At 72.1% G+C, this 56,074-nt stretch carries 51 protein-coding genes (1 of these 51 cut by a window edge); 25 read left to right on the top strand and 26 right to left on the bottom strand.

Annotated features, from left to right (window positions below; translation table 11 throughout):
* Positions 1-1,034, bottom strand: partial view of an L-threonine 3-dehydrogenase gene (tdh, locus tag AB4Y83_RS17200; protein ID WP_256795024.1) — the 5' portion only. 4 nt of this gene lie to the left of the window's left edge; 1,034 of the gene's 1,038 nt are visible here — the first part of the coding sequence; it begins with the start codon at positions 1,032-1,034; its stop codon lies off the left edge, out of view.
* Positions 1,035-1,066: 32 nt separating this feature from the next.
* Here tdh and AB4Y83_RS17195 point away from each other — a divergent pair, with 32 nt between their 5' ends.
* Positions 1,067-1,567 carry a Fur family transcriptional regulator gene (locus AB4Y83_RS17195; RefSeq protein WP_442297605.1) on the top strand — a complete coding sequence of 167 codons (501 nt, stop codon included), beginning with the start codon at positions 1,067-1,069 and terminating at the stop codon, positions 1,565-1,567.
* 7 nt (positions 1,568-1,574) lie between these two features.
* On the opposite strand, the gene AB4Y83_RS17190 is transcribed toward AB4Y83_RS17195, so the two are convergent.
* The 4 genes from AB4Y83_RS17190 to AB4Y83_RS17175 are packed head-to-tail and all read right to left on the bottom strand — an operon-like array spanning position 1,575 to position 6,959.
* Positions 1,575-3,776 carry an alpha-galactosidase gene (locus tag AB4Y83_RS17190; RefSeq protein WP_442297604.1) on the bottom strand — a complete coding sequence of 734 codons (2,202 nt, stop codon included), beginning with the start codon at positions 3,774-3,776 and terminating at the stop codon, positions 1,575-1,577.
* A 1-nt stretch (position 3,777) separates the two neighbouring features.
* On the bottom strand, positions 3,778-4,695 hold the full coding sequence (locus tag AB4Y83_RS17185; RefSeq protein WP_442276507.1) for a carbohydrate ABC transporter permease: 918 nt from the start codon (positions 4,693-4,695) through the stop codon (positions 3,778-3,780).
* Between the two features lies 1 nt (position 4,696).
* Positions 4,697-5,590 (bottom strand): carbohydrate ABC transporter permease, encoded by an 894-nt coding sequence (locus AB4Y83_RS17180; protein ID WP_056775419.1) that lies wholly within the window; start codon positions 5,588-5,590, stop codon positions 4,697-4,699.
* Between the two features lie 16 nt (positions 5,591-5,606).
* Positions 5,607-6,959: an ABC transporter substrate-binding protein gene (locus AB4Y83_RS17175; RefSeq protein WP_442297603.1), complete on the bottom strand. Its 1,353-nt coding sequence runs from the start codon at positions 6,957-6,959 to the stop codon at positions 5,607-5,609.
* Between the two features lie 361 nt (positions 6,960-7,320).
* On the opposite strand from AB4Y83_RS17175, the gene AB4Y83_RS17170 reads away from it, so the two are divergent.
* From AB4Y83_RS17170 to AB4Y83_RS17145, 6 genes are read left to right on the top strand one after another with little or no spacing between them, the layout of a single operon-like run.
* On the top strand, positions 7,321-9,321 hold the full coding sequence (locus AB4Y83_RS17170; protein ID WP_442297602.1) for a beta-galactosidase: 2,001 nt from the start codon (positions 7,321-7,323) through the stop codon (positions 9,319-9,321).
* A 2-nt stretch (positions 9,322-9,323) separates the two neighbouring features.
* The gene (locus AB4Y83_RS17165) at positions 9,324-10,100 is read left to right on the top strand and encodes a DeoR/GlpR family DNA-binding transcription regulator (protein WP_256795031.1); all 777 of its coding nucleotides are present in this window, start codon (positions 9,324-9,326) and stop codon (positions 10,098-10,100) included.
* A complete protein-coding gene (galT, locus tag AB4Y83_RS17160) occupies positions 10,100-11,227 on the top strand; it encodes a galactose-1-phosphate uridylyltransferase (protein WP_442297601.1) in 1,128 nt (375 codons plus the stop codon). The genes AB4Y83_RS17165 and galT overlap by 1 nt, the downstream gene beginning before the upstream one ends.
* Entirely contained in the window at positions 11,224-12,408 is a 1,185-nt protein-coding gene (galK, locus tag AB4Y83_RS17155) for a galactokinase (protein WP_442297600.1), read from the top strand. The genes galT and galK overlap by 4 nt, the downstream gene beginning before the upstream one ends.
* A 26-nt stretch (positions 12,409-12,434) precedes the next feature.
* Positions 12,435-13,763, top strand: a complete 1,329-nt coding sequence (locus AB4Y83_RS17150) for an MFS transporter (RefSeq protein WP_442297599.1) — start codon at positions 12,435-12,437, stop codon at positions 13,761-13,763.
* Positions 13,760-15,199, top strand: a complete 1,440-nt coding sequence (locus AB4Y83_RS17145) for a pyridoxal phosphate-dependent decarboxylase family protein (RefSeq protein WP_442297598.1) — start codon at positions 13,760-13,762, stop codon at positions 15,197-15,199. Before AB4Y83_RS17150 ends, AB4Y83_RS17145 begins: the two co-directional genes overlap by 4 nt.
* A 71-nt stretch (positions 15,200-15,270) precedes the next feature.
* Here the strand turns inward: AB4Y83_RS17145 and AB4Y83_RS17140 are convergent, their stop codons facing one another.
* The 4 genes from AB4Y83_RS17140 to AB4Y83_RS17125 all read right to left on the bottom strand — a co-directional run bounded on the left by AB4Y83_RS17140 (position 15,271) and on the right by AB4Y83_RS17125 (position 20,490).
* On the bottom strand, positions 15,271-15,915 hold the full coding sequence (locus AB4Y83_RS17140; protein WP_056775440.1) for a superoxide dismutase: 645 nt from the start codon (positions 15,913-15,915) through the stop codon (positions 15,271-15,273).
* A gap of 128 nt (positions 15,916-16,043) precedes the next feature.
* A complete protein-coding gene (locus tag AB4Y83_RS17135) occupies positions 16,044-16,514 on the bottom strand; it encodes a heme-degrading domain-containing protein (protein ID WP_442276500.1) in 471 nt (156 codons plus the stop codon).
* Entirely contained in the window at positions 16,511-16,957 is a 447-nt protein-coding gene (locus AB4Y83_RS17130; RefSeq protein WP_442276499.1) for an aromatic ring-opening dioxygenase LigA, read from the bottom strand. The genes AB4Y83_RS17135 and AB4Y83_RS17130 overlap by 4 nt, the downstream gene beginning before the upstream one ends.
* Before the next feature lie 119 nt (positions 16,958-17,076).
* Positions 17,077-20,490: a DEAD/DEAH box helicase gene (locus AB4Y83_RS17125; RefSeq protein WP_442297597.1), complete on the bottom strand. Its 3,414-nt coding sequence runs from the start codon at positions 20,488-20,490 to the stop codon at positions 17,077-17,079.
* Positions 20,491-20,557: 67 nt separating this feature from the next.
* On the opposite strand from AB4Y83_RS17125, the gene AB4Y83_RS17120 reads away from it, so the two are divergent.
* The 4 genes from AB4Y83_RS17120 (at position 20,558) to AB4Y83_RS17105 (ending at position 22,128) form a co-directional block, all read left to right on the top strand.
* A complete protein-coding gene (locus AB4Y83_RS17120; protein WP_442297596.1) occupies positions 20,558-20,737 on the top strand; it encodes an acyl-CoA thioesterase in 180 nt (59 codons plus the stop codon).
* Positions 20,734-21,039, top strand: a complete 306-nt coding sequence (locus AB4Y83_RS17115; protein WP_442297595.1) for a hotdog domain-containing protein — start codon at positions 20,734-20,736, stop codon at positions 21,037-21,039. Before AB4Y83_RS17120 ends, AB4Y83_RS17115 begins: the two co-directional genes overlap by 4 nt.
* On the top strand, positions 21,036-21,506 hold the full coding sequence (locus AB4Y83_RS17110) for a TY-Chap domain-containing protein (RefSeq protein WP_442297594.1): 471 nt from the start codon (positions 21,036-21,038) through the stop codon (positions 21,504-21,506). Before AB4Y83_RS17115 ends, AB4Y83_RS17110 begins: the two co-directional genes overlap by 4 nt.
* A gap of 94 nt (positions 21,507-21,600) precedes the next feature.
* The gene (locus AB4Y83_RS17105) at positions 21,601-22,128 is read left to right on the top strand and encodes a hypothetical protein (protein ID WP_442297593.1); all 528 of its coding nucleotides are present in this window, start codon (positions 21,601-21,603) and stop codon (positions 22,126-22,128) included.
* A gap of 68 nt (positions 22,129-22,196) precedes the next feature.
* Here the strand turns inward: AB4Y83_RS17105 and AB4Y83_RS17100 are convergent, their stop codons facing one another.
* Positions 22,197-23,015 (bottom strand): SDR family NAD(P)-dependent oxidoreductase, encoded by an 819-nt coding sequence (locus tag AB4Y83_RS17100; protein ID WP_442297592.1) that lies wholly within the window; start codon positions 23,013-23,015, stop codon positions 22,197-22,199.
* Between the two features lie 10 nt (positions 23,016-23,025).
* The gene (locus AB4Y83_RS17095) at positions 23,026-23,997 is read right to left on the bottom strand and encodes an NADPH:quinone oxidoreductase family protein (protein WP_442297591.1); all 972 of its coding nucleotides are present in this window, start codon (positions 23,995-23,997) and stop codon (positions 23,026-23,028) included.
* A gap of 96 nt (positions 23,998-24,093) precedes the next feature.
* Here AB4Y83_RS17095 and AB4Y83_RS17090 point away from each other — a divergent pair, with 96 nt between their 5' ends.
* Entirely contained in the window at positions 24,094-24,543 is a 450-nt protein-coding gene (locus AB4Y83_RS17090; RefSeq protein WP_442297590.1) for a nitroreductase/quinone reductase family protein, read from the top strand.
* Here the strand turns inward: AB4Y83_RS17090 and AB4Y83_RS17085 are convergent.
* Positions 24,491-26,818: a glycoside hydrolase family 3 N-terminal domain-containing protein gene (locus tag AB4Y83_RS17085; protein WP_442297589.1), complete on the bottom strand. Its 2,328-nt coding sequence runs from the start codon at positions 26,816-26,818 to the stop codon at positions 24,491-24,493. The two genes, AB4Y83_RS17090 and AB4Y83_RS17085, sit on opposite strands and share 53 nt — an antisense overlap.
* Before the next feature lie 39 nt (positions 26,819-26,857).
* On the opposite strand from AB4Y83_RS17085, the gene AB4Y83_RS17080 reads away from it, so the two are divergent.
* A complete protein-coding gene (locus AB4Y83_RS17080) occupies positions 26,858-28,123 on the top strand; it encodes a DUF4921 family protein (protein WP_442297588.1) in 1,266 nt (421 codons plus the stop codon).
* Between the two features lie 15 nt (positions 28,124-28,138).
* Here the strand turns inward: AB4Y83_RS17080 and AB4Y83_RS17075 are convergent, their stop codons facing one another.
* Complete coding sequence (locus AB4Y83_RS17075; protein ID WP_442276489.1) at positions 28,139-28,432, bottom strand: DUF3072 domain-containing protein; 294 nt, start codon at positions 28,430-28,432, stop codon at positions 28,139-28,141.
* Between the two features lie 51 nt (positions 28,433-28,483).
* Positions 28,484-29,932: a flavin-containing monooxygenase gene (locus tag AB4Y83_RS17070; RefSeq protein WP_442297587.1), complete on the bottom strand. Its 1,449-nt coding sequence runs from the start codon at positions 29,930-29,932 to the stop codon at positions 28,484-28,486.
* Between the two features lie 76 nt (positions 29,933-30,008).
* Here AB4Y83_RS17070 and AB4Y83_RS17065 point away from each other — a divergent pair, with 76 nt between their 5' ends.
* Together AB4Y83_RS17065 and AB4Y83_RS17060 are read left to right on the top strand one after the other, a co-directional pair.
* The gene (locus tag AB4Y83_RS17065; protein ID WP_442297586.1) at positions 30,009-32,030 is read left to right on the top strand and encodes an FAD-dependent oxidoreductase; all 2,022 of its coding nucleotides are present in this window, start codon (positions 30,009-30,011) and stop codon (positions 32,028-32,030) included.
* A 37-nt stretch (positions 32,031-32,067) separates the two neighbouring features.
* A complete protein-coding gene (locus AB4Y83_RS17060; RefSeq protein WP_442276485.1) occupies positions 32,068-33,357 on the top strand; it encodes an adenylate/guanylate cyclase domain-containing protein in 1,290 nt (429 codons plus the stop codon).
* Between the two features lie 47 nt (positions 33,358-33,404).
* Here AB4Y83_RS17060 and AB4Y83_RS17055 read toward each other — a convergent pair whose 3' ends face one another.
* The 5 genes from AB4Y83_RS17055 to AB4Y83_RS17035 form a co-directional block, all read right to left on the bottom strand.
* Positions 33,405-34,691 carry a glycosyltransferase gene (locus tag AB4Y83_RS17055; RefSeq protein ID WP_442297585.1) on the bottom strand — a complete coding sequence of 429 codons (1,287 nt, stop codon included), beginning with the start codon at positions 34,689-34,691 and terminating at the stop codon, positions 33,405-33,407.
* A gap of 26 nt (positions 34,692-34,717) precedes the next feature.
* Positions 34,718-35,752 (bottom strand): LLM class flavin-dependent oxidoreductase, encoded by a 1,035-nt coding sequence (locus AB4Y83_RS17050; RefSeq protein WP_442276483.1) that lies wholly within the window; start codon positions 35,750-35,752, stop codon positions 34,718-34,720.
* Positions 35,749-36,291, bottom strand: a complete 543-nt coding sequence (locus tag AB4Y83_RS17045; protein ID WP_442297584.1) for a 2'-5' RNA ligase family protein — start codon at positions 36,289-36,291, stop codon at positions 35,749-35,751. The genes AB4Y83_RS17050 and AB4Y83_RS17045 overlap by 4 nt, the downstream gene beginning before the upstream one ends.
* A 2-nt stretch (positions 36,292-36,293) precedes the next feature.
* Positions 36,294-37,004 (bottom strand): hypothetical protein, encoded by a 711-nt coding sequence (locus tag AB4Y83_RS17040; protein WP_442276481.1) that lies wholly within the window; start codon positions 37,002-37,004, stop codon positions 36,294-36,296.
* A gap of 85 nt (positions 37,005-37,089) precedes the next feature.
* The gene (locus tag AB4Y83_RS17035; RefSeq protein WP_235509594.1) at positions 37,090-37,512 is read right to left on the bottom strand and encodes a MarR family winged helix-turn-helix transcriptional regulator; all 423 of its coding nucleotides are present in this window, start codon (positions 37,510-37,512) and stop codon (positions 37,090-37,092) included.
* Positions 37,513-37,602: 90 nt separating this feature from the next.
* Between AB4Y83_RS17035 and AB4Y83_RS17030 the strand changes: the two genes are divergently transcribed.
* The 4 genes from AB4Y83_RS17030 to AB4Y83_RS17015 all read left to right on the top strand — a co-directional run bounded on the left by AB4Y83_RS17030 (position 37,603) and on the right by AB4Y83_RS17015 (position 42,622).
* Positions 37,603-39,471 (top strand): ABC transporter ATP-binding protein, encoded by a 1,869-nt coding sequence (locus tag AB4Y83_RS17030; RefSeq protein WP_442276480.1) that lies wholly within the window; start codon positions 37,603-37,605, stop codon positions 39,469-39,471.
* Positions 39,472-39,564: 93 nt separating this feature from the next.
* On the top strand, positions 39,565-40,083 hold the full coding sequence (locus tag AB4Y83_RS17025; protein ID WP_442276479.1) for a PH domain-containing protein: 519 nt from the start codon (positions 39,565-39,567) through the stop codon (positions 40,081-40,083).
* Entirely contained in the window at positions 40,080-41,570 is a 1,491-nt protein-coding gene (locus AB4Y83_RS17020) for a PH domain-containing protein (RefSeq protein ID WP_442276478.1), read from the top strand. The genes AB4Y83_RS17025 and AB4Y83_RS17020 overlap by 4 nt, the downstream gene beginning before the upstream one ends.
* Before the next feature lie 224 nt (positions 41,571-41,794).
* On the top strand, positions 41,795-42,622 hold the full coding sequence (locus tag AB4Y83_RS17015) for a hypothetical protein (RefSeq protein WP_442297583.1): 828 nt from the start codon (positions 41,795-41,797) through the stop codon (positions 42,620-42,622).
* Between the two features lie 46 nt (positions 42,623-42,668).
* Here AB4Y83_RS17015 and AB4Y83_RS17010 read toward each other — a convergent pair whose 3' ends face one another.
* Both AB4Y83_RS17010 and AB4Y83_RS17005 read right to left on the bottom strand, forming a co-directional pair.
* Complete coding sequence (locus AB4Y83_RS17010; RefSeq protein ID WP_442276476.1) at positions 42,669-43,079, bottom strand: VOC family protein; 411 nt, start codon at positions 43,077-43,079, stop codon at positions 42,669-42,671.
* A 50-nt stretch (positions 43,080-43,129) separates the two neighbouring features.
* Complete coding sequence (locus AB4Y83_RS17005; RefSeq protein WP_442276475.1) at positions 43,130-43,498, bottom strand: VOC family protein; 369 nt, start codon at positions 43,496-43,498, stop codon at positions 43,130-43,132.
* Positions 43,499-43,561: 63 nt separating this feature from the next.
* Here AB4Y83_RS17005 and AB4Y83_RS17000 point away from each other — a divergent pair, with 63 nt between their 5' ends.
* Entirely contained in the window at positions 43,562-44,029 is a 468-nt protein-coding gene (locus tag AB4Y83_RS17000) for a MarR family winged helix-turn-helix transcriptional regulator (protein WP_442276474.1), read from the top strand.
* Here AB4Y83_RS17000 and AB4Y83_RS16995 read toward each other — a convergent pair.
* Complete coding sequence (locus AB4Y83_RS16995; RefSeq protein ID WP_442276473.1) at positions 44,026-45,147, bottom strand: ankyrin repeat domain-containing protein; 1,122 nt, start codon at positions 45,145-45,147, stop codon at positions 44,026-44,028. The genes AB4Y83_RS17000 and AB4Y83_RS16995 overlap by 4 nt on opposite strands.
* Before the next feature lie 248 nt (positions 45,148-45,395).
* Positions 45,396-46,355, bottom strand: coding sequence for an SMP-30/gluconolactonase/LRE family protein (locus tag AB4Y83_RS16990; protein ID WP_442276472.1), 960 nt, complete (start codon positions 46,353-46,355; stop codon positions 45,396-45,398).
* 160 nt (positions 46,356-46,515) lie between these two features.
* Here AB4Y83_RS16990 and AB4Y83_RS16985 point away from each other — a divergent pair, with 160 nt between their 5' ends.
* Both AB4Y83_RS16985 and AB4Y83_RS16980 read left to right on the top strand, forming a co-directional pair.
* Positions 46,516-47,712, top strand: a complete 1,197-nt coding sequence (locus tag AB4Y83_RS16985; RefSeq protein WP_442276471.1) for a sensor histidine kinase — start codon at positions 46,516-46,518, stop codon at positions 47,710-47,712.
* The gene (locus AB4Y83_RS16980) at positions 47,705-48,352 is read left to right on the top strand and encodes a response regulator (RefSeq protein ID WP_056775538.1); all 648 of its coding nucleotides are present in this window, start codon (positions 47,705-47,707) and stop codon (positions 48,350-48,352) included. Before AB4Y83_RS16985 ends, AB4Y83_RS16980 begins: the two co-directional genes overlap by 8 nt.
* 118 nt (positions 48,353-48,470) lie before the next feature.
* Here the strand turns inward: AB4Y83_RS16980 and AB4Y83_RS16975 are convergent, their stop codons facing one another.
* Positions 48,471-50,291 (bottom strand): BCCT family transporter, encoded by a 1,821-nt coding sequence (locus tag AB4Y83_RS16975; RefSeq protein ID WP_442297582.1) that lies wholly within the window; start codon positions 50,289-50,291, stop codon positions 48,471-48,473.
* Positions 50,292-50,557: 266 nt separating this feature from the next.
* Positions 50,558-51,958, bottom strand: coding sequence for a cation:dicarboxylate symporter family transporter (locus AB4Y83_RS16970; protein WP_442276469.1), 1,401 nt, complete (start codon positions 51,956-51,958; stop codon positions 50,558-50,560).
* Positions 51,959-52,045: 87 nt separating this feature from the next.
* On the opposite strand from AB4Y83_RS16970, the gene AB4Y83_RS16965 reads away from it, so the two are divergent.
* Positions 52,046-53,707, top strand: a complete 1,662-nt coding sequence (locus AB4Y83_RS16965; RefSeq protein ID WP_442276468.1) for a sensor histidine kinase — start codon at positions 52,046-52,048, stop codon at positions 53,705-53,707.
* Entirely contained in the window at positions 53,700-54,383 is a 684-nt protein-coding gene (locus AB4Y83_RS16960; protein WP_442276467.1) for a response regulator, read from the top strand. The genes AB4Y83_RS16965 and AB4Y83_RS16960 overlap by 8 nt, the downstream gene beginning before the upstream one ends.
* A 4-nt stretch (positions 54,384-54,387) precedes the next feature.
* Here the strand turns inward: AB4Y83_RS16960 and AB4Y83_RS16955 are convergent, their stop codons facing one another.
* A complete protein-coding gene (locus AB4Y83_RS16955) occupies positions 54,388-54,957 on the bottom strand; it encodes a TIGR03086 family metal-binding protein (RefSeq protein WP_442297581.1) in 570 nt (189 codons plus the stop codon).
* Between the two features lie 51 nt (positions 54,958-55,008).
* Between AB4Y83_RS16955 and AB4Y83_RS16950 the strand changes: the two genes are divergently transcribed.
* The gene (locus AB4Y83_RS16950) at positions 55,009-55,851 is read left to right on the top strand and encodes a helix-turn-helix domain-containing protein (protein ID WP_442276465.1); all 843 of its coding nucleotides are present in this window, start codon (positions 55,009-55,011) and stop codon (positions 55,849-55,851) included.
* Positions 55,852-56,074 lie beyond the last annotated feature (223 nt).

Here is a 56,074-nt window from a genome sequence, read left to right as displayed (position 1 = left end):
CTCCAGTCGAGGACGACCTTGCCGCACTGGCCGGACCGGGCGGTCTCGAAGGCCTCCTCCCACTGCTCGGCAGGGAAGCGGTGGGTGATGACCTGGGCGACCGCGGACCGGAAGCGCTCGGACGTCGCGATCATCTGCGACATGGCGTACCACGTGTCGTACATCTCGCGGCCGTAGATGCCCTTGAGCGTGATCATGTGGGTGATGACCTTGCCCCAGTCGAGCTCGTAGGACTGGTGCGGCAGGCCGAGGAGCGCGATGCGCCCGCCGTGGTTCATGTTGGCGATCATGTCGGTGACGGCCGGCGCGGCACCGGACATCTCGAGCCCGATGTCGAAGCCCTCCTTCATGCCGAGGTGGGCCTGCGCGTCGGCGAGGCTCTCGCGCGTCACGTTGATCGTCAGGTCGGCACCGGCGTGCTCGGCGAGCGCGAGGCGGTAGTCGCTCGCGTCGGTGACGACGACGTAGCGGGCACCCGCGTGCCGCGCGATCGCGGCGGCCATGACGCCGATCGGGCCGGCGCCGGTGATGACGACGTCCTCGCCGACCATCGGCCACTGCAGGGCCGTGTGGGTCGCGTTGCCGAGCGGGTCGAAGACGGCGCCGAGGTCGGGGTCGAGGTCCGCCGGCTGGATCCACGCGTTGCTCGCCGGGATGACGACGTAGTCGGCGAAGGCGCCGTCGCGGTTGACGCCGATGCCCTCGGTGCGGATGCAGAGGTGGCGGCGGCCGGCGCGGCAGTTGCGGCAGCGGCCGCACACGATGTGGCCCTCGCCGGAGGCACGGTCACCGACGGAGATGCCCGTGACGTCCTCGCCGACCTCGACGACCTCGCCGTAGAACTCGTGGCCGATGACGAGCGGCGGCGTGACGGTCGACGCCGCCCAGTCGTCCCAGCCGGCGAGGTGCAGGTCGGTGCCGCAGAGGCCCGCCCGCAGGACGCGGATCTTGACGTCGGCGGGCCCGCACTCGGGCTCGGGACGGTCGACGAGCGAGAGGCCGGGGCCTGCGGTCAGCTTGGTGAGTGCGCGCACGGGGAGAGTCTGCCACTGCCGATAATGGGAGCGTGCCCCCCTCTGCCGAGAGCCCCGCGCCGAGCCCCCGGGTGGCCGCCGCCGTCGCGCGGCTACGGTCTGCCGGTGAGCGCGTCACCCCGGCGAGGTATGCCGTGCTGCACGTCGTCGACGCCGCCGACCTCGCCGACGAGCACCTCACCGCCGAGCAGATCGGCACCCGCGTGGCCGACGTCGAGCCGAGCGTGCACCGGGCCACCGTCTACCGCACACTGACCTCGCTCGTCGAGACCGGCGTCCTCTCGCACGTTCACCTCGGCGGGACGGCGACGGTCTACCACCTCACCGAGCCGTCGCCCACCGAGCAGCACGAGCACGCCGCCCACGACCACGGACACGCCCACGTCCAGTGCCACGTCTGCGGGCGTGTGCTCGACGTGGCACCGGACGTGTTCGACGAGGTGGCCGCGCGGCTGCGCGCCGACCTCGGCTTCACCCTCGACACCGGTCACGCGGCCCTGCTCGGCACCTGCGGCGACTGCGCGACGCCCTGACCGCGGGTCAGAGGGCGCGGAGGTCGAGGAGGTAGCCCTGGGCCGGGCCCATGATCGGGACCGGCAGGCCGACGCTCGTCAGGACCGACCCCGGGACGACGACGCCGTCCTCGCCGAGGGCCGGCTCCCACCAGCCCGGCGGGGTGTTCTGCACGACCGCGGGCAGGCCGGCCTCGGGACGCACCCGGACGGCATACGACCTGCTCGGGTCGAGGCCCGGCAGGGGCAGCGCGCCGGTCGCGGCGTCGCGGCCGGTCACGAGACGGGCCACGGTGTAGGCCGCCCGGCTGCGCTCGCCGTCGACGGTGCCCGTGACGATGACCGTGCCGTCCGGGCTCTCGGAGCGCACGAGGTCGCCGGTGTGGAGCAACGGCCGCAGCTCGCGCGCGAGCGCGGTCCACCCCGTCAGCGCCTCGAGCTCCTCGTCGGAGCACTCCGTGATGTCCCACTCGAGACCGGCGTGACCCTGGAGCGCCATGAGCGTGCGGAAGCCGAGGTCGACCGTGCGGTGCGTCGTGTGGGCCGTTGCCGGGCCGACGTGCGTGCCCATGAGCTCGGCCGGCACGAGCAGGCTCGTCCAGCGCTGGATGGTCGCCCGCTCGAGCGCGTCGTTGCAGTCGCTCGTCCAGATGCGGTCGGTGCGGTCGAGCACGGCCAGGTCGACACGCGCCCCACCGCTGCTGCACGACTCGATCTCGAGCTGCGGGTGCCGCGCCCGCAGGTCGTCGAGCAGGCGGTAGAAGGCGAGGGTGTGGGCGTGCACGGCCGGGGCGTCGACGAGGCGCCCGGTAGGGCCGTCGACGGTGTGGACGGCCTCGAGCAGGTCGCGGTTGTGGTCCCACTTGATGTAGTCGATGCCGATGTCGGTGACGAGCCCGCTGATCCGCGCGAACAGCTGCTCGCGCGCGGCGTCGTGCGTCAGGTCGAGCAGCTGCTGCCAGCGCCACTCGCGCGGCGACCCGGCGGCCGGGCGCAGCACCCACTCGGGGTGCGCGCGCACGAGGTCGCTGTCCTCGTTGACCATCTCGGGCTCGAACCACAGCCCGAACTCGAGGCCGAGGCCCTTGACGTGGTCGACGAGCGGACCCATCCCCTCGGGCCACACGTCCGTCGAGACGACCCAGTCACCGAGCCCCGCGCGGTCGTGACGGCGCCCGCCGAACCAGCCGTCGTCGAGGACGAAGCGCTCGACGCCGATCCGGGATGCCGTGTCCGCCAGGGCTTTGAGGTGCTCGAGGTCAGTCTCGAAGTAGACGGCCTCCCACGTGTTGAGCACGACGGGACGCGGACGCGACGGGTGGCCCGCGCGGGCACGGAGGCTGCGGTGGAGGCGGCGCGAGAGGCCGTCCAGCCCCTCGGTCGAGTGCACGAAGACGACCGTCGGGGCCGCATACGACTCCCCCGGTGCGAGGCGCACCTCGCCGGGGGCGAGCAGCTCGCCGCCGCCGATGACGGCGTGGTGGCGACCCGCACCCTCGGGCAGCGACTCGACGAGGTGCTCGTGGTTGCCGCTCCAGGCCGTGTGCACGGTCCAGACCTCGCCCGAGCGCCAGTCGAAGCCGGCCGTGCCGGCCATCATGAGCAGCGTCGCGTCGTGGCCGGTGCGACCGCGGCGGCTTGCCCGCAGGTGGGTGCCGTGGTCGAGGCGGCTGCGCTGCGGGGAACGCTCACGGCACCACCGACCGGTGAGGTCGAGCACCTCGTCCGCGCGCAGCGGCAGCGGCAGGATCGCGCGCAGCGCCGAGACGTCGAGCGGGGCGGTGTCCTCGCCCGTGTTGGTCACCGACGCGTCGACGCGGAGCACGCCGTGCTCGTCGAGCGCGTGCCGCAGCTCGAGGAGTATGCCGTCCGGCGAGCTCGCGCGGGTCACGAGAGTCGTGCCGTCGGGCTCGCAGGTCACGTCGTGCCAGCGCACGGCGCCCGCGGAGCCGGCGCGGTGGCCGGCCCAGCCGGGCGTGCCCGACCAGCCGTCGGCCTCTCCCGGCAGCACGGTGAGCGGCCAGGGCACGTCGAGCGCGCTGTGGCCGACGGGAGCGAGCGTCAGCGCGGGAAGGACGGCATACGTGCTCACCCCGCCCTCGAGCGCGGCACCCCAGTGGATGACCTCGGGCAAGCCCGAGCCGCCGGGGCGCGGCTCGAGCACGAGCGCGGTCCCGGCGGACTCCAGGTGGACGGTGGACGGGGTGGACTGGTCGGTCAGGTCGGTCACGTCATCCCTTGGTCGCGCCGAGCGTCAGGCCGGCCACGAAGTGTCGTTGGAGCACGAAGAAGATCACGAGGGTCGGGATCGCGACGATCATGGACCCGGCGGCCACGAGGTTGTTGTCCGTGAAGAACTGGCCCCGCAGGTTGTTGAGCGAGCTCGTCACCGGGAACTTGTCGCCCTGCTGGAGCAGCACGGTGGCCCAGAAGAACTCGTTGTAGATCCACGTCGTCTGGAGCACCGCGAGCGCGGCCAGGGCCGGCCGGCACAGCGGCAGCGTGATCTGGAAGAACTGCCGGGTCACGCTCGCACCGTCGATGACGGCGGACTCGTAGAGCTCCTTCGGCAGCGCCTTCATGTAGTTGCTGAGCACGAAGGCGCAGAAGCCGATCTGGAAGGCCATGTTGACGAGGATCAGGCCGACGAAGCTGTTGAGCAGGGTGCCCGAGTCGCTGATCCACAGGGGCACCTCGATGGCGCGGAACATCCGGTAGACCGGGATGAGCAGCGCCTGGGGCGGCAGCAGGTTGGCTGCGAGGAAGAAGCCGAGCAGCGCGAGGTTGAACTTGAACGAGAAGCGCGCGACGACGAAGGCCACGCAGCACGACAGGAACAGCGTGAGGATGACCGCAGGGATCGTGATGATCGCCGAGTTCATGAAGTGCAGGCCGAAGTCGGCCTGCTGCCACGCGTTCGTGTAGTTGTCGAGCGTGAACCCGCCCCACGAGACGTAGCCGTTCTTCGCCGTGAAGGCGTAGTCGCGAAAGGAGTTGACGAGCGCGAGGAGCAGCGGGAAGAGCCAGATGAGCGAGATCAGCGTGAGCATGACCGGCAGCAGCCAGCGACGGCCGGACTGCGGTCCCCCCTCGTGCGGCTTGAGCAGCGCCTCGCTGCGCTCCTTCACCGGGTCGGCGGCGAGGGACATGTCAGTCCTCCTTCATGGCGATGCGCAGGTAGATGAAGACGAGCACGCTCGAGATGAGCAGCATGATCGTCGCGAGCGCCGACCCGAAGCCGATGCGGCTCGCCTCGCCGACGACGTTCTGGGTCACGAGGGTCGAGATCAGCTCGAGGCCGTTGCGGCCCTTGTTGATGACCCACACGAGGTCGAAGGCACGCAGCGACTCGATGAAGGTGACGACGAGGACGATGATGTTGATCGGCCGCATCACCGGGAAGACGACCTTGAAGAACGTCTGCGACTCGCTCGCACCGTCGATCTTGGCCGCCTCGCGCAGCGACGGGTCGACGCCCTTGAGTCCGGCCAGGTAGAGCAGCATGATGTAGCCCGCGTGGCGCCAGCTCGCGGCCACGAGCGCGGCCCACAGGTTGACGTTCGGGTCGCCGTACCAGTCGGTCGTGCCACCCGTGATCGCGTTGATCAGTCCCTGGTCGCGCGAGTAGATGAGCTGCCAGATGAAGCCGATGAGGGCCAGCGACAGCACGACCGGCAGGTAGATGCTCGTCTGGTAGAACCGCGTGCCCGCCACGCCCCGGTCGACGAGCACGGCGAAGAGCATGCCGAGCGGCGTCGCGACGAGGAACATCACGGCGAGCCAGATCAGGTTGTGCTGGATGGCCGGCCAGAACGGCGGGTAGATCGTCGCGATGTCCCGGTAGTTCTGCAGCCCCACCGACTTGATGCCGGAGAGCGGCCCGATCCCGTCCCAGTTGGTGAAGGAGAGCAGGACCGAGCCGATCGCCGGCAGCCAGACGAGCCACAGGACGATGAGGGTCGGCACGATGACCATCAGCGACACGACGACCTTGTCGCGTGTCGACAGCTGGTCGATACCTCTGTACTTGCGCTTGCTCGCCATGGCGGCTCGCCTCCCGTCAGGAACCGAAGATGCTCTTCTTCTGGGCCTCGATGCTCGTGAGGAGACCGTCGATGTCCTTGGGGTTCTTGATGAAGCTCTGGATCGCCGGGATCATCACCGTCGAGGCGAAGTCGGGGCGCGTGTCGCGGTCCATGAACTGCGCGATCGACTTGGCCGACTTGACGTACTCCAGCGACTTCTTCTGCAGGGCCGTGTAGCCGCTCGTGTCAGCCGTCTGGTTGGTGGCGATGACGCTCGGGTCGGCCTTGAGCGCGAGCAGCTGCGCCTCGGGCTGGGAGATGTACTGGAGCAGCTTCTTGGCGCCGCCCTCGTTCTTCGGCTTGGCGCTCATCATGTAGCCGTCGATGGGTGCCTCGATGGCGTCGGTGCCGATCGTCGAGTCGATCTCCGGGAAGGTGAAGAAGTCGAGGTCGTCCTGCTCGGCACCCTTGGTGAACTGCTGGGCGAGGAACGAGCCGAGGACGTACATGCCGGACTTCTTCTGCTGGAGCGACTGTGCCGCCTCCTGCCACGTGCGACCGAGCGAGTCGGCCTGGTGGAGGGGGAGGATGCCGGCCCAGGTGTCGAAGACCTTCTTGACCTTGGGGTCGGTCCAGGCCTCCTTGCCGGCCATCAGGCTGACGTGGAAGTCGTAGCCGTTGACGCGCAGGTTGATCTGGTCGAACGTGCCCATCGCGGGCCAGCCGTCCTTGTCGCCGAAGGCGATCGGCGAAAGGCCGTCCTTCTTCATCTGGGCGCCGAGGGCGTTGAGGTCGTCGAGGGTCTTGGGGACCTCGTAGCCCTTCTCCTGGAAGACGCTCTTGCGGTAGAAGACCGCCCACGGGTAGTTCGTGATCGGCACGAAGTACTGCTTGCCGTCGGCGGCGGTCGAGGCCTTCTTGAGCGCGTCGGACATGCCGGTGATGTTCTTCCACACGTCGGAGATGTCGCCGACGAGGCCCTTCTCCGCGAAGAACTGCATGCGGTAGCCGGCGAACCACGTGAAGACGTCGTCGGGCGAGCCCTGCAGGTAGTTGTTGATGTTCTCCTGGAAGGAGTTGTGGTCGACGGTGTTGATCTTGACCGTCGTGCCGGGGTTGGCCTTGGCGAACGCGTCCATGTAGGACTGGACGGCGGCCTTCGGCACGGCGTCCGACTGGTTGGAGCCGACGGTGACGGTGCCGGTGACGGCCCCCGTCGGGACGCCGGTGCTGCCCGTGCTGCCGGAGCTGCACGCGGCGAGGCCGCCCGCTCCGAGCAGGGCGCCGACGCCGAGGGCGCTGCGCAGCAGGGTCCGACGGTCGACGCCGCGGACGGAGGGGGGAACCATGCGGGCCAGGTACTCGGCCTCGCTCGAGGGGCGGGTCATTGCGGTCTCCTTTGACGCTGTGCCGGGTTCGTTGTCGACAGGAGGCGACAGAGTCGAACATCTGCCACCAGAAACCTTCAACAACAAACAGAGGATGTCGGCGCCCGGTGGCGCTGTCAAGGGATTCGTCGAGACCCACAGCCGTCTGCGACCGAACCGAGACCTTCACAGGGCTCTGACCTCCGGCTTTACACCGTTGTAACGCGATTCGCGCCACCTGGTGAGCTGCTCCAGCGACCTGTCCCGACAGCGCCGGCGGCGTCCCACGGGCCGAGACCGTCGACGAACATCCGCACTTCGCCACGTCCGATGTGTTTGAAAATGTTGACATCGCGGCGAGCGAAGCGACACCCTGTGTCCCATGCGCTCATGGCCGACGAAGACCCTGGCACTCGGTGGCGACTACAACCCCGAGCAGTGGCCCCGCCTCGTCTGGGACGAGGACATCGAGCTGATGCGGCGCGCCAACGTGTCGTTCGTCAGCCTCGGCATCTTCTCGTGGAGCTGGCTCGAGCCGGCCAAGGGCGAGTACGAGTTCGAGTGGCTCGACACGATCCTCGACAAGCTCCACGCCGGCGGCATCGCCGTCGACCTCGCCACGGCCACCGCCACCCCGCCACCGTGGCTCTCGGCCGCCCACCCCGAGATCCTCCCCGTCGACGTCGACGGCCACACGCTCTGGCCGGGCAGCCGCCAGACGTGGTGCCCGACGTCGCCCGTCTTCCGCGAGTACGCCGTCGCGCTCACCCGGCAGCTCGCGACGCGCTACCACGAGCACCCGGCCGTCGCGATGTGGCACGTCTCCAACGAGTACGCGTGCCACAACCTGCCCTGCTACTGCGACGAGTGCGCGCGGCACTTCCGCACCTGGCTGCAGCGCCGCTACACCGCCCTCGAGACGCTCAACGACGCGTGGGGCACCGCCTTCTGGAGCCAGCGCTACACGGACTGGGACCAGATCCTGCCGCCGCGCCGGTCGACGACGTTCAACAACCCGACCCACGTGCTCGACTACAAGCGGTTCAGCTCCGATGCGCTCCTCGACCACATGCGCGCCGAGCGCGCCGTCCTCGACGAACTCTCCCCCGGCGTCCCCGTGACGACGAACTTCATGACCCTCGACCACTTCCGCCACCTCGACTACTCGCAGTGGACGCCCACCGTCGACGTCGTCAGCACCGACCACTACATCGTCGACACGCTCGCGCACCCACGCGCCGAGCTCGCCTACAGCGGCGACCTGACCCGCGGCCTCGCGGGCGGCGCGCCGTGGATGCTCATGGAGCACTCGACGAGCGCGGTCAACTGGCAGCCGACCAACCACGCCAAGGACTTCGGCCAGACGATCCGCGACGCCCTGGCCCACGTGGCCCGCGGCGCCGACACCATCGGGTGGTTCCAGTGGCGCCAGTCCCGCGCCGGCTCGGAGAAGTTCCACAGCGCCCTCGTGCCGCACGCCGGGGCGGACAGCGCGCGCTTCCGCGAGGTCGAGGAGCTCGGCCGGATCGCCGGACGCCTCGGCGAGCTCGTCGGCAGCCGCGTCGAGTCCCGGGTCGCGATCCTCCATGACTACCAGGCGATCTGGGCCGCCGAGGGTCCGTGCATGCCGAGCTCCGAGCTCGACGCCCTGACCGCCGCGCAGGCGATCCACCRTGCGCTCCACGACCGCGGGGTCACGGCGGACGTCGTGCACCCCTCGGCCGACCTCACGGCATACGCCCTCGTCGTCGTGCCGCAGCTCTACCTCGTCACCGACGCGCACGCGGCCGCTGTCGCGGCGGCCGCCGAGGCGGGCGCCGAGGTGCTCGTCACGTACTTCTCCGGCATCAGTGACGAGAACGACCACGTGCGCCTCGGCGGCTACCCGGGTGCGTTCCGCGACCTGCTCGGCGTCCGCGTCGAGGAGTTCTTCCCGCTCGGCCCCGACGACACGGTCGCGCTCGCCGACGGCACCGGGACGTGGTGGAGCGAGGACGTGACCGCCCTGCCCGGCACCGAGGTGCTGTCGACGTATGCCGCCGGGCCGCTCACCGGGCGCCCCGCGGTCACGCGTCGGGCGGGCACCGACAGCGCCGGATCCGCTTGGTACGTCAGCACGCTCCCCGACGACACCACCCTCGGCGCGCTCCTCGACGACGTCCTGTCCGCCGCCGGCGTCGAGCCGACCGTCGCGGGCCTGCCCCGCGGCGTGGAGACGACGCGTCGGCGCAGCGACGGCGACGGCTCGTGGCTCTTCCTGTTCAACCACACCGATGCCGAGCAGACCATCGCCGCAACTGGGTACGACCTCGTCGCGGACGCCCCTGTCGACGGCAGCGTCCGCCTCGCCCCCGGTGGCGTGGCCGTGCTCAGGGAGGACTGACGATGCTCGCCAGCCAGCGGCGCTCCGTCATCCTCGAGCTCGTCGAGGAGTCCGGGGCCGTCAAGGTCTCGGACCTCGTCGAGCGGCTCGGCGTCTCCGACATGACGATCCGCCGCGACATCGAGCGCCTCTCGACCGACGGGCTGCTCGAGCGCGTGCACGGCGGCGCCCTGGCCCTCGGCGGCACCCGGAGCAGCGAGGAGCCCGGCTTCTCCGCCAAGTCGCTGCTCCAGCTCGCCCAGAAGCAGGCCATCGCCCGGGCCGCCGCACAGCGGGTCGAGGCGGGCAGCGCCATCGGCATCTCCGCGGGGACGACGACCTATGAGCTGGCCCGTGCCGTCAAGGACATCCCGCAGCTGACCGTCGTCACCAACTCGGTCCCGGTGGCCCAGCTGCTCCACGAGTCCGGGGCGCCCGGCCAGACGGTCGTGCTGACCGGCGGCGTCCGCACCCCGTCCGACGCCCTCGTCGGCCCGGTCGCCGTGTCGGCCCTGCGCTCGCTGCACGTCGACCTGCTCTTCCTCGGCGCGCACGGCGTCGACGGTCGCACGGGCCTCACGACGCCCAACCTCGTCGAGTCCGAGACGAACCGCGCGCTCGTCGCGTCGGCGCGCCACGTCTGCCTCCTCGCCGACTCGTCCAAGTGGGGCACCGTGGGCCTCAGCACCTTCGCCGACCTCGCCGACGTCGACCTGTTCGTCACCGACGACGCCTTCCCCGAGCGGGCCCGCGAGGCCGCCCGCGAGAGCGTCGGCTCCCTCGAGATCGTGGAGGCCTGATGCCCACCGAGAGCCGGACGGCCGCCCGTTTCACGACGAGGCACCTCGCCGACGGGCGCGAGATCATCTACGTCGACGAGCCGGGCACGGCCGAGCGCACCGCCGAGGACCCGCGGCCCGTCGAGCCGCGCGTGCAGTCGGGCGAGCTGCGCCACGACGCGCTCGTCGACGACTGGGTCGCCGTCGCCGCGCACCGCCAGCACCGCACGTTCATGCCGCCCAAGGACGAGTGCCCGCTCTGCCCCGCCGGCCACGGGTCGGTGCCGTCGGAGATCCCCGAGCGCGACTACCAGGTCGTCGTCTTCGAGAACCGCTTCCCGTCGTATGCCGTCACCTCCGTCGGTGCCGACGTCCCCGACCCGAGGGGGATCTTCGGCACCCGCCCGGCCGTCGGGCGCTGCGAGGTCGTGTGCTTCACGAGCAACCACGAGTCGTCGTTCACGGACCTCCCCGTCGAGCGGGTCCGCACCGTCATCGACACGTGGGCCCAGCGCACCGAGGCCCTCGGCGCCCTGCCCGAGGTCGAGCACGTCTTCGCCTTCGAGAACCGCGGCCGCGAGATCGGCGTGACGCTCCCACACCCGCACGGCCAGATCTACGCCTACCCGTACCTGCCCGACCGCACCAAGGCCCTGCTCGAGGCCGCGCGCCGCCACCACGAGCGCACCGGTCGGCTCCTCGGCGCCGACATCCTCGCCGCCGAGCGGGCCGACGGCTCGCGGGTCGTCGTGTCGGGGACGCACTGGACGGCATACGTCCCCTTCGCGGCACGTTGGCCGGTCGAGGTGCACCTCGCCCCGCACCGCGACGTGCCCGACCTCGCCGCCCTCGACGACGACGAGCGGGACGAGCTGGCCGTCGTCTACCGCGACCTGCTCGGGCGCCTCGACCGCTACTACGTCGACGCGGACGGGGCACCCGTCAAGCTGCCCTACATCGCGGCGTGGCAGCAGGCCCCGGCGAAGACCGGGCGTGACGTCTCGCGGCTGCACCTGCAGGTCATGTCGGTCCTGCGCGGCCCGGGGCGCCTGAAGTACCTCGCCGGATCCGAGTCCGGGGTCGGCGGCTGGGTCAACGACGTCGCCCCGGAGAAGGCGGCCGCCCGTCTGCGCGAGGTCGCCCGGTGAGCGACCGCACCCCCGACGAGGTCGTCGAGTCGGTCTCGGACGCCTTCGCGCGCACGTTCGGCAGCGCCCCGGCGGGCGTGTGGTCGGCGCCGGGCCGGGTCAACCTCATCGGCGAGCACACCGACTACAACGGTGGCCTGTGCCTGCCGATCGCGCTGCCGCAGCGGACGTATGCCGCCGTGTCCCGTCGCGACGACGGTGTCCTCCGGATGGCGTCCGTCCAGCAGGACGGCGTCGTCGAGGTGGCCCTCGACGACATCTCGCCGGAGCGGCCGGGCGGCTGGGCCTCCTACGTCGCGGGAGTCCTCTGGGCCCTGCGCCGTGACGGCCTGGCCGTCGACGGCCTGGACGTGCTCGTCGACTCCACCGTGCCGCTCGGCGCCGGACTGTCGAGCTCGGCCGCCCTCGAGTGCGCCGTCGCCGCGGCCGCGAGCGACCTCTTAGACCTCGACCTGCTCGCCTCGCCCGAGGGGCGGACCCGACTGGCCGCGCGCTGCGTCGAGGCCGAGAACGTCATCGCCGGGGCCCCGACGGGCGGCATGGACCAGTCGGCCTCGCTGCTCTGCGACGACGCCGCGGCCCTGCTGCTCGACTGCCGGTCCGGCGAGACGCGGCAGGTGCCCTTCGACCTCGCCGCCGCCGGCTACGTCCTGCTCGTCACCGACACGAGAGCCGAGCACGCCCTCGTCGACGGCCAGTACGCCGCCCGACGGGACGCGTGCGAGGCGGCCGCCCGCGACCTCGGCGTCGAGACGCTCCGCGAGATCGAGCCCGCTGGGCTCGACGCCGCGCTCGGGCAGCTCGGCTCCGACGAGGTGCGGCGCCGGGTGCGCCACGTCGTCACCGAGATCAAGCGCGTGACGCTCGCGGTGACGGCGCTCGAGGCGGGTGACCTCGACGAGGTCGGCCGGCTCTTCGACGCCTCGCACGCCTCGCTGCGCGACGACTACGAGGTCTCCTGCGAGGAGCTCGACGTCGCGACCGCGACGGCTCGCTCGCACGGCGCCCTGGGCGCGCGGATGACCGGAGGCGGCTTCGGCGGCTCGTGCATCGCGATCGTCCGGGGGGCCGACGCGGAGGCGGTGGCCGACGCCATCGCGGCCGCCTTCGAGGCGGAGGGCTTCACGGCCCCGGTGTCGTTCACCGTGATCGCGTCCGGTCCGGCCGACCGCGACCGCTGACGCCCTGCGCTCACTAGGGTGCGTCCATGACCTCGGCGACGCCGCCCGCCCCCGGCACGACCCTTCCCGCTGCCGTGCGCCGGGGCTACGGCCTCGGGTCGGTCGCCACGGGGTCGTTCGGCACGGTGCCCGGCCTGCTCCTGCTGCCCTACCTCACCGACCGGCTCGGCGTGCCGGCCGCGGCCGCCGGCGTCATCGTCTTCGCGCCCAAGGCGTGGGACGTCGTGCTCAACCCGATCGCGGGCCGCATCAGCGACCGGTCGACGCACCCCGACGGCCGGCGGCGACCCTTCCTCATCCGAGCCGGACTGCTCCTCGCGGCAGCCTTCGCGCTCCTCTTCCTCGGCCCGACCGCGCCGCAGTGGCTCGCGGCGGGATGGGTCGCCGTGGCCTACCTCGCCTGCGCGACGGCCTACAGCTTCTTCCAGGTGCCCTACGTCGCGATGCCGGCCGAGATCACCGACGACTACGACGAGCGCACCCGGCTCATGACGTGGCGGGTGGCGATCCTCGCCCTTGCGATCCTCGTCAGCGGCGGCGCGTCCCCGGCCATCCGGGACGCGTTCGGGCCCGTCTGGGGCTACCGCGTCGTCGGGTTCTTCGTCGCCGCCCTCATCGCCCTCGGGGCCTACGGTGCGTGGCGGGGCACCCGGTCGGCGCCGGTCCGGACCGGCGTCGCGACGAGCGCCACCTTCAGTGACCAGCTGCGGATCATCCGCTCCGACCGGCCGTTCCGGCTGCTGCTGACCACCTTCGTGCTCCAGGCTCTCGCGACCGGCGCGATGCTCGCGGGGGTCGACTACGTGTCCCGCTGGGTCATCGGGACCCCGCTGTCGGCGACGTTGCTCTTCGTCTGCTTCGTCGCCCCGGCCCTCGTCGTCACGCCGCTGTGGCAGCGCTTCGGCACGGCCCGCGACAAGAAGGTCGGCTACCTCGTCGCGTCCCTCCTCCTCGGCGGTGGCGCGCTCGCCCTGGTGCTCGTGCGTTCACTGCCCGACGGTGTCGTCTACGCCTGCGTCGCCGTCGTCGGCGTCGGCTACGCGGGGGCACAGATGTTCCCGCTCGCGATGCTCGCCGACGTCGCGAGCCGCACGGACGAGGCGCGCACCCGCGTCGGGCTCTACACCGGCGTGTGGACCGCGGGAGAGACGCTGGGCCTCTCGCTCGGGCCGGCCACGTATGCCGCCGTGCTGGCTCTCGGCGGCTACGTGTCCTCGACGGGATCGACCGTGCCACAGTCGGACTCGGCCCTGACAGCGATCGCGCTCGGCTTCTCGCTCGTGCCCGCCGCCCTCGTCGCGCTCTCGTTCTTCTCTCTGCGCGCCTTCCCGTCGACCCGAAAGGACGCACCATGACGATGGACCACGACGAGATCCGTGAGGCGCTGACGGCGATGCGCGCCCGGGACCTGCCGACCCATGGCGGGCGCACCCTCGCCTACGTCTACGACTCCGGCCTGGCCTCGGCCGACGCCATCGGTCGGGAGGCCCTCGCGGCATTCGCGTCGACGAACGGGCTCGACCCCACGGCCTTCCCGTCCCTGCTCCAGATGGAGAACGACCTCGTCGGCATCGCGGGTCGGCTCGTCGACGCCCCAGCGGGATTCGCGGGTGCCGTCACGTCGGGTGGCACCGAGTCGATCCTGCTCGCCGTCCTGGCAGCCCGTGACGCGCGGCCCGAGATCGTGGCTCCCAGGATGATCCTCCCGACGACGGCGCACGCGGCCTTCCACAAGGCCGCGCACTGGCTGCGCGTCGAGCCGGTCCTCGTCGACGTCGATCCCGTGACGAAGCGGGCCGATCCCGAGGCCATGGCCGCCGCCATCGACGACCGGACCGTCCTCGTCGTCGCCTCTGCCCCGTCCTACGCGCACGGCGTCATCGACCCCGTCGCGCCGATCGCCGCAGCCGCCGCGGCCGCCGGGGTGCGCTGCCACGTCGACGCGTGCATCGGCGGCTGGGTGCTGCCCCACCTGCGCGACTCCGAGCCCGGGCAGCCTCCGTGGACGTTCGCCGCCCCGGGCGTGACGAGCCTGTCGCTCGACCTGCACAAGTACGCCTACACCCCCAAGGGCGTGTCGGTGCTGCTCCACGCCTCGGCCGACCTGCGCCGCACGCACCTCTTCGCGTCGGCCCGCTGGCCGGGCTACACGATACTCAACACGACGGCGCAGTCGACGAAGTCCGGCGGTCCGGTGGCCGCCGCCTGGGCCGTCGTGCACCACATCGGCGCCGAGCGCTACACGTCGCTCGCCCGGGACGCGCGCACGGCCACTCTCGACCTGGCGGCCGCGGTGGACGGCATACCCGGTCTGTCGGTGGCGGCTCCCCCGGACTCGACGCTGCTCTCCCTCGTCACCGACGACTCGTGCGACGTCTTCACGATCAGCGACGAGATGCTGGACCGCGGGTGGTTCGTCCAGCCGCAGATGCGCTTCCGCGACCTGCCGGCCACCCTGCACCTCACGTTCAGCGCAGCGACGGCTGCGTCGTCGGACCTCATCGCCACCGACCTCGCCGACGCGACGGCGGCGGCCCGCGTCTCCGGGCCGGCCACGGCCCCGGCCGAGCTCGTCGCGATGGCCTCGGCCCTCGACCCGGCCACCCTCGACGAGGCGACGTTCACCGGACTGCTCGCCGCGGCCGGGCTGGCCGGGGGCGACGGCGGGCTCGTGCTGCCCGAGCGGATGGCTCCGGTCAACGCCTTGCTCGACGAGCTGGCGCCGGCCCTGCGCGAGGTGCTGCTCCTCGGTGTCGTCGACCGCCTCGCCCGCCCGACCCCACCGGCCTGACCGACGGCGGCGACCGGGTACGCGAAAGGGCGGGCACCTTGCGGTGCCCGCCCTCGTCGTGTCGATGTCGCTCAGCCGGGGATGATGAGTCCCTTGGTGGCCTTGGCGCGCTCGAGGCGTGCGGCGACGTCCTCCCAGTTGACGAGGTTCCACCAGGCCTTGACGTAGTCGGCCTTGACGTTCTCGTACTGCAGGTAGAAGGCGTGCTCCCACATGTCGAGCTGGAGCAGCGGGATCTGGCCCACCGGGATGTTGCCCTGCTGGTCGAACAGCTGCATGATGTGCGGCCGCTCGGCGATGGTGTCCCACGCGAGGATCGACCAGCCGGAGCCCTGGATCGCGTTGGCGTTGGCGTTGAAGTGCGCCTGGAACTTCTCGAAGCCGCCGAAGTACTCGGTGATCGCGGCAGCGACCTCACCCTCGGGCTGGCCACCCCCGTCGGGGCTCATGTTCTTCCAGAACACGGAGTGGTTGGTGTGACCACCGAGGTGGAAGGCGAGGTTCTTCTCCACACCGTTGACCGAGGCGTAGTCACCCGACTCGCGCAGCTCCTCCAGCTTGGCGACGGCAGCGTTGGCGCCGTCGACGTAGGCCTTGTGGTGCTTGCTGTGGTGCAGCTCCATGATGCGAGCGCTGATGTGGGGCTCGAGGGCGGCGTAGTCGTAGTCGAGCTCGGGAAGCGTGTAAGCCACTTGTCGTTCCTTTCTGGAGACCATCCGGCTCCGACCACTCTATGCCGCACCGGATCGGCGTCGACAGGGTGTCCGTGAGCACGGGCTGTGGGTCACGTACCCACTTGACCACCCTCCGACGTCAACCTGACTTGAGGTCAAACCGTTGGGGCTCAGGGATGGTCGAGGAAGCCCTCGAGGGTCTCGACGACGAGCCGGTGGTCCTCCCGCTGAGGCAGGCCCGAGACGGCGATGGTGCCGACGCAGCCGACGCCACGGACGATGACGGGGAAGGCGCCGCCGTGGGCGGCATACGATCCCGGATCGAGGCGTGAGCTGTCCTCGAACGTCTTGCCGGCGGAACGGAACTCCTCGCCGACGTAGAGGGACGAGTGGCCGTAGCGGTCGACGACGGCGCTCTTGCGCTCGAGCCAGCCGTCGTTGTCGGCCGTCGCCCCGGGCAGCGCGGCGTGGAAGAGCCGCTGCCCGTTGCGACGGATCGAGATCGCGACCGGGGCGCGCGCGGCCCTCGCGGCGTCACGCAGCGCGACGCCCAGTGCCCAGGCCGTGTCGTCGTCGAAGCGGTCGAAGACGAGCCGCGCCTCCTGGTCGGCCAGCTGCTCCAGCGTCGGCTGGTCGGTCACGCGCGCGCCACCCGCCGGAACGCGATGCCGACGAGGACGAGGACGATGCCGACGCCGAACGCCATGAAGGCGACGCCGAAGGCCACGACGGAGGTGAAGAGCGAGGCGCGCAGGAACGAGCCCGTCATGACGACCTGACGGTTCGGGTCGTCCTTGGGCAGCTCGGCGTAGGTCTTGCCGCCGCTCGCCGCGAGGGCGTGCTTCTCGATCGTCTGCGCCTCGGAGTAGGCGGTCCAGGGAGAGTTGACCGCCTGCCCGGCGAACATCGACGCGTCCTCCGAGACCGTGATCTTCTCGCTCGCGAGCTGGGACTGCACCTGGTACCAGGTGAATCCGCCGGCCAGGATCATGATGATGCCGAAGACGACGACGATGGTCCCGATGACCGAGACGGAGCGGAGCCGGTCGGACGTCGTGGAGATGCTGGGGGTGACGGTGCTCATGTGAGTCCTCCGAGGGGGTGAGTTGTCAGAGCCGTGCACGCGCCGCCATCCGAAGCGGCTCACCTCCACGCTAGGGCTTCACCTCCAGACGTGGGGCTGGATGCGAATCACGCTTCGAGTCAGGCGAGTCCGAGCAGGTCGCGCACGTCGTCGGCCGTGATCGCGCCGGAGAGCGACCCACCTTCGTCGACGACGCGCTGGAAGAGGTCGCGCTTGCGCTCCTGGAGGGCGACGACCTTCTCCTCGATGGTGCCGGCCGACACGAGCCGGTAGACGGTGACGGGACGGCTCTGCCCGATGCGGTGGGCGCGGTCGATCGCCTGCGCCTCGGCCGCGGGGTTCCACCACGGGTCGAGGACGTAGACGTAGTCGGCCTCGGTCAGCGTGAGCCCGAAACCGCCGGCCTTGAGGCTGATGAGGAACGCGACGGCATCGCCCTCGCGGAAGCCCCGGACGACCGCCTGCCGGTCGGTCGTCGACCCGTCGAGGTATGCCGTCGCGAGCCCCGCGCGCGTCAGCGCGGCCTCGACGCGGCGTAGGAAGCCGGTGAACTGGCTGAAGACGAGGGCCCGGTGGCCCTCGGCGGCGAGCTCGCGCAGCTGGTCGACGAGGAACTCGATCTTGGCGGCGGTCGCCTTGCCGGCGTGGACCTCGTCGACGAGGACCGGGTCGAGCGCGAGCTGGCGCAGCCGGGTCAGCGCGGCGAGGATCGCGACACGGTTGGACTCGGGGTCGCCGAGCAGGCCCAGGACGCGCTGCCGTTCGCGTTGGAGGTGCTGGTCGTAGATGTGCCGGTGGACCGGGTGCGGGTCGAGCGCCATGACCTGGATCTGCTTGGGCGGCAGGTCGATCGCGACCTGCTCCTTGGTGCGACGCAGCATCAGGGGCCGGATGCGGCGGCGCAGCAGGTCGAGCAGCTCCGGGCGCTCACCGGACTCGATGGGCTTGCGATAGCTCTTCGTGAAGACGTCGGGTCGCGGGTAGAGCCCGGGGGCCGTCAGGGAGAGCAGCGACCAGAGGTCCATGAGGGAGTTCTCGAGCGGCGTGCCCGTGACGGCGACGGTGAAGGGCGCCCCCAGCCGGCGGACCGCGACGTGGGTCTTGGCCTGGCGGTTCTTGACGAACTGGGCCTCGTCGAGCACGACCCCACCCCACCGCACGCCGTGGAAGGCGGCGTCGTCGAGGCGCAGGACGGCATATGACGTGATGACGACCTCGGCGCCCGCGACGGTCTCGGCGAGGGTGACCCCGCGCTTGCGCTCGGTGGCCGTGACGGCGACGGCGGCGAGGTGCGGCGCGAAGGTCTCGAGCTCGCCCATCCACGTGCCGACGACGCTCGTCGGCGCGACGACGAGCACCGGACCCCGCGCGTCGGGACCCGCGTCACCCAGCTCCCCGCGGTCGTGCGCGCGCACGAGGGCCGCGATGACCTGGAGCGTCTTGCCGAGCCCCATGTCGTCGGCGAGGATGCCGCCGATGCGGGCGTCCCAGAGGCGCGCGAGCCAGCGGTAGCCGTCGAGCTGGTAGGGACGCAGGGTCGCCCGCAGGTCGGGTGGCACCTCGGCGAGCGGGCCGGACTCGAGGGAGCCGAGCGCCTCGACGTTGGCCGCCCAGCGCGCGCTCTGCTCGTCGACGACGCCGAGGGCGACGAGCTCGTCCCAGAGATCGGCGTGGTGGGCGCTGAGCCGCAGTCCGCCGGTCTCGGGGTCTGCGATGTCGCGGGCCTCCTCGATGAGGTCGCGCAGCCGGTGCAGCTCGGGCCGGTCGAGCCGGAAGAACGCGCCGGACTCGAGGAGCATGATCTCGTCGCCACGCGCGAGCGCCCCGAAGAGCGGCTCGAAGGGCACGTCCTCGCCGTCGACCTCGACGGAGACCCGCAGGTCGAACCAGTCGCCGGGCTCCGCCTGCTCACGCCGCTCGCCGGTGCCAAGCCGGACGACCGGGGCCGACGTGACCTCCTCGTAGGCCGGGACGTCGCCGTCGACCTCGACGGTGACGTGCTCGTCGGCCTCGAGCAGGGGCAGCGTGTCGACGACGAACCGCGCGGCCGCCATGCCGGTGAGGACGACGCGCGGCACGAGGTAGGCGTGACCGCCGAGGTCGGCACGCAGCGCGCCGGGGACCGAGCGGAGCGACGTCGCGGCCTGCACCGCGGCGGCCTCGGCGTCCCGGTCGCGGCCACCGACGGTGCCGAAGCGCGCCGTCGTGAAGGGCCGCGGCGTGCCGTCGTAGGCGTGGCTCAGGTCGAGGCGCAGCTCGCCGGGGACGTCGCTGACGACGCGGACGTGGACGGTGACGACCTCGGGCTGGACGTCCTCGGGCAGCTCGGGCGCCGGCAGGGGCACCTCGGAGCGGACCCGCAGCCGCTGGCGCAGGCCCGGGACGACGGAGCGCAGGAAGCGGCCCCGCTCGTCGGCCGGCACCCGCAGGCCGGCGAGCGCCGAGGCGAGGGCGTCGGGACCGAGGTCGAGGTCCTGATCGAGGGGCACGAAGGTCAGCGAGTCGTCGTCACCCTCGACGGCGACGGCGTGCACCGGGTCACCGAGGTAGAGCCGCTCGCCGGTCGCCCCGGCCGGCATCCCCTCGATGTCGACGTCGAGGTCGAGGTCGCCGCTGCCGTCGGGGGCCCGCTTGACGAGGAGCACGAGCGTGGCCGCGTCGTCGGCGACGTGGACCGGACCGGTGACGCCCTCGCCGGGCAGCACCTCGATGCCGGCCGCGCGGGCCTCGCGCAGCAGCGGCCAGACCTCGGGGCTCGCGTCGAGCGAGAGCGGCGGTGTCGCGGAGAAGTACGTCGTGCCGCCCGAGCCGTGCCGGGCGACGTCGTGCAGGCGCCCCATGATGCGCTCGTGCTCGGGCAGGAAGCGGATGCCGGCGCGCCACTGGGGCAACGCGTCGTGCCACGAGAGGGTGCGGTGCCACGTGCCGGCGCGGGTCCAGCGGGTCGGTCGGAGGCCGTAGCTGAGCTCGGGCACCCCTCTCCGCCCCCGCTGGTCGCGGTAGACGGTGTCGACGAAGAGGCCGGCCGGCATGAGGTCGCCCCGCGGCTCGGGCCGCTCGGCGACCGGGGACGGCTCGACGGCACGCGGCCGGACGTGACCGAACACGTCGGACCAGTGCGGGGGCACGACGAGCGGCGCCGGCTCGGCTGCAGCCGGCTCGACCGCGCCCTCGCCCTCGGCCAGCGGCCGCGGCTCGACGACCTTGCCCTGAGCGACGTCGCGCGCCGTGAGCATGAGCGCCACGACGTGCTTGCAGTCGCTGCGGACCGGGCAGCTGCACGTGCCGCTCCAGAGGTGCGAGCGCCCCTTCGGGTGCGGCCGGGCCTCGATGAAGGTCTGGTAGGTCTCGTGGCCGCTGCCCTCGATCGTGCCGAGCAGCATGAGCCCGTCGGGGCGCGTGGCGAGCGAGCGCACCCGGCGCTCGGCGGCATACGCCTGCCCGCGCTCGAAGGTGCGCGTGCCGACCTGCTGGGCGATGTCGGGGTCGGTGACAGCACCCACCCACGTCGCCCGCCCCACGCTCCACACCACCCGAGCACTGTACGTTCGCCCGCCGACACCGCCGGGCATCGTCCACAGGGTCGGGCAGGATGGGCGCATGCCCAGCACGCCCGACCCCCGCGAGCTGACGCTCGCCGACTTCCCGGTCCACCGTCCCGTCACGACCCGGTGGAGCGACAACGACATGTACGGCCACCTCAACAACGCCGTCTACTACGAGCTGTTCGACTCGGCGATCAACGGGTGGCAGGCCGAACACGTGGCGGTCGACCGATGACCGACGCGACCCAGGGCGTCGTGGCCGAGTCGTCGTGCGCCTTCTACGCCGAGGTGGCGTTCCCGGCGCCGCTCGTCGTGGGCGTCCGCGTCGTCCGGCTGGGGCGCAGCAGCGTCACCTACGAGCTCGGCCTCTTCGTCGACCCGGAGCGGAGCGCCGTCGCCGACCCCTCGATCAAGGCCCTGGGGGGCTGGGTGCACGTCGAGATCGACGCCGCGACCCGCCGCCCGACCCCCATCCCCGACCACCTCCGCGCCCTGATGGAGACGGCGGTGGTGTCGCACGAGGGCAGCCCCGCATGAGCGACGGCCCACTCGAGGAGACGTGGGAGTCGTGGACCTCCCGCGTCGCCGCCGACCTCGCGGCGCTCACCGACGACGACTGGCTGACCTTCACCGTCCACGTGGCGTCACGGGCGTCGAGCACGTATGCCGCCGAGCGGGCTCCCCGATCGTGGCGCCGGGGCGGCGCGCGGCCGGGTCCGCAGGCCCGGGTGCCTGACGTCTTCGTCCAGGCGCAGCGGCTCGAGGGCGTGCTCGCGCTCGAGTGCATCGGCGACACGGAGTTCGAGGGCCTGACCGACCTGACGCGCGAGGCGCAGGAGGCGCTGGTCGGGCTCGGATGGACGCGCGACGGCGACGAGCCGGAGTTCAGCCGGGCGTTCGACAGCGCAGCCGAGGCGGCGGAGCTGCTCCGCGCGAGCCTCGCGCAGGTGCTGGGTGCCGCCACCCCGGCCGACGTCGACATCCGGCGAGCGCCGCGGCCCTGACCCAAGGTAGGTCGAAGGTGTGCCGCGCACACTGCGTCCAGAGGCGCTTCCGGGCGCCCTGCCACCGTCCGCACACGACAGCGGGAGACCAGCCATGCCACAGACAGGTCGAGCCGGACCGCGGTCGGTGGTGCTCGCCATCGCCCTGGGAACGGCACTGAGCGTGACGCTGGCGCTCGGGGTCTGGGCCTCCTCCGGCGCCTCGCCCGGAACAGCGGCGGCCGTTCCACCCGCCTCGTCGACCGGGACCGACGCGGCCGTGCCGGCCCCGACCTCGCCCGGAGCCGCGGCGCAGCTGCACGGCATGGACCCGGCGGCCGTCGACCAGCTCGCCGCGAGGGAGGRGGCCGCCGCTCGCCAGGGAACCACCCCGTCGAAGGTCGCTGGGGGCACCTGGCTCATCGGAGACGCCGGCACCTATCTCGTCGGCCGCCGGGCCACGGCCGGCACGTACGAGTCGGCGGCCCCGACCGGGGGAAGGACCTGCCGGTGGGCTGTGGTCGGAACCGACGGGGACACCCTCAGGTCCGGCTCCAGCACGAGCCGCAGCGTCGTCACGATCCACACGACCGATGGGTTCTTCCAGACCAAGGACTGTTCGAGCTGGCACAAGGTCTCCTGAGCGACGACCAGACCGCCGGTAGAGCGGTGTCGAGGCCTCGCCCACGGGGGACGCGGCGAGACGGCTGGTCAGCTGCCGGTGGCGACCCGCTTCGCCGCGCGCTTCATGACCGCGGTGTAGGCCGGTCGGGCGAAGCGCTTGGCGCGCCAGGCGACGTGCCCGTCACGGTCGGTGAGGATGACGTCACGGCGGGCGTCGATGCCGCGCACGACGATGGAGGCGATCTCGTCGGCGGTGCGCTTCGAGCCGCTGACCATCTTCTTGCCGGCCTCCTCCATCTCGGTGTCGGCACCCTGGAACGACGAGCCGAGGTTCGTCCGGAAGAACGACGGGCAGATGACCGACACGTCGATGCCGTGCGGCGCGAGCTCGTGCGAGAGCGTCTCGCTCAGGGCGACGACGCCGGCCTTGACGGTGTTGTACGCCGACATGCCGGGGGCGTGGACGAGTCCGGCGAGCGAGGCGGTGTTGACGATGTGGCCGCTGCCCTGATCCTTGAGGAGCGGGGTGAACGTGCGGCAGCCGCGGACGACGCCGAGCAGGTTGATGTCGACGATCCAGCGCCACTCGTCCATCGTCGCGACGTCGATGCGGCCACCCGCGGCGACGCCGGCGTTGTTGACGAGCAGGTCGAGGCCGCCCCACGTCTCGCGCACGTGGGCGAGCGCCGCGGCCCACGCCTCGTCGCTGCGCACGTCGAGCGGGAGGTATGCCGCCGCCTCCGGGAGCGCATCGGGCCGGTCGGTCTGCACGTCGGTCGCGAGCACGTGGTCGCCGCGGGCGACGAGGGCGCGGACGAGTGCGAGGCCGAGACCTGAGGCACCACCGGTGACGAGCACGCGGCGGGGGGACGTGGGAGCGGAGGCGCGGAGCGAGCGGGACGGCATACGCCCCAACCTACTGGCGGACGGTGAGGGTCACCTTGCCGTGGGCGCGGCGCTCGTCGATCTCCGTGAGCGCCGCCGCGACGTCGTCGAGCCGGTGGCGCGTGCCGATGGGCGGAGCGAGCGCCCCGCTCTCGAGGAGCGGGAGGATCGCGTCCCACTGGGTGCGCAGGTAGGTCGGGTCGGGCATCCAGAAGGCACCCCAGCCGACGCCGACGACGCTGATGTTGTTCAGGAGCAGCCGGTTGACCTTGACCTCGGGGATCTGGCCGGCGGTGAAGCCGATGACGAGCAGGCGGCCCTCGGGCGCGAGGCTACGGAGGCTGTCGGTGAAGCGGTCGCCGCCCACCGGGTCGACGACGACGTCGACGCCGCGTCCGCCGGTGAGCTCCTTCGCGGCCGCGAGGAAGCCGTCGGCGAGGACGACGTGGTGCGCGCCGGCCGAGCGGGCGGTCTCGACCTTGTCGTCGGACGACACGACGGCGATGACGCGGGCGTCCATGGCACGCGCCAGCTGGATGGCGGCGGTGCCGATGCCGCCCGCGGCGCCGTGGACGAGCACGGTCTCGCCGCGCTCGAGCTGGCCGCGACGGGTCAGGGCGAAGTGGACGGTGAGGTAGTTCATCGGCAGCGCGGCGCCGGTCTCGAACGAGACGGCATCGGGCAGCGTGAAGACCATCGCCTCGGGCACGGCGACCGTCTCGGCGAAGCCGCCGAGCACGGGGAAGGCCGCGACGTGGTCGCCGACGCGGAAGGCGCTGCCCTCGCCGACCTCGCGCACGACGCCCGCGCACTCGGCGCCGGGGACGAAGGGCAGCTCCGGGCGCATCTGGTAGAGCCCGCGGCTCATGAGGACGTCGGGGAAGCTGACCCCCGCCTCGTGCACGTCGACGAGGACGTGGCCGGGCGTCAGGGCGGGCTCGTCGACCTCGCCGACCGTGACGGACGACGGCCCGTCGAGGCTCGTGACTCGTGCCGCGCGCATGCTGCTCCTCATCGTCGGGGGATCTCGACCCTAGCCGCCCGCAGGGCCACACTGGACGGGTCGGCCGATGCGTGCCGCAGGACCCAGGAGGCGGCCATGGGCGTGGCCAACCGGATGGTGCGTGCCGGCAACGCGGCGCACGTGGCGCTCTACCGTCGCTTCGACGTCGGCTTCCTCCGCTCCGTCCGGGGGATGCCGGTCCTCCTGCTCACCGTGGCCGGTCGGTCGTCCGGCACGCTGCGGACCAGCCCGGTCGGGTACTTCCGCGACGACGGCGCCTACGTCGTCTGCGGGAGCGCCGGCGGCGCCGCCGCGGAGCCGCAGTGGTTCCGCAACCTCCGCCACGCCGACACGGCCGTCATCGAGGTCGGCGACGAGCGGATCGAGGTGGACGTCGCGGTCGCGCGCGGCGCCGAGCGCGACCGTTTGTGGCGTCGCCTGCTCGAGGTCGCGCCGTTCTTCGGCGGCTACGAGGCCAAGGCCGCCGGGCGCGTCATGCCGTTGGCTGCGCTGACCCCGCGAGCGCCGTCGTCCGCGGCGTCCTGATCGTGAAGGATGCCCTGAGCAGGTCGGTGTCGCGCGAGCTCGGTCCCATGCGCAGCTCGAACTCGCCCGGCTCGACGACGCGTCGACCGGCCGCGTCGACGATGGAGCAGGCTGCGGCCGGGACCTCGATGCGGGTGGTCACCGACTCACCCGGCGGGACGGTGACGCGGCGGAACGCCTTGAGCTCCTTGGCTGCCCACGTGACGCTCGTGACGACGTCGGTGATGTAGGCCTGCACGACCTCGTAGGCCGTCCGGTCGCCGGTGTTGGTGAGGGTGACCCCCGCGGCCACGACGTCGTCGGGCGAGACGTCGGTGGCGTCGAGGGTCAGGTCGGACCACTCGACCGTCGTGTACGTCAGGCCCTCCCCGAAGACGAACTGCGGCTCCTGGGTGAGGTCGGCGTAGCGGTGGCCGTGCTGCCCGCGCACCTGGTTGTAGTAGGTCGGCTGCTGCCCGACGTGCCGCGGGATCGAGACGGGCAGGCGCCCGGCGGGCTCGATGTGGCCCAGGACGAGCTCGGCGACGGCACGGCCGCCGCGCATGCCGGGGCTGAAGGCCTCGATGACCGCGGCCGCCCGGAGCGCGCTGGGCGGCAGCACGTTGGGCTTGGAGTGCAGCAGCACGACGACGACGGGGATGCCGGTGCCGTCGAGCTGGTCGACGAGCGCGTCGAGCAGGGCGACCTGACCGCCCTGCAGGTCGAGCGTCGCCGTCGAGCAGCCTTCTCCCGTCAGGGCGATCGTGTCACCGAGGACGACGACGGCGAGGTCGGCGGCGCGTGCTGCAGCCAGCGCCTCGGAGAGCTGGGCCGGGTCGACGGGCGCGGGTGCTGAGACCGGCGGACGGGGCTGCCCGTCGGGGAAGAGCCGCCCCTCGGGGTCGGGCACGAGGGTCTCGATCTCGGCGCCCCGAGCATGGGTGACGGCCCAGGTCGACGGGACGACGGCGCGGAAGCCGTCGAGCACGGTCTCGACCGTCTCGCGCGGGTGCCCGTCGGGCATCCAGTCGACCTGGCCGGAGGCCCCGGCCCAGTCGCCGAGGTTGGCCTGCGGGTCGTCGGCGTTCGGCCCGAGGACGGCCACGGTGCGCGGGACGTCCGTGACCGCATACGGAAGCGTGCCGTCGTTGGTGAGGAGCACGAGCGAGCGGCGGGCGACGTCGAGGTTGAGGGCGGCATGCTCGGCGGAGCCGATGACGAGGCGCTGGCGCTCGGTGTCCGGCGGCCGCGGGTTCTCGAAGAGTCCCAGCTCGAGCTTGACGCGCAGCACCCGGCGAGCGGCCTCGTCGATGGCGCGCTCGTCGAGCAGGCCACGCGCGACGGCCTCCTGGGCGGCCTCGAAGAAGGCCGGGGTCGTCATCACGAGGTCGTTGCCGGCGCGGACCGCGAGCGTCGCGGCCTCGACGTCGTCGGCGCAGACCTTCTGCTCCCAGACCATCCGACCGACGTTGTCCCAGTCGGTGACGAGGGTGCCGGTGAAGCCCCACTCCCCCTTGAGCACCTCGTCGAGGAGCCAGCCGTTCGCCGTGACGGGCACGCCGTCGATCGCCTGGTAGCCGAGCATGAAGGTGCGGCAGCCCTCCTCGACGGCCCGCTCGAACGGCGGCAGGAACCACGACGTCAGCTTTCGGCGGCTGAGGTCTGCCTCGCTCGCGTCGCGGCCGCCCTGGGTCTCGGAGTAGCCGGCGAAGTGCTTGGCGCACGCGAGGACGGCGGTCGGGTCGGTGAGGCCGTCGCCCTGGTAGCCCCGGATCATGGCCGCGCCGAGCTCACCGATGAGGTGCGGGTCCTCGCCGAAGGTCTCGCCGACCCGGCCCCAGCGCAGGTCGCGGGTGATGCAGAGGACGGGCGAGAAGGTCCAGTGGATGCCGGTCGCCGACACCTCGACGGCCGTGACGCGTGCCGCCTGCTCGACGAGGTCGGGGTCCCACGAGCAGGCCATCCCGAGCTGGGTCGGGAAGATCGTCGCACCCGGCCAGAAGGAGTGGCCGTGGATGCAGTCGTCGGCGGTGAGGAGCGGGATGCCCAGACGCGTCCGGGCCGCGAGCTCGATGGCGCGCGGCAGGTCGTCCGGGGAGGTGTGCAGGATCGAGCCGGCCAGCTTCGTGTGGACGATCTCGGTCAGGTCACCGCGCGCGTCGAGCTGGAGCATCTGGCCGACCTTCTCGGGCAGCGTCATCCGCCCGATGAGGTCGTCGAGGCGCTCCTCCACGGAGAGCGACGGATCGCGGTAGGGAGCGTCGGTGGGGGCAGCGGCGGCAGCATCGTCGGGCACGTCCCGACGCTAGCCGACCGGCAGACCTAGGCTGGCAGGGTGATCGAGCCCCTGACGCGACTGCCCGACGGGACCATCAAGCAGGTCAACCCCTTCACCGGCACGAAGGTGTGGACCTTGCCGGGGCGCGCGGCCCGGCCTCTCGGCATCGCCCGGCCCGACCCGAAGCCCCTCGACCCGGCCGAGCACGAGCGCCACTGCGCCTTCTGCTGGGGCCGGATGATCGAGACGACTCCCGAGATCGCCCGGGTCGTCCGGGACGGGTCGTCGTGGCGCGAGGTGCGTGGGCTCGTCGCCGAGCAGCTCCACGACACCGTGCCGGAGCTGCGGCTCTTCCCGAACCTCTTCGAGATCCTCAGCTACGACTACTGGCACCTCGCCCACGGCTACGAGCCGACGCCCGAGTCGCTCGCGCACCGGACGGCATACCTCTCGACGCCCGCAGGACGTGCACACGTGACCGCGCTGGCGCGCATCCGGATGCGCTCGCGCGGTGCGGCGGGAGCCGAGGCCGAGCCACTCGACGAGGACGACCTCGAGCGCGAGGCCGTCGGCCTCTTTGCCGGCAACCACCAGGTCGTCGTCTCGCGTCGACACTTCGTCGACGGCGCGACCAACGACGCCCAGAATGCCGGCGCCGGGACACTCACCCCCGAGGAGCACTGGCAGTACACGCGATTCACGATCGCCGGGGTGCGCGACCTCTACCGGAGCAACCCGCACGCACGTTACGTCTCGGCGTTCCAGAACTGGCTGCGACCGGCCGGCGCGTCGTTCGACCACCTGCACAAGCAGCTCGTCGCCATCGACGAGCCGGGCGTGGATCTCGAGCGGGAGACCGAGCGGGTGCGCGCCGAGCCGGACCTCTTCGCGCGGTGGGGGCCGGAGTACGCCGAGACGCAGGGTCTCGTCGTGGCGCGCACCCCCACGGCCATGGCCTTCGCCGGGATCGGCCACCAGTACCCGTCGCTCGTCGTCTATACGTCGAACACGTCGTGCCGGCCGTGGGAGCTCTCGGACGACGAGGTGCGCGACTTCTCCGACCTCGTGCACGCGTGCCACGCCGCGACGGGTGCCGACGTGCCGACCAACGAGGAATGGCACCACGGTCCGCCGTCGCTCGACCTGCCCGTGCCGCTCCGGGTGGTGCTCAAGTGGCGGGTGTCGACACTGGCCGGCTTCGAGGGCGGCACGAAGATCTACGTCAACACCATCGACCCGTGGGCAGTGCGGGAGCGCACCGTCTCGCGGCTGCGGCAGCTCGCCGCGGACGGTCTCGTCTCGGACCGCCTCGACATCCCCTGAGGCGCACCGCTCGGGTCAGACCTCGCTGCCGTGGCCCTCGGTGCGCCCGTCGGTGACTCCGCGGCCCGTCACGGACTGGAGACGGTCGATGTGCTCGGATGCCTGGGCCTTGGTGAGGTCGCCGGGCAACGTCTCGCCGGCCTCACGGGCCAGGGTCTCGAGGTAGCTGCGCTGGGCGCCGGTCATGGCCTCGTCGCCCGTGACCCAGTCCTCGGGATCCTTGACCGTCGAGTCGCCGGGGGTTCCGGCAGTCGCGGGGGTGGTGGCGCCGATGACGTCGTCGGTCGAAGAGGTGTTCGATTCGCTCATGCGGGGTCCGTACCCGGTCGGCCGCAGCCAGACACAACCCTCGACACGCGCTCAGCGGGCGAAGGACATCGCCTCGGTGACGTCGCTGCCCAGCATGTCGCGTCGGTCGAGCAGGTAGTTCTGACGCATCAGCCACGGCGCGCCGTCGCCCTGCTGGGGCAGGTCGTCGGCCGCCCGCTGCACGTAGCCCGACGCGAGCGGCAGCAGCGGCTGTCCCTCCATCCCCTCGGGTGCCCGCGGCGTCGCGCTCCGCCAGGCGTGGTGCTCCATGTGGTTGAGCAGCCGGCACACATAACGGCTCGCGAGGTCGGCCCGCAGCGTCCACGACGCATTGACGTACCCGACGCAGACGGCGAGGTTGGGCACGTCGGCGAACATCAGGCCGCGATAGACCGTGAGATCCCCTGTGGGGCGGGCCTGCCCGTCGACGGTGATCGCGATGCCACCGGCGATCTTGATCCGCAGCCCCGTCGCCGTCACGACGACGTCGGCGTCGAGCTCGCGTCCCGAGTGCACCCGTATGCCGTGTGGCACGAAGGTCTCGATCGTGTCGGTGACGACGTGGGCGCGTCCACGGCGGACGGCCTCGAAGAGGTCACCGTCCGGGACGACGCACAGGCGCTGGTCCCACGGGTCGTAGGTCGGCGTGAAGTGGTCGCTGACGAGGTCGGTCGAACCGAGCGACTTGGCCGCACCCTTGGACAACAACGACCTCATCACGGCAGGGCGCCGACGGCTCAGCTCGTAGACGCCCATGGTCCCGAGGACGTTCTTGTAGCGAGCAGCCGTCCCCGCGGCCTTCGTCGGGAGCACCCGCTGGAGCACGTCGCGGGCCCGGTCGCGGCGGGGCAGGGACGCGATCCACGTCGGCGTCCGTTGGAGCATCGTCACATCGGCACCGGCCTCGGCGAGCGAGGGCACGAGCGTCACCGCCGTGGCGCCTGACCCGATGACGACGACCGTGCGCCCCGAGACGTCGAGGTCGTCCGGCCAGAACTGCGGGTGCACGACGTCGCCCTCGAACGCGGCGAGGCCGGGCAGCTGCGCGTCGTGGGGCCGGTCGTAGTCGTAGTAGCCGCTGCAGAGGTAGAGGAATCCGCACGTCAGCTGCTCGCGCTCGCCGCCCCTGCGCTCGACCGTGACCGTCCAGCGCGCGTCCTCGCTCGACCAGTCGGCCGCGACGACCCGGTGGCCCAGACGGATCCGCTCCGCGATCCCGTGCTTCTCCGCCGTCCGGCGCAGGTAGTCGAGGATCTTCGGGCCGTCGGCGATGGCGTCGGGGTCGGTCCACGGCTCGAAGGGGAAGCCGAGCGTCATCATGTCCGAGTCGGACCGGACGCCCGGGTAGCGGAAGAGGTCCCACGTGCCACCGAGCGAGTCCCGAGCCTCGAGGATCGCCCACGAGCGGGACGGGCTCATCGTCGACAGGCGGTAGCCGGCGCCGATGCCGGACAGGCCGGCTCCGACGACGAGGACGTCCAGGTGCTCGAGATCGCTCACCTGGCCATTCTCACCCACTGTGACGCAGGCCGCGCGATCGGCTACCGGACGGTAACCAGCGGCTACCCTCGGGCGGGTGACGACGGCATACCCCCACCTGCTCGAACCCCTCGACCTCGGCTTCACGACGCTGCGCAACCGCGTGGTCATGGGCTCGATGCACACCGGCCTCGAGGACCGCGCCAAGGACTTCGACCGCCTCGCGGCCTACTACGCCGAGCGCGCCCGCGGCGGCGTCGGCCTCATCGTCACGGGCGGCTTCGCGCCCAACCTCGCCGGCGCGCTCTACCCGGGTGGCTCCGCCCTCGTCACGAGCCGGCAGGCCCGCCGACACCGGGTCATCACGAACGCCGTGCACCGCGAGGGCGGCACGATCGCCCTCCAGATCCTGCACGCCGGCCGCTACGCCTACCACCCGCTCGCCGTGTCGGCGTCGGCACTCAAGTCGCCGATCTCGCCCTTCTCGCCCCGCGCGCTGACCTCGCGCGGCATCCGCAGCACCGTCGACGCGTACGCCCGCTGCGCCCGCCTGGCCCGCGAGGCCGGCTACGACGGCGTCGAGATCATGGGCTCGGAGGGCTACCTGCTCAACCAGTTCCTCGCGCCACGCACCAACCAGCGCACCGACGCGTGGGGCGGCTCGCCGGAGAAACGGCGCCGGCTGCCCGTCGAGGTCGTCCGCGCCGTCCGCGAGGCAGCCGGGGCCGACTTCGTCATCGTCTACCGCCTCTCGATGCTCGACCTCGTGCCCGACGGGCAGTCGTGGGACGAGGTGGTCGCACTGGCCCACGAGGTCGAGGCGGCCGGCGCGACGATCATCAACACGGGCATCGGCTGGCACGAGGCCCGCGTCCCCACGATCGTCACGTCGGTGCCGCGCGGCGCCTTCACCCGCGTCACCGCGAAGCTGCGCCCCGAGGTCACCGTCCCCGTCGTCACGTCCAACCGCATCTCGATGCCCGACCTCGCCGAGCGGGTCATCGCCGACGGCAGCGCCGACCTCGTCTCGATGGCGCGCCCCTTCCTCGCCGACCCCGACTGGGTGGCCAAGGCCGCAGGCGACCGGGCCGACGAGATCAACACGTGCATCGCCTGCAACCAGGCCTGTCTCGACCACACCTTCGCCAAGAAGACGGCGACCTGCCTCGTCAACCCCCGCGCCGTCCGCGAGACGACCCTCGTGATCGCCCCGAGCCGACGCAGCAAGCACGTCGCCGTCGTCGGCGCAGGTCCTGCCGGCCTCGCGACCGCGGTCGCGCTGACCGAGCGCGGCCACCGGGTCGAGCTCTTCGAGGCGGCCGACGACCTCGGCGGCCAGTTCGCCATCGCCATGCGGATCCCCGGCAAGGAGGAGTTCGCCGAGACGATCCGCTACTACCGGAGGCGACTCGAGCTGAGCGGCGTCAAGGTCCACCTCGGTCGCCGCGCCGACGTCGAGGACCTCACCGACTTCGACGAGGTCGTCGTCGCCACCGGGGTGGAGCCCCGCGTGCCCGACGTCCCGGGCGTCGACCACCCGACGGTCGTGACGTATGCCGCCGCCGTCCGCGGCGAGGCACCGCCGGGTCAGCGCGTGGCCGTCATGGGCGCGGGCGGGATCGGCGTCGACGTCAGCGAGTTCCTCACCCACGTCGAGTCGCCGATGACGATCGAGCAGTGGATGGCCGAGTGGGGCGTCGGCGAGCCCGACGCCTCCCGTGGCGGCCTCGTCGAGGCGCACCCGTCACCCTCGCCGCGGGAGGTGCACCTGCTCCAGCGCAAGGCCACCCCCATCGGCAGGGGCCTCGGCAAGACGACCGGCTGGGTGCACCGGGCGGCCCTGAAGGCCAAGGGAGTCCATCACCACGTCGACGTCAACTACGAGCGCATCGACGACGAGGGACTCCACATCACCCACGGCGAGGACCACTCCGACCCGCAGGTTCTCGCCGTCGACACGATCGTGCTCTGCACCGGCCAGGAGTCCGTCAACACGCTAGGTCCCGCGCTCGCCGCCGCCGGGGTCAAGGTGCACGTCATCGGCGGCGCCGAGGTCGCGGCCGAGCTCGACGCCAAGCGCGCCATCCGCCAGGGCACCGAGCTCGCGGCGACGATCTAGGCCGCGGGAGGCGTGTCCTCGGCCGTACCATCGCGGCATGGGCGCATCCGACGTGCTCACCCTTCCCCGGACCGGCCTCAGCGGGGCCGTCGTCCGCATCGTCGAGCGCCTCGCCGAGATCGGCGCCCGGCCCGACCGGTCCCAGGACGAGCGTCTGCGCCAGGGCATGCTGATCTTCGCGTCGGTGCTCATCGCCCTCATCTCCTTCATCTGGGTCGGCACCTACCTCGCCTACGGCCACCCGCTGTCGGCCGCGATCCCGGCCGCGTACCAGGTGATCACCGTGGTGGGGCTGCTCGTCCTCTCGCGCACCGGCAGGTTCGCCGTGTTCCGCACGACGCAGCTCATGGCCTTCCTCGTCCTCCCGTGCCTGCTCCAGGCGTCGCTCGGCGGCTTCATCGCCTCGAGCGGGATGGTCCTGTGGGCGATCTTCGTGCCGCTCGCCGCGCTGGCGCTGCTCGGGGTGCGGCGCTCGGTCGGCTGGCTCGTGGCCTTCTTCGTCGCGCTCGTGACGCTGGCCCTGCTCGACCCCCGGCTCTCGGCCCACCCGGCGGCCCTGCCGACCGGTTTCGTCGTCACCTTCTTCGTGCTCAACGTCATGGGGGTGACCGTCAGCGCCTACGCGATGCTCGGCTACTTCGTCGAGCAGCGCGAGCGGGCCCGCATCGCCCTCGAGGCCGAGCAGGCGAGGTCCGAGCGCCTGCTGCTCAACGTGTTGCCGGCCCCCATCGCCGAACGTCTCAAGCGCGGCCCCGGCACGATCGCGGAGCACTACGAGGCCGTCACCGTGCTCTTCGCCGACCTCGTCGGCTTCACCGAGCGGACCCAGGTCATGCCCGCCGACGAGCTCGTCGCGCTCCTCGACCGCATCTTCTCGGCCTTCGACCGCGAGGCCGACGCGCAGCAGGTCGAGAAGATCAAGACCATCGGCGACGCCTACATGGTCGCCGGCGGTCTGCCGGAGCGGCGGCCCGACCACGTGCAGGCGGTGGCCCGGGTGGCGCTCGCGATGCGCGAGGAGATCGCGTCGATCGCGCGTGAACCGGGTTGCGAGTGGCTCGCCGTGCGCATCGGCGTCGACACGGGACCCGCCGTCGCAGGGGTCATCGGGCGGCGGAAGTTCATCTACGACCTCTGGGGCGACACCGTCAACACGGCGAGCCGGATGGAGTCCCACGGGCTGCCGGGGCAGATCCACGTGACCGACCGCGTCGCCGCTGCACTCGGACCCGGGTTCACGCTCCGCCCTCGCGGGACGATCCTCGTCAAGAGCAAGGGCCCGATGAGCACCTACCTGCTCGACGCCGCGGGAGGCGTGACCGCGTGACACACGAAGTGTCCGTCCCGTGGGCTCGGAAGCGTGGGCGTTCGGCCTCAGCGGACCTCGATGTGTCCTGACGGCCCGGCGCCCCTGAGGTAGGTGTCGACGAGTCGCGCGGCGTCGCCGGCGCCGTCCTCGGCCCGGACCCGCTCACCGAGGGCGTATGCCGCCGCGCGGGCTCCCGGGGAAAGCGCGACCTCGAGCGCCCGCTCGAGCCGAGCCGCCGTCAGGTCCTTGCGGGCGATCGGCGGTGCGGCGACCCCGAGGTCGGCCATCCGGCGGCCCCAGTAGGGCTGGTCGGCGGCGTGCGGCACCACGACCTGCGGCACCCCGGCCCGGACCGCAGCGGCGGTCGTGCCCGCTCCCCCGTGGTGGACGACGACGGCGCACCGTGGAAAGAGCAGGTCGTGCGGTGCGGCGCCGATCCCGATCGTCGTTGCGGTCGTGCCGACCGACAGCCCGGCAAGACCCTCGCTGACGACACCACGCAGCCCGAGACGGCCGAGCACCCGGCCCGCATCACGCACGACACGCTCCGGGTCGGGCGTCGGCATCGAGCCGAAACCGACGAAGACCGGGCCGGGCCCGTCGTCGAGGAACGCCGCCAGAGCCGGGTCAAGCGGGCCAACGCCGACGTCGTCGCGCACCCAGTAGCCGGTCTGCCGCAGCGCCGGGGGCCAGTCCGCGGCCGGCGGGACGACGTGCGGGCTCGCGGCCAGCAGCGTCGGCGTGCACTCCGCAGCGGCCGTGTAGTGGCGGAACCGCTGTCGTGGCAGGCCTCGTCGCGCACGGACGAGGTCACCGGCAGGGCGGAAGAGGCCGAGCGCGACCCGGCCCGCGAGGGTGCTCCATGCGTCGTTGACCCACGACGTCGCGCGGGGGCGCAGGGACAGTGCGACCGAGTCACCGTGCGAGCTCGGCCAGACCGGCGCGAAGACGGCGTAGAGGTGCGGCTTGGTCGGACGGCCACCTCGGCCGTCAGGAGTGAGCAGCGCGTCGACGAGGTCGAAGGTCAGCGCCCCCGACAGCACGGCGTCAGCAGCGTCGACGAGCCGCGCGACGTCCGCGGCCAGCGCCGAGGCGGTGTCGGCCATGACCCGCCGCATGAGCCGGGCCTCACGCACCTGCGTCCGCGCCGACCCGCGCAGCGCGTCACGCCCCAACCCCTCGCGCAGCGGCCCCTCGAGGTCGAACGACAACGGCTCGAACTCGACGCCGCTGCCCGCCACGACGTGAACGAGGTCGGCCGGCGCAGCGAGCGACACGGCATACCCCATCCGCCGGAGGCGCTGCCCGAGCGCGACGAGCGGCTGGACGTCACCACGGGATCCCATGCCCATCAAGAGGATCCGCACGTCAGTCGCCGTCAGTCCTCGTCGAGCTGCGCGCGGACGCGCGGCACGACCTCCTCGGCGTAGAGGCGGATGCACTCCATCCGCTGGTCGTGCGGGAGCGTGCCGAACGAGTACTTCAGCTGGAAGCGGGAGAGGCCGAGCACGCGGACGGTGTCGACGATCTTGGCGGCCACGGTGTCGGGCGACCCGCAGTAGACGGCTCCCTCGGGGCCGAGCTGCTGGAGGGCCTGGTCCTTGCCCATGGGCGCCCAGCGACGCTCGCGGCCCAGCTTGTTCATGTAGGGCAGGAAGTGCGGCATGAAGTCGTCACGCGCCTGCTCGTCGGTGGCGGCCACGTAGCCGGGCGAGTGCACCCCGATCGGCAGCTCGGGCCTGCCCATCTCGGACAGCGCGCGCCGGTAGAGGTCGGCGAGCGGTGCGAACTGGCGCGCGGAGCCGCCGATGATGGCGATGACGACGGGGAAGCCGTAGTGCGCGGCGCGGACGACCGACTGCGGGGTGCCGCCGACGCCGACCCACACGGGCAGGTGGCCGGACTCCGTCGCGGGCATGACCTTCTCGACCTGGACGGGCGGGCGGATCGAACCCTCCCAGCGGATCGGCTGCTCGGCCACGACGGCCGCGAGCAGGTCGAGCTTCTCCTCGAAGAGCGTCTCGTAGTCGCCGAGGTCGAGACCGAAGAGCGGGAACGACTCGATGAACGAGCCTCTGCCGACAGTGATCTCGGCACGGCCACGGCTGATCGCGTCGACGGTGGAGAAGCGCTGGAAGACGCGGATCGGGTCGTCGCTGGACAGGACCGTCACCGACGTGCCGAGGCGGATGTGCTCGGTGCGCCCCGCGAGGCCGGCGAGCAGCACGTCGGGCGCGCTCACGGCGTAGTCGTCGCGGTGGTGCTCGCCCACGCCGAAGAAGTCGAGGCCGAGCCGGTCGGCGAGCTCACCCTCGGCCAGGACCTCCCGGATCACCGTGGCGGGGTGGAGCGGGGCACCGTCGGGGCCGTTAGCGATGTCGCCGAACGTGTCGAGGCCGAGTTCGAGGCTCATGCGCCCATCGTAGGTATGCCGCCCACCTGCCACGTGCGCCCGGCGTCGGGGTCCCAGCGGCGGACCGACTCGATCGTGCCGTCGAGGGGGCGGGCGCGGTCGAGGACGGCGAGCGACTCCCCGACCTGGCGCGAGCCGAGCCCGCGGGCGATGGTGACGTGCGGGGTCCAGCGGCCCGGACGCACCTGGTCGGGCACGTCGGGCGCCCCGACCGTCGCAGCCGCGAGCGACCGCTGGAGGTCGAGCAGCTCGGGTGTCGGGACGACGAGGCGGGCGAGGACGTAGCGACGGGAGCCCATGACGAGGAGCGACCCCAGGCGGATCGGCACGGGCCGCATCGTCTCGAGAACGCGGGCGATCCGGGCCTCGACGTAGTCGGGGACGACCCCGGCGAGCGCCAGGGTGAGGTGCGGCGCGTTCGTCGCACCCTGGTGCTGCGACTGGCTCGGCAGTCCCGCCGCGGCCAGGGCCGCCCACTCACGCCGGACCTCCGTGTCGGAGGTGGCGTCGAGCAGGCCCTCGACCGCGTGCAGGGGCATGGTCAGGCGACCTGCTGCGAGTCACGCCGGCCGGTGAGGCCGAGGTGGTCTGCGACGAAGTCGCGCACGGCCGCCGTGTGATCGTCCCGGCGACCGTCACCGACCGGCACCACGAGCGTCGGCACGTCGAGGCCGGCGACGACGACGAGGTCGAGCTCGCGCCGCTGGCCCTGCCGGCTCGACCCGATCTCACGGTCGTCGTCGAGGTAGACGACGACCGGTTGGTGCGCGCGCACGGCGTCGACGAGACGGCGCACGAGGGCGACGTCGGGCGACCGCAGCAGGGCGGACTCCCAGACGTGGACGCCACCGGGTCCGTTCGCTCCGAAGCGGGCCCACGCCTCGGCGACGAGGGAGGCGGTGAGCTCGGCGGGGACCCGCGCCCGGCCCGCGACCTCGCGGACCCGCGCGCGCAGCGGCTCGGGCAGGGCCGCCTGCGACGCGGGCCGCACGACCCAGGCGTCCCCGTGCTGCTCGGCGGCGCCGAGCAGGGCCCGGGAGGTATCGGTCGACTCGGCCGCGAGTGCGAGGAGCTGCGCGGTGTCGAGCACGACGACGTGGTCGACGTCGACGGGGTGATCGGCCTGCCCCTCGGCCCGGTGCTCGACGGCGACGTGCTCGCCGACCAGCCATTCGACGATGTCCTCGGCGATCGAGGTTCGGCCCGACCCGGGGCGCCCCTCGACCATGACGAGCCCGTTCACGTCAGCCACCCAGCAGCTCCTCGCCGGCGCTCGCCCCGGCATCACGTGCCGTCGGTTGCCGGCAGGGAAGTGTATGTCAGGGGACATTTCGACCTCAGGGCTCCCGGGGGTCGAGCCGCGCGAGGAGGGCCGCGAGCGACGTGCGTTCGCGGTCGCTCAGTGACCCGAAGAAGTCGGCCGCGCCCTCGCGCCGTGCCTCGTCGACCTCGGCGAGGACCGACTCCCCCACCGCGGTGAGGGCCACGGTCATGGCGCGGCGGTCGTCGGGGTCGGGGCTGCGGTGGACGAGGCCCCGCGACTCGAGCCGGTCGACGACGTCGGTGGCCGAGCGCGGCGCGATGCGCAGGTGGTCGGCGACGACGCCGAGACGCGTGGGCCCGTGGTGCCCGATGACGCGCAACGCACGGGCGTCGTGGGGCGACAGGTCGGACCCGAGCCCGGTGGCCCAGCGCCGCCGCAGCGCCCGCGCCGCGCCCATGAGCAGCTCGTCGAGGGAGGGCTCGTCGGCGTCACGCATGGGGAGCAGCATACGGCGTGGTTTGTAGATTGACCTCATAGTGAGGTAACCTCAGCATCATGAACTGGAGTCCACAGATGGAGTGACCGCATGACCGACACCACCACCACCCTCGGGCCGACCCACCGCGGCGGCCGCCAGCCCGGGAAGATCGACCCGCAGGACCGCGCCCAGCTCGCCGAGTCCCCCGTCTCCCTGCGACGGGTCGCCGGTCTCTTCCGCCCCCACACCCGCACCGTCGCCGTCGTCACCGCGATCATCGTGGCGATCTCGGTCGTCTCGATGGCCCAGCCCTTCCTGCTGCGTGCCGTCATCGACGACGCCCTCCCCCACCAGGACGTCCGCCTCCTGCTGTGGGCCGTCGGCGGCATGCTCGCCGTCACCGTCGTGAGCCAGCTGCTCGGCGTCGTCCAGACGTGGCTCACCACCTCCGTCGGCCAGCGCGTCATGCACGGGCTGCGCACCGACGTCTTCCGCCACCTGCAGCGCCAGTCCGTCGCCTTCTTCACCCGCACCCGCAGCGGCGAGGTGCAGTCGCGCCTCACCCACGACATCAGCGGCCTGCAGTCGGTCATCACGTCGACGGCGACGTCGATCGCGAGCAACCTCACGACCGCCGTCGCGACGGCCATCGCCATGGTGGCCCTGAGCCCGCGCCTCTCGCTGCTCTCCCTGCTCGTCATCCCGCCGGCCGTCCTCATGACCCGCAAGGTCGCCCTGCTGCGCCGCGACATCACCGCCCAGCGCCAGCGTCGTCTCGCCGACCTGCACAGCCAGGTCGAGGAGGGCCTCACCGTCAGCGGCGCCACCCTCGTCAAGACGCTCGGCGCCGGGGAGGCCACGGCCGACCGCTTCGCCGAGACGTCCACCGACCTCATCGACCTCGAGCTGCGCTCGCAGCTCGCCGGCCGCTGGCGGATGGCAACGATGCAGATCATCTTCGCCGCGATCCCCGCGCTCATCTACCTCGCCGCCGGACTGCCCGCGACCTCGGGCGGCATGACCATCGGCACGCTCATCGCCTTCACGACCCTGCAGGCCGGCATCTTCCGACCGCTCATGGGACTGCTCGACGTCGGAGCCCAGTGGGTCACCTCGATGGCGCTCTTCAGCCGCATCTTCGGCTACCTCGACCTGCCCGTCGAGGTCGCGCCTCCCGCCGATCCCGTTGCGGTGCAGCACGACCGGCTGCGCGGCGAGGTGCGCTTCGAGGGCGTCACCTTCAGCCACGACGCCACGGCCTCCCCCACCGAGAGGGCGTATGCCGTCTCCGACGTCACGCTCCACGTGCCCGCGGGCACGACGCTGGCCCTCGTCGGTGAGACCGGCTCGGGCAAGTCGAGCCTCGCCGGTCTCCTCGCGCGGCTGCACGACCCGCAGTCCGGGCGCGTGACGATCGACGGCGTCGACCTGCGCGACCTCGACCCTGCAGACCTCGCCCGGATCGTCGGCGTCGTCTCGCAGGACACGTACCTCGTGCACGCCTCGATCCGCGACAACCTCCTGCTCGCCGCCCCCGGCGCCACCGACGACGCGCTGTGGCAGTCCCTCGCCGCGGCCCAGGTCGCACCCCTCGTCGCGAGCCTTCCCGACGGCCTCGACACCGTCGTCGGGGCCCGCGGCCACCGCTTCTCCGGAGGGGAGAAGCAGCGCCTCGCCATCGCCCGCACGCTCCTGCGCAACCCGCGCGTCCTCGTGCTCGACGAGGCGACGAGCGCCCTGGACAACGAGACCGAGCGCGAGCTGCAGGCCGCGATCGACCGGCTCATGGCCGGCCGCACGACCCTGACCATCGCGCACCGCCTGTCGACGATCCGCGACGCCGAGCAGATCGCCGTGCTCGACCACGGTCGGGTCGCCGAGCTCGGCGACCACGACGACCTGATGGCCCGCGGCGGCCGCTACACCCGGCTCGTGCAGGCCCGCGAGGGCTCAGCCCGTGAGGCGCTCGCGGCCTGACCCCGGGCGGAGGGCACGACCCGACGAAGGTCGACAGGGCGGCATACCTCGGTCGGATGCCGCCCTCCGGCACCGGTGTGGCACCGTGGGGCCGTGGAACCCCTCGACGTGCCCGTCGCCCCCGGTGCCGTGCTCCGCGAACCCGCGCACCGGGTCTCGCGCCGTGCCGTCCTCATGTGGACGCTGCAGGCCCTCGTCGTCCTCGCCCTCCTGCTCGCGGGGCAGGTCGTCTGGTGGCTCGTCGACGACGCCCCGTCGCGCACCCCGCACTGGGTCGTCGGAGCCGCGTGGCTCGTCGCCGGCGCCGCGTACGCCGTCGCGATGCCGCAGTGGCGCTACCGCGTGCACCGGTGGGAGGCGACCCCCCGCGCGATCTACACGCAGAGCGGCTGGCTGTGGCAGGAGCGTCGCATCGCGCCGCTAAGCCGCGTGCAGACCGTCGACCTCGAACGCGGTCCCGTCGCCCAGCTGCTCGGCCTGGCCGCCGTGACGATCACGACGGCGTCCGCCGCGGGGCCCGTCACCATCCACGGTCTCGACCTGCCCGTCGCCCACGAGCTCGTCGACGCGCTGACGGCGGCGGCCGTGGCCGAGACGGGCGACGCGACGTGACCGAGGACGCGGAGGGCTGGCGCCGGCTCGACGCCCGGATGCTCCTCGTCCACCCCCTCGAGACGCTGATCCGTTTCCTGCCCGCACTGCTCGCGCTCGTCGTCTTCCGGGCGGGCTCCGAGGACAACGACCGGTGGGAGCTGTATGCCGTCCCGCTCATCGTCGCGTTCGGCGTGCTGCGGTGGGTCACGACCCGCTACCGCATCGCCGACGGCCAGATCGAGCTGCGGCGCGGCCTCTTCACGAAGCAGACGACGACGGCGCGCCTCGACAAGGTGCGCACCATCGACCTGACGGCGCGGGTCTACCACCGCGTCCTCGGTCTGGCCAAGGTCGAGATCTCGACCGCCGGCGGCCAGCACGACCGGCTCGTCCTCGACTCGCTGGGTGTCGACGCGGGTCGTCGCCTGCGGGCCGAGCTGCTGCACCGCGTCGACCCTGCTGTGACCGGTCTGCCCGCGCCGACCGGCGCGCCGGTGGCCGTCGACGAGGTGCCCGACGACGCACCACCGCCCGTCGACGACGAGGTGCTCGTGCGCCTCGACCCGTCATGGATCCGCTATGCGCCGCTCACCGTGACGGGGCTCGCGAGCGCCGCGGCGATCGTCGGCTTCGCATCGCAGGGCTTCTCGCGCTTCTCGCAGGAGCGGTCGGTCTTCCGCGACGGCGCGTCCTTCGTGTCGCGTCTGGCCTGGTGGGTCGACGTGCTGCTCCTGCTCGGTGTCGTGTCGCTCCTCGCGGTCGGCGCCTACGTCCTGACCTTCTGGGGCTTCCGGCTGACCCGCAACCGGCTCGGCACCCTGCACACGCGCCGCGGCCTGCTGACGAACCGGGAGACGAGCATCGACGCCGCCCGGGTCCGCGGCGTCCGGCTCGACGAGCCGCTCGGGCTCCGTCTGGCCGGGGCCAGCCGGCTCAAGGTGGTCACGTCGGGCCTGCTCCGCGAGCAGGGCGGCTCCGACTGGCTGTGCCCGCCCGCGCCGGCCGGCGTCGTGACGCCCCTCGCGCTGCGCATCCGCCCCGACGAGGCCGCGGTGTCAGGGCCGCTCACGCCACACGGCCCCGCCGCCCGGCGCCGTCGCCTGACGCGCGCCGTCGTGCCGGCGCTCCTCGTCGCCGCGCTCCTCGTCGTGGCACGGCTGCTGTGGGACTGGCACGGCTCACTGCTCGTCCTCGTGCCACTCCTGCTCGTCGGCGCCGTCGCCCTGGGCCGCGACCGTTACCGCGCGCTGGGGCACGCCGTGACCCCCGACCACCTCGTGACGCGACACGGCTCGCTCGACCGGCAGCGCGTCGTGCTCGACCGCGCCGGCATCATCGGCTGGAAGGTCGAGCAGTCCTTCTTCCAGCGACGCGTCGGCGTCGCGACACTCGTCGCCACCACTGCTGCCGGAGCCCAGCACTACGACGTCGTCGACCTCCCCGTCGAGATGGCGTATGCCGTCCTGGCCCAGGTCAGCCCCGACCTGGTCGCCGAGTTCGCCTGACACCGAAGGGCCGTCACGTGGCCCCTCGGATGGACTCATGGTCACGGCTCCGGGCCACCGTGGTGGCCCGCTCGGGTCAGGTGGGTTCGCACACTCATCCCGGTGCGCGTCGGCAGCGGGACACTGGGCATCCGGGCGGGCCCTGCCGGACGCCCACGACCCACACGACCGCGGCCGACACGGCGGACGCGGCGCAACGACCTGAACCCAGGGGGATCCGCGAAATGACCTACGCCTGGCTCTTCGTCGCGGCCACGTGCGCGCTCGCGCTCGTCATGACGGCCGCGGTGTGGCGCCCGACCGCGGGGCAGGCTGCGCTGCTGCTCACCGGCCCCGTCGCAACCGTCGCCGCCCTGGTCGGACCTGCCTGGGGTGGCCTCGGCCTCCTGGGCGTCGTGGTCGTCCCGTTCGGGTACCTGCTCGTTCCGTCGGTCCTGCCGTGGTCCAGGCCGTGGGCCAGGTGGGCGGTCCCGGCGACCGTTCTCGCCGCCTGCGCCGTACTCGCGGCACCGTCACGGTTCGCTGGCCCGATGTCGCTGTTCGCGCTGCCCTTCGGCTTCGCTCTCGTCGCGCTGGTCCGCGCGCTCTTCCAGCTCCACCGACCCGCAGGACCCACCGCCTCGGGATCTGGCACGGTCGGTGGCAACCTCGCCGCTGGGCGAGCGGTCGTCGTGGTCGCCGCGCTCCAAGGGGCTGCCGCACTCCTGGCGGGAGCTGTCATCGCCGCCGTCCTGCTCGGCCCGAACGCGAACACCGGCGGCACGAGCGGCTTCGCTGGGCTCGGGACGGCCCTGGCCCTGCTGGTCGCCGGATTCGGCGTCACGGTCGCGGCCCTGTTCTTCGGTGTGGCCGTCGGTCTGCACCGTAGGTACCGCGACTTCCGATATGTCTTCACGGCCGTTCAGATCGCGGCTCTCGCGCTGTGCGTGTGGGCCGTGCACGGCGGCTGGGTCTGGGCTGCCGCCGCGTGGGTGGCAGCCACCGTCGCCCTCACCTACCTCGGCGCCGGCGTGGACTCCGGGGATCGAGTCGAGCCCACCACCGCCCGCTGACGTCCAGCGGCAACGCGCCGCGGTTCGGGAGCAGATCCGGCTCGCGCTACTCGCCCGTCTGCCAGATGGGGCCCTCGTCGGTCCATGTGACGCCCTTGTTGCGGCAGAGGCAGAACGGGTGACCGACGGGGTCGGTGTAGACGCGCCAGCCGAAGCCGTCGGGGCCGATGGAGTCCTGGTGCAGGGTCGCGCCCAGGGCCACGACACGGCGATGCTCGGCCTCGATGTCATCGACCTCGAAGTCGAGATGGAACTGCTTGGGGTGGTCACCGTCCGGCCACTGTGGGGCGCGGTAGTCCTCGACCGGCGTGAAGGCCAGCTCGATCTCACCGAGCTGGATGCCGGCCCAGTTGTCGTGGCTGCCCGCCTTGACGGGGAGACCCGTCACCTCCGAATAGAAGGCCCCCAGCATCATCGCGTCCGGGCAGTCGATGATGACATCGGTCAGTCGTAGCACCCGGAGATCGTGTCACACGGCCCATCGACCGCAGTCCGGGCCGGCCGGCATCAGGCGCGGTCGTGGAGGGTGACGTGGTAGCCGTCGGGGTCCGCGAAGGTGAAGGTCCGACCGAACGGACCGTCGATCGGCGCGGAGACGATGGTGTGACCGTCTGCGGCCAGGGCGTCGTGGATGGCCTGGACGTCCGTGGCGTGGAGCCAGATCGCGGCACCGATGCCCGGCTGGGCGGCTGATGCGAGATCGGTGCCGGTCACCACGTCGCGCAACGCGAAGGCGATCGGCGTCGTCTCGAAGACGATGGCATGCGGAGGCCCGGCCTGGGACCGCACGAGACCGAGGTACTGCTCGTAGAACGCCCGGGAGGCGTCGAGGTCGGTTGCCTGGAGCGAGATGAAGTCGGGACCGGTGACAGGCACGATGGCCTCCTTGGGATTCGTGTCAGTTATCTGACACGAAGGACCGTATGTCAGAATACTGACATGAGTCAAGACGATGTCGGCGTCGACCTCGAGACGTCCCTGGGCTACCTGCTGAAGGAGGCGTCGAGCGCCCTGCGCGCCGCCATGGAGGACGTGCTGCGGCCGCTCGGGATGACGGTGACCCACTACTCGTGCCTCGAGCTGCTGGCACAGCGACCGGGCCTGTCGAACTCCGAGCTGGCGCGTGGGGCCTTCGTGACCCGGCAGTCGATGAACGTGCTGCTCCAGGCCCTCGAACGAGACGGCTTCGTGACGCGCCCCGCAGAGGCACCGGTCGGGAAGGCCCTTCCGACCCGGCTGACACCCCGCGGCCGACGGAGCCTGGCGACGGCGAGCGCGGCGGTCCGGTCCGTCGAGGTCAGGATGCTGGCCGGCCTGACCGAGGCCGAGCAGAATGACGCCTTCCGCATCCTGCGCGGCATGGTTCTCTCGCTGCGCGACAGCCCCGGCCCCACCGACCGCAGCTAGAACTGCTCGAGGATCCGGGCGATGGCGGCATACCCCTTCTCGCGGGCGTGCTCGAGCGCGGTGACGCCGTCCTTGTCGGCGATCGACCGGTCGGCGCCGGCATCGAGGAGGAGGCGCACGATCTGCTGGTGTCGCTCGCCGCCGTCGCCGAGGATCACGGCCTCGAGCAGGGCCGTCCAGCCGAGGTCGTTGACGTGGTTCACGTCGATGCCGGTCTGCACGACGCGACGCACGTAGTCGACGTGCCCGCGCTCGCTCGCCGGGATGACCGAGACCCCGCCGAAGCGGTTGCGGACCGTGAGGTCGGGACCGGCGGGCAGCAGCGTCTCGAGCATCGCGACGCTGCCGGTCACCCCGGTGACGAGCCACGGGGTGTCGTGGCGATCGTCGAGCGCGTCGGGGTCTGCACCCATCGCGACGAGCACCCTTGCGGCGTCGACATGGTCGCCGGTGACGGCGAGGAGCAACGGGGTCCGCCGCTTCGCGTCGCGGGCCTCGATGTCGGCTCCGGCGCGCAGGGCCAGCGACACGGCGTCTGCGTCGCCGCGCTGAGCGGCCGAGAGGAGTGCCGCATCAGGGTCGTCCACACGGTCGGCCGTGGTTGCAGTCACGAGAACTCCTGTCAGTCGGTCGAATCCGCGCTCACGGGCCATCCGGAGCGGGGTGAGCCCCTCGTCGCGCGAGGGTCGGGTCAGCTGGACACCGCCGGCGACGAGCACGCGCACGGTGTCGACGTAGGAGGTCGTGTCGCGTCCGAGCCACACGGCCTCGTGGATCGCCTGGTAGCCGATCCGGTTGACGTGGTCGCGGTCGATCCCGGCGCGGAGCAGCTCGCCGACGACGAGCGCGTGCCCGCGCTCGGCCGCCCGGATGAGGCCGGTGCCGTTCCAGCTGTCCTTGTCGTCGACGCGGGCGCCGTGGGCGAGTGCGAGGCGCAGCAGCCCGAGGTGGCCCTCGCTCGTCGCGACGAGGTATGCCGACTGCTGGGTCTCGTCCTTGGCGTTGACGTCCGCACCCCGGCCGACGAGAGCTCTCGCGCGCGGCAGGTCGTCCTTCCACGCCGCATCCCGCAGCGCAGCGTCGAGCCGCACCTGCTCGGCCGCCGACGGCGTCGCCATCCTGGCTCCTCCCGTGCTGGCCTCTCCCCCCTCGAGTGGCCTCGTCGTCACAGCAGACCCTCCCGTGGGCGTCTCGGCCCCGTCGAGTGGCTCCGTCGCCACACCCGTCGTTGTGGCAGGCGTGGCCGGTGGGGTCACCGTGGTGGCGGCGGGGCGACTCGAGGTGCAGGCGGCGAGGACGGTCGCCACGGCCAGACCGGCGGCCACCGCGACCGTGGCGCTCGTCCTGCTGCCCCGTCGCATGGTCCTCATCGTGCCAGCGGATCGGTGACGACCTCGTACGGCCCGGACGCGACCTGCTCGTCGAACTTGCTGTCGACGAAGAGCGTCCTGCCCCGGAGCACCTTGGCCGTCGTCAGCACCCGCTCGGGGTCGGTGGCGACCTGGGACACGAGCCGGGCGGCCCGGCCGTCGGCCCGCAGCTCGAGCGTGGCGAGCATCCGTGCGAAGTTGCGCACCACGGTGAGCCGCGACCCCTGCCGTACGAGGCCGTCGGCGTCGGTGAGCGACGCCACGCCGGTCGCGACGGGCGACACCGCGGCCGTGCGCAGGTCGAAGCGCCACAGCAGACCGGCGTTGCCCTGGGCGACGACGAGGGCGGAGCGGTCGGCACTGACGACGATGCCGCCGAGGTTGAAGCCGGCCCGCTGCTCGACGGTGCCGGTCGCGTCGGCCCAGCGGGTCACTCCCCAGGCCGTCCCGCCGACCGCCACCCGGAAGACCTGCGGCGCGTTGGAGTTCGTGAAGTAGGCCGCCCCGTCGGGACCGATCGCGACGTCGTTGAGGAACACGTTCTCCCCCGGAGCACGGAGCGCGGCCAGCAGGCGGCCGTCCGGCGCGTACACCCAGAGGTCGGGCCGACCGGTGCCGATGCCGTTCGGGCCGCCGGCCACGTAGACCCGACCAGTCGCGTCGGTCGTGATCCCGCGGGCCGTGAACCGACCGTCGGTGCCGTCGCCGCCCAGCCACTGCTCGGTCTGGGCCGTGCCGGCCGAGCCTCGGTGGATCTCACCGCCCGTCACCTCGCTGACGTAGAAGACGCCGCGCCGCTCGTCCGCGCCGATGCCCTCGAACTTCGAGCCGCCGACGTCGCCGGTCAGCCGATAGGTGCCCGGCCGACCGTGGCCGGGCGGGTCGGCCTGTGCGGGCGCCGCCACCAGCAGGGGTACCGCGGCGAGGACGAGGACGACGGCGAGGCTGCGCTTCATGGTGGGTCTCCCGGTGTGAGGTGATCGTGAGGACGAGGGTCGTCGTGCGGTCCCCACCACCGTCGCCGATCCAGCCCACCCGCCGCGTCGGACAACCGGCCACACCGGACTAGCCGATCGGATGATGCCGGCGGCCCGCGCCGTCCCTAGGCTGCCGGTCATGGAAGAGGGCATCCTCGCGCCGGTGGCGCGACTCGACCGATGGCTCGACGCCGTCCTCGTCGTGCTCCTCGTGACGTGCTCGGCGCGCTACCTGCTGCGCCACGACCTCGACGGCACCGCGCTCCTCGTCCTCGCGGGTGCCACCCTCCTCGGCGCCGCCTACCTCACGCGTCGGCTCGTCGCCGACCGTGCCGCGTGGCCCTACGTGTGGATCGCGGTCGTCGTCGTGCTCTGGGTGGCGCTGACGCTCGTCGCCCCCTCGTTCGCGTGGACCGCCGTGCCCGTGGCCTTCGCCGTGCTCCAGGTGCTCCCCTTCGCGTATGCCGTCACGGTCGTCGTCGCCATGACAGCGGTCGTCAGCGTGGGATGGAGTCGCATCATCGACGAGGTGGACCCGACGGTCGTCGTCGGACCCGTCGGCATCGCGCTCGTCACCGTGCTGTCCTACCGAGCCCTCGAGCGGGAGGCCGGGACCCGGCAGGCCCTCATCGACGAGCTGACCGACGCGCAGGCCGATCTCGCTGCCGCCCAGCACCGCTCCGGTGCCCTCGCCGAGCGGACCCGCCTGTCGCGCGAGATCCACGACTCCGTCGGTCAGGGGCTCTCCAGCATCACCCTGCTCCTCGCCGCGGCCGAGCAGGACTGGGACCGAAGGCCGCTCGTCGCCCGCCAGCACGTCGTGGCTGCAGGGACGGCAGCCCGAGAGGGACTCGACGAGGTGCGCCGCGTCGTGCGCGACCTCGCCCCGGCGGACCTCGAGGACGACACGACAGGTGACGCCCTCCCGGCCGCGCTCGAACGCGCGGGCGCCACGGCTGCCTCCCACGGCCTCGACGTCAGGGTCCGCGTGCACGGCGACCCCGTCGCCGTGCCGGCCGACGTCGCCAGCGCGCTCGTCCGGTCCACCCGAGGAGCCCTGGCCAACGTCGTCGAGCACGCCCACGCCACCCGCGCCGACATCAGCCTGACCTACCTCTCCGACGAGGTGCTGCTCGACGTCCGGGACGACGGCCGCGGCTTCGACCCGACGCGACCCAACCGACCGGACGCGCGGGGGGACCGCGGGCGCGGGCTGGACGGCATACGCCATCGGGCCGATGACCTCGGGGGCAGCGCCGACGTCGAGAGCGCGCCCGGCGAGGGCACGACCGTGTCGGTCCGCTTCCCGATCACCGCAGGGGTCTCCCGTGGCTGACGGCACCGGCGCCGTGCGCGTCGTCCTCGTCGACGACCACCCGGTCGTCCGCGCGGGACTGCGCGCCCTCGTCGACGGCCAGGACGGCATCGAGGTCGTCGGTGAGGCGAGCGACCTGGCGGGCGCCGAGCGCGTCGTCGCCACCGAACGGCCCGACGTCGTGCTGATGGACCTCAACCTCGGGGACGGGCCGGGAGGGGCCGAGGTCACGGCGCGACTGCGCGCCCTGCCCGAGCCGCCGCACGTCCTCGTCCTCACGACCTACGACACGGAGGCCGACATCCTGCGGGCCCTCGACGCGGGCGCGCTCGGCTACCTGCTCAAGGATGCCCCGGCCGACCAACTCTTCGCCGGCATCCGGGCCACGGCCCGCGGCGAGACGGTGCTCGCCCCGTCGGTCGCGGCGCGGCTCGTGCGGCGCGCGGCCTCACCCGGGCCGGTCGTCACCGAGCGCGAGGTGGAGGTGCTCGAGCTGCTCTCGCGCGGGCTCGGAAACCGCGAGATGGCGCGCGAGCTGCTCGTCTCCGAGGCGACCGTGAAGTCCCACCTCAGCCACGTCTACACCAAGCTCGGCGTCGACACCCGCGCCGGGGCGGTGGCGGCAGCGATCGAGCGCCGCATCATCCGACCAGGCGGCTGAGCCGGCCGCAACCGCGCCACGGCGCACGTCCCAGCCTCGAAAGGGGTCCTGACTCGCCCGCAACCGCGCCACGGCGCGCCTTCGGCGCGAGCGGGGAGAGAACGGCGACGCCCCGGGCTCAGAGGCGCATCGAGGCGCCGACCTTGTCGGTCTGCTCGTCGACGCGGCCGCCGAGACCGTCCTCGACCTCGACGTCCTTCGCCTCGACCGGCTCCGCGACGGGGTCGGTCTGGACCATCTCGCCGACACCCTCGCCGGGCGCGGTCTCCTGGACCGTGAGCGAGAAGTCGTCACCGTGCTCGCTGACGCCCGCGACGACGGCGTGCTCGACGGCCGCGACGGCATACTGCCGACGGACGACCTGCGGGTCACGCGACAGGTCCTTCACGAGCGCGACCGCCAGCCCGATCATGATGACGAGGAAGGGCAGGGCCGCGACGATCGTGACGTTCTGGAGACCCGACAAGGCGTCCTCACCACCGATGAGCAGCATGATCGCGGCCACGGCGCCCGTGGCGGCGCCCCAGAAGATCACGGTCTTCTTCGACGGCTCGAGGGTGCCCTTCTCGGAGAGCGTGCCCATGACGATCGACGCGGCGTCGGCGCCCGAGACGAAGAAGATCGCGACGAGGAGCATGACGACGATCGCGGTCACGGTCGGCCAGGGCAGGTTGCCGAGCATCGCGAAGAGCGAGCCCTCGGGGGTCGACTGGCCGGCGATGTCCTGGCCGTGCTGCTGCTGGTCGATGCCGGCACCGCCGAAGATGGCGAACCAGATGAGCGAGACGACCGACGGCACGAGCAGGACGCCCGAGACGAACTGGCGGATCGTGCGGCCGCGCGAGATGCGGGCGATGAACATGCCGACGAACGGCGTCCAGCTGACCCACCAGGCCCAGTAGAAGATCGTCCAGCCGGCGAGCCAGTCCTTCATGCCGTCGCCGCCCGCGGCGTCGGTGCGGGCCGACATCATCGCGAGGTCCTTGAAGTAGGACCCGATGGTCGTCGGGACGAGGTTGAGGATGAAGACCGTCGGGCCGAYGACGAAGACGAAGAACGCCAGGGCGAGGGCGAGCACCATGTTGATGTTCGAGAGCCACTGGATGCCCTTCTCGATGCCGGAGACGGCCGAGAGGATGAAGCAGACGGTCAGCACGGCGATGATGCCGATGAGCACGCCGTTGCCGACCTTGCCGATGCCGCCGACGATCTCGAGGCCGGAGCCGATCTGCAGGGCGCCGAGGCCGAGCGAGGTGGCGGAGCCGAAGAGCGTCGCGAAGATCGCGAAGATGTCGATGACCTTGCCGGCCGGCCCGTTGGCGCGCTTCTCGCCGAAGAGCGGGGCGAAGGCCGAGCTGATGAGCAGCGAGCGGCCCTTGCGGAAGACGCCGTACGCGACGGCCAGGCCGACGACCGCGTAGATGGCCCAGGGGTGCAGCGACCAGTGGAACATCGTCGTGGCCATCGCGGTCTGCACGGCCTCGGGGTTGCCTGCCGCGCCGGTGCCGGGCGGCGGCTTCACGAGGTGGGTCAGCGGCTCGGTGACGCCGTAGAACATCAGCCCGATGCCCATGCCGGCGGAGAACATCATCGCCACCCACGACGACGTCCGGAACTCGGGAGCCTCGCCGTCACCGCCGAGCGGGATGTTGCCGTACTTGCTCGCCGCCAGCCAGATGACGAAGACGACGAAGCCGGAGGCGACGAGCGAGAAGAGCCAGCCGGTGTTGTGCACGACGAAGTCGAGGCCGGCGGACGCGCTCGTGCTGAGGCTCTCGGTGCTGAGCGCGCCCCAGAGGACGAAGGCGATCGCCACGGCCGCGGCGACGCCGAAGACGACCTGGTCGACCCGGGAGGGCGCGGCCTCCTCGTGGTTCACCGGTGGTGGCTCGAGCGCCGGGTGCAGCGCGTCGTCGGGACTCTTGGTCAGGTCACTCATACGTCATGGACAGCACCCCGACGAGGTGCCGTCTGTCTCCTCACAGTTACGTGTCGCAGATGTCTCGATGAAGCGACCACCCTCTCGAAGATGGGGGGACGAGCGCAAAGCGAGCTTCCAGCCGGGAGGCGGACGGCGGCATACACGATCATGAATCCTTTTGTATGCCAATGGTTCCCGAGAGTTCCGAGGCTCGGCATGAGATGGGCCACGACGACGACGAGGGGCCGCGAACCGGGTGGTTCGCGGCCCCTCGAAGGGACGGGTCAGCGGCTGGAGCCGACGAGCTCCGGCTCGTGACCGCGGGCGTCCGGGACCAGGTCGTCCTGGACCTCGTCGTCGTGGTCGAGCATGCTCGCCTCGTCGAAGCGGTCCTGGCCGGAGAGGACGCGTGACGCCTTGTCGCGGTCGATCTCGCCGACCCACGTGCCGATGAGGACGGTCGCGATGGCGTTGCCGGCGAAGTTCGTCAGCGCGCGGGCCTCGCTCATGAGGCGGTCGATGCCGACGATGAAGCCGACGCCCGGCACGAGGTCGGGGCGGTGCGACTGGAGGCCACCGGCAAGGGTCGCGAGACCCGCACCGCTGACGCCCGCGGCGCCCTTGCTCGCGATGATCATGAAGACGAGGAGGCTGATCTGCTCGCCGATGCTGAACGGCTTGTCCATCGCCTCGGCGATGAAGAGGCTCGCCATCGTCAGGTAGATCGCGGTGCCGTCGAGGTTGAAGGAGTAGCCGGTCGGCACGGTGATGCCGACGACCGGACGGGAGACGCCGAGGTGCTCCATCTTGGCGATGAGGCGCGGCAGGGCCGACTCCGACGACGACGTCGACAGGATGAGGAGGAACTCGCGGCCGAGGTAGCGGAAGAGCGAGAAGACGTTCATCCCCGTGACGACCTTGAGGATGCTGCCGAGGAAGGCGAAGACGAAGATCGCGCACGTCGCGTAGAAGGCGAGCATGAGCAGGCCCAGGCTCTTGAGCGAGCCGATGCCGGTGGCGCCGACGAGGGCGGCCATGGCGCCGAACGCGCCGATCGGGGCGGCCCACATGATCATCGCCATGAGGCGGAAGACGAGGCGCTCGAGGTACTTGATGGCGTGGAGGATCGGCTCGCCGGTCTTGCCCATCTGCTGGAGCGCGAAGCCGACGAGGAGCGCGATGAGCAGGGCCTGGAGCACCGAGCCCGACGTCAGCGCGGAGACGAGCGTGTCGGGGATGAGCCCGAGGATGAAGTCGACCGTGCCCTCCGACTCGGCGGCGATCTGCGACTGGCCGGACTCGGCGATCGCGGCCGTGAGGTTGAGGCTGTCACCGGGCTTGATGATGTTGCCGACGACGAGACCGATCGCGAGGGCGACCGTCGACATCGTGATGAAGTAGCCGAGGGCGAGGCCACCGACCTTGCCGACCTGGGCGGCCTTCCGGACCGAGCCGATGCCGAGCACGATCGTGCAGAAGATGATCGGCGTGATCATCATCTTGATGAGGTTGACGAAGCCGGTCCCGAGGGGCTTGAGGTTCTTGCCCACCTCGGGGAAGGCCCACCCCACGAGGATGCCCGCCACCATGGCGACGATGACGGCGATGTAGAGGAAATGGGTGCGGTCGCGCTTGGGGGCCGAGCCCGGCTGGGCGTCGACGGCGCTGTCGGCGGTGGAACTCACGGTGACCTCCGTTGGCTGGGTCCCGCGCTGGGCGTGGGACCGGTGAATGTGACGAGGCTCCCGCGGCCAGTGACTAGGGTCACGGTTGTGTTCATTGAGTTCTCGCGACGGGTGCTGACGGCCCCGGGGCGATGGAGCGTCGCGGGGCAGACCTTCGCGCTCCAGGTGCTCATCGCGGTGCTCGTCGTCGTCGCCGGGCTCGCCGGGGCGTACGGCCAGGCCCAGCGCGCAGGTGACCAGGAGGCCATCGCCCGGGCCCTCGCGGTCGCCGAGACGATGGCGGCGACGCCCGACGTCGTCGCCGGCGTCCAGGGTCCCGACCCGTCGGCGGTGCTCCAGCCCTACGCCGAGCGCGTGCGGGTCGAGTCGGGCACCGACTTCGTCGTCGTCATGAGCCGCGACGGGATCCGCTACACCCACCCCGACCCGACGCAGATCGGGAAGAAGTTCCTCGGACACACGGAGGAGGCGCTCGCGGGCGGCGTCGTCGAGGAGGACTACACGGGCACGCTCGGGCCGTCGTCGCGCGTCGTCGTGCCCGTCACCGACCAGGGGAAGGTCGTCGCCCTCGTCTCGGTCGGCATCCGCAAGTCGGCCGTCGGCGAGCGGGTGCGCGCCCAGCTGCCGGGACTGCTTCTCGCGGGTCTCGTGGCCGCCTTGCTGTCGGGCCTCGGGACCGGCCTCGTGTCACGCCGGATCAGGCGCCAGACCCACGGCCTCGGCGAGCAGCAGCTGCGCGAGATGTACGAGTACTACGACGCCGTCCTGCACGCCGTCACCGAGGGCCTCGTCATCACCGACCTCGACGGTCACCTCCGGCTCGCGAACGACGAGGCGACCCGACTGCTCGCCCTGCCCGCCGACGCCGTCGGACGCCCGGTCGCCGAGCTGGGGCTCGCCCCCGCCCTGACGGCCGCGCTCACCGACGACGCAGCGCACGAGGACGAGCTGCACGTGACGTCGGCGCGGGTGCTCGTGCTGAACCGCGGACCGGCCCGCTGGCAGGGACGCCTGCTCGGCCACGTCGCGACGCTGCGCGACCGCACCGACCTCGAAGCACTGACGGGAGAGCTCGACTCGGCCCGAGGCCTGACCGAGGCGCTCCGCTCGCAGGCCCACGAGTCGGCGAACCGGCTCCACACGATCGTCAGCCTCATCGAGCTCGGGCACAGCGACCGGGCGCTGGACTTCGCCACCGACGAGCTGCAGGTCTCCCAGCTGCTCACCGACCGCGTCGTCGGCTCGGTCGACGAGCCGGCGCTCACGGCGCTGCTGCTCGGCAAGGCGGCCGAGGCGCACGAGCGCGGCATCGCCTTCGAGATCGAGCCGGGCGCGCACTGGCCCCGCGACGTCGCACCCACCCGTGACGTCGTGACGATCGTCGGCAACCTCATCGACAACGCCCTCGATGCCGTGGCCGACGAGCCCGGCACGCCGCGCCCCGAGCGGCACGTGCGCTTCGACTCGAGGGTCGAGGAGGCGTATGCCGTCCTCGAGGTCGCCGACGACGGGCCGGGTCTGCCGCCGGGTGCCGTCGAGGACGCCTTCCGGCGTGGGTGGTCGACGAAGGAGCAGGGCAGCGCGGGTCGCCGCGGCATCGGGCTGGCGCTCGTGGGCCAGACGGTCGACCGGCTCGGCGGGACGCTCGCGGTGTCAGGGCCGCCGGGCGCGACCTTCACCGTGCGGCTGCCCGCCGGTGAAGGGCCTGCCGATGAAGGGGTCGACTGCGGCGGGAGCGACGATGACTGAGGTCCTGCGCGTCCTCGTCGTCGAGGACGAGCCGATCGCGGCGGAGGCCCACACGGCCTACGTCGGCCGGGTCGACGGGTTCGAGGTGGTGGCAACGGTGGGCACGTCGCAGGCAGCACTGAAGACGTTGCAGGACAAGGAGATCGACGTCGTCCTGCTCGACATGAACCTCCCCGACCGGCACGGGCTCGACGTCGTGCGCGCCATGCGTGCCGCCGGCCACCGCGCCGACGTCATCGCCGTCACGTCCGCGCGCGACCTCGACGTCGTCCGGGCCGCGGTGTCGCTCGGGATCGTGCAGTACGTCCTCAAGCCCTTCGTCTTCGCGACGCTGCGGGAGCGGCTGCTCGCCTACCGCGCCTACCGCGACCAGGTGACGAGCGGCGCAGAGGTCGGCACCCAGGCCGAGGTCGACGAGGTCTTCGCCGGCGCCCGTGTCGCGGCCGAGGCACGGCTCCCGAAGGGGATGGGTGAGGAGCTGCTCGCCCGCGTCTCACGGCTGCTCCGCGAGGCGGACGGCGGACGCTCCGCGTCCGAGCTCGGCGACGAGCTCGGCGTCAGTCGCGTCACGGCGCGCCGGTATGCCGAGTACCTCTGCGAGACAAGGGTCGTCGTGCGACGGTCGAGGTATGCCGGCGCCGGCCGCCCCGAGGTCGAGTACCTCTGGGCGAGGTGACGGCTCAGGCGTTCGCCGGCGTGGGTCGACCGAGCCGGGCGAGCACGCGCTCCTGACGGTCGGCGCCGTTCCGGACAGGCACGGCCGGCTTGCAGACGCCGTCGTCGTAGAGGTGGTCCCCGAACCCGTCGGCCGACCGGTCGAGCAGCTCGAGCTCCTCGTCCGACAGGTGCTCGTCGAGCCCAGCGGCCACGGCGATGTCCCAGCGGTGGACGACGAGGTCGAACCCGTAGAAGGTGACGATCGACGCGCCCACGGTCGTACGGCCGAAGACGCCGTCATACTCCCGGCCGGCGACGTCCGGGTCGGCGAGCAGCTCGCGCATCCGCTCGTCATGGGCCTGCCAGAGGGCGCGAGGGTCATCGTGGTCGGCCGTGGTCGCGGCATCGACACCGCGCTGCTCGAGGAAGTCACGCTGGGTCGTGACGACGTGGGTCAGCACGTCGCGGGCGCTCCAGCCCGCGCAGGGGCTCGAGCCGTCCCAGGCGTGGTTCGGCACCCGGTCGACGACGGAGGCGAACGGGTCGGCGAGACGGAGGTAGGAGGCGAGGACGTCGGTGCTCGGTGAGGTCATGCCGTCACCGTAGGAAGCCGGGCGTCGGTGGGTCTTGATACTTTCCGACACGTGACGACGTCTGCCGGGGCAGGACGGACAGCGGCCCGCGACGACATCGAACGGGCCCATCTCGTCGATCCCACCGACCACACGTGGTCGATCGCCCGCAGCTCCGTCTCGCCGGACCTCGAAGGGCTCGCCCGCCGGTTCTGGATCCCGGTGTGGGACGTGCCCGCTGGACGCGACTCGGTGCAGCGAGTTCTGCAGTACCCCGTCTGCCTCGTCGTCGTGTCAGACAGCTACGCGCGTTTCTACGGCGTCGTGTCCGGACTCTCGCACCAGATGCTGACGGGACGCGGCTGGGCCGTCGGCGTCATGTTGCAGCCCGCCGCGGGCCATCTCATGACGCGGGAGCCGGTGCGCCGGATGACCGACCGCTACGTCGACCTGTCGACGCTGTCGACCCTCGACGGCATCGGTCTCAGCCGCCGGGTGCGGTCGGCGATGCGACCCGACCCGACCTCGCGGGAGGCGCAGGCCGCGGCGCGGGAGGTGGTCGAGGAGGCACTGCGGCCGCTCCTCCCGGTCGACGACGAGGGACTCCTCGTCAACGCCATCATCGAGGACGTCGAGACCTCTCCCGAGCTCCTGCGGGTCGACGACCTGTGTGCGCGCTTCGACATCAGCGAGCGGACGCTGCAGCGCCTGCTGCACAAGCGGATCGGGCTCGGGCCCAAGTGGCTGATCCGCCGCCGGAGGCTCCAGGAGGCGGCCGACCGGCTGCGCGACTCCGACGCCGAGCTGGCCGGCATAGCGGCCGAGCTCGGCTACGCCGACCAGGCGCACTTCACCCGAGACTTCCGCAAGGCGACCGGCATGACGCCCGGCGAGTTCGCGTCACGCTTCAGGTGAGGCAGCCCCAATTCGCCTGCAGCACAATGTCTTTGGTGTGGACAAGTCTTGTCCGGGCGTTCGAACACCTGTATGATCAAGGGTATGGAGCAGAGCCGGAGCACGCAGCAGATCGAGCAGGACTGGGACCACGTCGCGTCCCTGGCCGCCGACCTGCACGACGCGCACGCCCGGCTCGTCGACTTCGTCGTCGCGGTCCTGGCCGACGGGTCCTGGCAGGCCG

Origin of the sequence: Terrabacter sp. RAF57 (assembly GCF_052113925.1) — a bacterium.
GTDB lineage: Bacteria > Actinomycetota > Actinomycetes > Actinomycetales > Dermatophilaceae > Terrabacter.
The sequence above is the reverse complement of the archived record's forward strand: the minus strand, read 5'-3'. Positions and strand labels throughout refer to the sequence as shown.

What these genes read in the sequence shown, in the direction of transcription:
- AB4Y83_RS16985 (WP_442276471.1), top strand. Translation starts at nt 46,516, where the DNA reads ATGGAAGAGGGCATCCTCGCGCCGGTGGCGCGACTCGACCGATGGCTC.
- AB4Y83_RS17035 (WP_235509594.1), bottom strand. Translation starts at nt 37,512, where the DNA reads ATGCGTGACGCCGACGAGCCCTCCCTCGACGAGCTGCTCATGGGCGCG.
- AB4Y83_RS17000 (WP_442276474.1), top strand. Translation starts at nt 43,562, where the DNA reads ATGAGTCAAGACGATGTCGGCGTCGACCTCGAGACGTCCCTGGGCTAC.
- AB4Y83_RS17050 (WP_442276483.1), bottom strand. Translation starts at nt 35,752, where the DNA reads ATGAGCCTCGAACTCGGCCTCGACACGTTCGGCGACATCGCTAACGGC.
- AB4Y83_RS16990 (WP_442276472.1), bottom strand. Translation starts at nt 46,355, where the DNA reads ATGAAGCGCAGCCTCGCCGTCGTCCTCGTCCTCGCCGCGGTACCCCTG.
- AB4Y83_RS17090 (WP_442297590.1), top strand. Translation starts at nt 24,094, where the DNA reads ATGGGCGTGGCCAACCGGATGGTGCGTGCCGGCAACGCGGCGCACGTG.
- AB4Y83_RS17115 (WP_442297595.1), top strand. Translation starts at nt 20,734, where the DNA reads ATGACCGACGCGACCCAGGGCGTCGTGGCCGAGTCGTCGTGCGCCTTC.
- AB4Y83_RS17180 (WP_056775419.1), bottom strand. Translation starts at nt 5,590, where the DNA reads ATGGCGAGCAAGCGCAAGTACAGAGGTATCGACCAGCTGTCGACACGC.
- AB4Y83_RS16995 (WP_442276473.1), bottom strand. Translation starts at nt 45,147, where the DNA reads ATGGCGACGCCGTCGGCGGCCGAGCAGGTGCGGCTCGACGCTGCGCTG.
- AB4Y83_RS17075 (WP_442276489.1), bottom strand. Translation starts at nt 28,432, where the DNA reads ATGAGCGAATCGAACACCTCTTCGACCGACGACGTCATCGGCGCCACC.
- AB4Y83_RS17165 (WP_256795031.1), top strand. Translation starts at nt 9,324, where the DNA reads ATGCTCGCCAGCCAGCGGCGCTCCGTCATCCTCGAGCTCGTCGAGGAG.
- AB4Y83_RS17030 (WP_442276480.1), top strand. Translation starts at nt 37,603, where the DNA reads ATGACCGACACCACCACCACCCTCGGGCCGACCCACCGCGGCGGCCGC.
- AB4Y83_RS17015 (WP_442297583.1), top strand. Translation starts at nt 41,795, where the DNA reads ATGACCTACGCCTGGCTCTTCGTCGCGGCCACGTGCGCGCTCGCGCTC.
- AB4Y83_RS17185 (WP_442276507.1), bottom strand. Translation starts at nt 4,695, where the DNA reads ATGTCCCTCGCCGCCGACCCGGTGAAGGAGCGCAGCGAGGCGCTGCTC.
- AB4Y83_RS17140 (WP_056775440.1), bottom strand. Translation starts at nt 15,915, where the DNA reads ATGGTCTCCAGAAAGGAACGACAAGTGGCTTACACGCTTCCCGAGCTC.
- AB4Y83_RS16960 (WP_442276467.1), top strand. Translation starts at nt 53,700, where the DNA reads ATGACTGAGGTCCTGCGCGTCCTCGTCGTCGAGGACGAGCCGATCGCG.
- AB4Y83_RS17175 (WP_442297603.1), bottom strand. Translation starts at nt 6,959, where the DNA reads ATGACCCGCCCCTCGAGCGAGGCCGAGTACCTGGCCCGCATGGTTCCC.
- AB4Y83_RS17045 (WP_442297584.1), bottom strand. Translation starts at nt 36,291, where the DNA reads ATGCCCCTGCACGCGGTCGAGGGCCTGCTCGACGCCACCTCCGACACG.
- AB4Y83_RS17110 (WP_442297594.1), top strand. Translation starts at nt 21,036, where the DNA reads ATGAGCGACGGCCCACTCGAGGAGACGTGGGAGTCGTGGACCTCCCGC.
- AB4Y83_RS16955 (WP_442297581.1), bottom strand. Translation starts at nt 54,957, where the DNA reads ATGACCTCACCGAGCACCGACGTCCTCGCCTCCTACCTCCGTCTCGCC.
- AB4Y83_RS17055 (WP_442297585.1), bottom strand. Translation starts at nt 34,691, where the DNA reads ATGGGCATGGGATCCCGTGGTGACGTCCAGCCGCTCGTCGCGCTCGGG.
- AB4Y83_RS17095 (WP_442297591.1), bottom strand. Translation starts at nt 23,997, where the DNA reads ATGCGCGCGGCACGAGTCACGAGCCTCGACGGGCCGTCGTCCGTCACG.
- AB4Y83_RS17120 (WP_442297596.1), top strand. Translation starts at nt 20,558, where the DNA reads ATGCCCAGCACGCCCGACCCCCGCGAGCTGACGCTCGCCGACTTCCCG.
- AB4Y83_RS17130 (WP_442276499.1), bottom strand. Translation starts at nt 16,957, where the DNA reads ATGAGCACCGTCACCCCCAGCATCTCCACGACGTCCGACCGGCTCCGC.
- AB4Y83_RS17150 (WP_442297599.1), top strand. Translation starts at nt 12,435, where the DNA reads ATGACCTCGGCGACGCCGCCCGCCCCCGGCACGACCCTTCCCGCTGCC.
- AB4Y83_RS17145 (WP_442297598.1), top strand. Translation starts at nt 13,760, where the DNA reads ATGACGATGGACCACGACGAGATCCGTGAGGCGCTGACGGCGATGCGC.
- galT (WP_442297601.1), top strand. Translation starts at nt 10,100, where the DNA reads ATGCCCACCGAGAGCCGGACGGCCGCCCGTTTCACGACGAGGCACCTC.
- AB4Y83_RS17060 (WP_442276485.1), top strand. Translation starts at nt 32,068, where the DNA reads ATGGGCGCATCCGACGTGCTCACCCTTCCCCGGACCGGCCTCAGCGGG.
- AB4Y83_RS17100 (WP_442297592.1), bottom strand. Translation starts at nt 23,015, where the DNA reads ATGCCGTCCCGCTCGCTCCGCGCCTCCGCTCCCACGTCCCCCCGCCGC.